This is a genomic window from Janthinobacterium sp. CG_23.4 (assembly GCF_029892305.1).
Taxonomy (GTDB): domain Bacteria; phylum Pseudomonadota; class Gammaproteobacteria; order Burkholderiales; family Burkholderiaceae_D; genus Janthinobacterium; species Janthinobacterium lividum_D.
In genome coordinates, this window is record NZ_JARXUX010000001.1 from 3,163,532 (window position 1) to 3,221,202 (window position 57,671).

The following is a 57,671-nucleotide window of genomic DNA, read 5'->3' on the forward strand; positions in this document are numbered from 1 at the left end:
GCGCCTCGTCCAGGTAGGCCAGGAACAGTGAGCGCATGGCCGCCTTCGGCATCATCACGCGGTACAAATGCATGTCCTCGCCGCGTGCATTCGTGCGCACGCGCAGGATGTCGCGCTCGTCAGCGGCGATCAGGCTCATCTCGAAATGCTTGAAAAAACCACCGATGGCGGAAAAGCTCTCGCCCTTTTCCTTGCGGATTTCGATGGAAAACGTCAGGAAGCGCCCGTCCGCAAAGCCGAACGAGATCAGGGTGTGCGCAATGTAGGGCCCGGTCCAGTACGACAGCGCCGCGTCCAGCGTGCGCAGCTCGTCGAGGTCATAGCTGCGCTGCTCCCACTTCACCGTGTAATCGTCATCGCTGCGCCAGTCGAAATTGCGCACATTGTCCAGCGTGACGCGATTGCCCGTCACAGTGCCCGTGACATTGCGCGCCACGTCGTCGGCCCACACGCGCTGCTGCTGTGGCGTGATCAAGCTCCACCACAGCAGCAGCAGCAGCGCGAACCCGGCCGCATACGGCAGCAGCACGCGCACTTCGCCGCGCGTCCACCACAGCACCACGCTGGCCACGCCCAGCGCGCCCCACAGCAGGGCGCCGATGGCTTGCGCCGCCATGCCGCCAGAGAGCTGGTACCACAGCGCCAGCGCACCCCACAGGGCAGTCAGCAAGAGCATCAGGGAAACGGCCATTTTGCCGATGCTGCCCAGCACGCAGCGGGCACGATGTGATAATGAAGTCATGCCTCGATTATAGGGGCAAGTGCTGCGAGCATGACGGCAACGCCACTGCCAACGCGATCGGGCATGTCGATGCTGGCGATGGCAAGCGCTCGCCAAAGTGCGCGCTTTTATCAATTTTCTGGGCCAGTAATTGCGGCCGGAAGCGGCGACAGTAGCATAATCAGCTTAGACTATAATATTACTATATGGAAATATTATGAAGGAGTAAGTTTTGCTAGTCATACTGGGATTTCTCATCGTCGTGTTTTCGGTCTTCGGCGGCTTCGCCATGCAGGGTGGCCACCTGGCGGCCCTGTTCCAGCCGCTGGAATTGCTGATGATCGGCGGCGCCGCGCTGGGCACCTTCTTTGTCGGCAACGACGCCAAGGCCATCCGTGCCACATTCGCCGCCCTGCCCACCCTGTTCCATAGTTCGCAATACACGAAGGCGCGCTATATGGAACTGATGGGACTACTACATGAAATCCTCAGCAAGATCCGCAAGGAAGGCTTGATGGCGGTCGAGAACGATATCGACGACCCTTACCGCAGCCCCATCTTCGTGAAATATCCGTACACGCTCGGTGACGAGCACATCCTGGAATTCATCACCGACTACCTGCGCCTGATGGTGTCGGGCAATATGGATGCCTACCAGATCGAAAACCTGATGGATAACGAGATCGAGACGCACCATGAAGATGCGGAAATGCCGATCCAGACGATTTCACAGCTGGCCGACGCCATGCCCGCCTTCGGCATCGTGGCCGCCGTGATGGGCGTGGTGCATACCATGGCGTCCGTCGGCTTGCCGCCGGCCGAGCTGGGCGTGCTGATCGCGCAGGCGCTGGTGGGCACCTTCATCGGCATCTTGCTGGCTTATGGCTTCATCGCACCGCTGGCCAGCTTGCTGCGCCGCAAGCACCATGAAACGGCAAAGATGTACCAGTGCGTGAAAGTGACTTTATTGGCTAGCCTGAACGGCTACGCGCCGGCGCTGGCCGTGGAATTCGGCCGCAAGGTCATTTCCGCCACGGAACGCCCCTCGTTCAGCGAACTGGAAAACCACGTGCGCCAGGTGCGCACGAAGAACTAGCCAGATCCGTTTCAGCGACCTCATCAACCTGCCCGGCGCTGTAATGCCGTTCAGTTAAGGGTTTTAGCGTGATTTATGAGCGCCAGTAAATTCGCTAACCCCAGAGGCAAAGAGCTGGGGTCGGACCCCAATCCACCCAAGTTAAGCAACAGGCTGCCATCAAGCAGCCTTGTAGGCCATGTATTTATGGGGCTTGTAGGCGTTGGTTTGCCGTGACCTTGATTGTCCTGGGCGATGTAGAAACGTTCGCTTGGCGATCAGAGCCAGCGCGTCGGCAAGCAAGTGTGCTGCCGCCAGCCCAAGCAGCAACGATGGCAAGAGCGGCTTGAGTACCGAATGGACATAGGCGCGGTTGATGCGTCTGTCCGTCGGCAATGCATCTTGCTGGCCGGCGGCACAGCTCGCCAACGCCTGCAGGTTATCGCATATTACCTTGGCGGCCAGATCCTGCATCAGGGCCTGCTGTGACAGTCCCGTCACGTGCTCCAGATGGAGGCGGTGTTTGATGCGCTTGAAGGCTTCCTCAATGCGCCAGCGTTGGTGGTAGAGGTCTCCGAACAATGCGGCAGGGAATTGTTCAACGTCCAGTAAATTGGTCATCAGAACACGCACCTTGCCGGTCGAGGCAACGTGGCGTATCAGGCGCACGGTCTGCGGTTCAGCGGGATATTCATAGTCAAGCGCATCGCGCCGATCCGGCGCCCGCAGCGTGACGATCTGCTCCCGCAGCCCCGACTTCAGAAACTGATTGACGCAGGGAAAGCCTCCGCCGCGGGCCTGCTCGACACGCATGCAGAAGGCAATGCGGCGCTGGTTCAACACGGCGGGCATCCAGTAACATGGATAGCCTCGGTCCAGCAACAGCAGATCTTCCTTGCCAAGCTGGTCGAGCTGTTCGAACAGCATCTGGCGTTCGCCGACGTCGGTACTGTATAGCGAGGCCGAGAGCATCAATTCGGCACCGGGCAGAAACAAGCCAAACACCAGTTGATCGGCCACGGCGGCGCGTTTGACATGGCTGGCGCGCAAGCCAAAGCGAACGGTCGAGGCGTCAGCGGCGACCAGCCTGAAACCGTGCCAGCGCGGCAGGTAGCCATGCTGCTGTGCTTGTGCAATGAGCCAGTCGTTAAGCTCTGGGATGGCCGTGGTAGCAAGTTTTGAGCGTGCCTGAGCGAAAGCCTGGGCGCTCACCTGGTGCGTCAGTTGCGCCTGCTGTTGCAGATGGCCAAAGAATTCATCAAGTTCGGTTTGCACGCTCTTGCGCATGCCGGTGAGCATGAGCGCCACCAAGGATGGCAGCGGCAGTTTGCGGCGACGTTGAAACGCCATCGGATGATCAGGATGGCGGGCGCTAAGCCGAAACTGGTCGGATTGAAGATGGTCGGAGAAATCGGACAGCAAGGAAGCGAGCGACATGAAGGGCCAATGAAGATCAAAAGACCTTCATTGGCCGCCGCCTTGCCGCTGTCGAAAAAAGAGAGGTCAGCAAGGCGGCGGCCGCGCAAAGCCAGTGCCACGTCAAGCACTATTTCATTGAATTGCCAGCAATTGCGCGGGCTTGCTCCTTAACTTGGGTGGATTGGGTCGGACCCGCCGGGGGAATGTGCTTCAATGGAGCACATTCCGATCACGAAGTGACCGACCCCTGTCCTAGTTCTTGGGCTAAAAATAGCATCACCAACACACCAACTGAATGGCATTAGCCCGGCGCTGGCTTTTCTTCGCGTCCCTCCTAACCAGCGCAATCGCGGCGCTTGCGTGCAGGGACGCACGATGATCACGCTTTAGTTGAATCAATCACTACTACTGAGTGCGGCTACGGCATGCCATCACAGCGTAAAGAATTGCCAATCCAACCATGGATCCAGCTGCGCCCAGATGCTTACCCACAAAAAAAGCAGCACTACTGAGAGCAAAGCACATTGCGACGAGAGCGAAACCTATCACTTTCGTATTTTTTTCATTATGGATCAAGTTTATCATTCAATATTCGCAGTGGCAGCTGCTGGCAGCCAATAGCGAACGGCCGGAACGGCTCAGTGTACGAAGTTATTGCCTTCATGACAAGCAAGAGCTTTTATCTAGCGCAGCAATTCCTCTCCCTGCCATTTACTGACTCGGCACCGTCTCGTCCGGGCAGCTGACCTCGTCCTCTGGCGTATATAAAGTCATCGGCACGCGCTGGCCGTCGACTTCCAGCTCGCGCACTTTCGGCGGCACCAGCTGAAATTGACCGGCCTGCAGTTTCTCGCGCAGGGGCTTGCAGCGCAGCGTATCTGCGGGGATTTGTCCGCGCGCGTACCAGTTGCCATCGTCCTTTTGCGCCAGCAAGACCGACGAGGCACGCGGAGTATTGCTGATCAGCAGTACGTCCTGCTTGCCATCGCCATCAAAGTCGAGCAGATAGGCGTCACACTGCGGCCCTGCCCGCTTCAAACAGGCGGGCAGGCGCCAGGCCGGACTCACTTGCGTCCAGTCCTGGCGCAGGAAACTATCGGGCAGCTTCGCCGTGGCCGGGCGCAGGGTCAGGTTGATCGACACGTCGCTCAGCGCACCCGTCTCGTCGAGGCGGTTCTGGCGCTTGAGCATGGCTTCGGCGCGGGTCCGCACGATCGCTGCGTCGGCGCCCGTCGTGCGTTGGCTCAATTCCTGCAGGGCCGCCTGGCCATAACGCGCGCCCTGGAAGCGCAGGTAGTCGAAATCGAACTTGTCCACGCTCACTTTACCGCTGTCCAGGCGCGCCATCTGGCTGGCCACGGCAATGCGCGCCGGGTCGGCCAGCGGCGTGAACAGGGCGAACAGCACCAGCAGGGTAACAAAGGCGGTGGCCACGTTGACGTTGGCGATCAGGTGCAGCCAGTCGCCATACTTGCTGGCCGCCCAGGCATAGCCGCCAGCGTAGCAGGTGGCGACCAGCAGGCAGGCGCCGGCGATCAGACGGTCGGCCGTCCAGCCATGCGACATCACGCGCAGGGTCAGCGCATAGATGGCGATGCCCACCACCCACGGCAACAGCAGACAAGCCAGGCGCGTGCCCAGGCGGATGCCGCGCGCCACGCCGTGGCCCACTTCGCCGTTCTGGAAGGCGGCATTGATCAGCACCACCAGCACGCCAGCCATGCCCAGCAGCACGGCGGCGGCATGGCGCGTGGCCCACAGGCGCTCGAAGCCGATGAATGGCAAGGTCAGCAGGAAGCCGGACACCAGCACGGCGGCGATCGGCATCAGCCACGACAGCAGCACCAGCAGCAAGGTGCGGATGCCGCGCACGATGGACGGGCGCACGTCGGTGATGTGGATGGCGAACGAAAATGCGAAGCAGATGACGGGGATCACGAACCAGGCCTGGCCCAGCAGCTTTTGCAGGAAACTGAGCTTGATCAACAGGAACAGTTGCCCGCCCAGCCACAGCACCAGCCACAGGCCCAGCACGAACAGCAGGGAAAACAGCAGCTGGATGCCCAGCTTCCAGGCGATTTCAAAGTACGTGGGATAGCGGGCGATGCGCTGGCCATCCTGGGCGCTGGCCAGCACCAGCGCATGGGCGATATACAAGCCCACCACGCAAAAGCCGAACAACTGAGCGGAAATCACGCGCAGCGGCGCGCCCGGCTTGTAATTACCCCAGATGACGTGCTCGGCGCCACGCGCCACGTCATGCCATGCCAGCACGGCCAGCACGACGCCGGCACCAGCCATCCACAGGGCGATGCGCTTCGCCGACATATGGCCCAGGCTGGACACCAGCAAAATGGGCAACAGCAAGCTGATCAGCATTAACGGACCCAGCAGATAAGCTTCCGTGGCGGGCCACACCTTGTCTTGCGCCGTGCTGTACAGCCAGTACAGCAGCAAGCCTTGCAGCATGCCCGTCACCAGGCGCGTCACCGCGATGCGCGGCGCCACCACCGGATCGAGCAAGGCCATGTTTTTTCCTGCGCCATCGTGCTGCATAGTCATTTCCTCAAGAGTCGTTTAGTGCTGTAAAGCCCGGCCATTATTGCATTTCGTTATCGTCATCTCAACAGCGATTCGTGCGCCGCCCCTCGCCGCACGCCTGCGCTGGGGCGTAATGGCAAGCTTTGCGCCAGGCCCCAGGCCAGTTCCGGCGCGAAGAACGGCACAGCACGGACTGGCCCGTGAGCAGCAGCGGCCACGCCGCCGAGGCGCACCTGAAGGGGTTCAGTTGCCAGATGAAACAGGAATCCATGCAGATCGTCGAGATGGCGCAAGCGACACCATTGCGCCGCAACGCCGTGCACCGGCCTGAAAAACGCAGCTAGCACAGCGCAAGGTCGCTAGCAAGGCGATCATTGGAGGGCGCGGGGGCGCGCAAGATAGAAGGAACAAGCGAGGAGCAAGCGCTGAAAAACAAAAAACCGCCTGTGCGATGCAGCAGGCGGTTTGATCTGAGACAAAACAGGCTTACTTGGCGGCCTTGCGGCGACGCAGGAAGCCCATCAGGCCAAGGCCAGCTAGCAGCATGGCGTAGGTTTCCGGTTCCGGCACGGCGGCCATCACGGACACGTTGTCGATGACGGCGCCCGAGTAATTGTCGAACCGCGTACCAGCCTTGGCGGCGCTGGCAAACGACAGGGTCGCCAAGCCAGTGGTGGCGGCCGTGAAGTTCAGGGTATGGCTGTACAAGGTGTTCGAGGCGGCGGCAGTCGAGTAAAAATCGCCTGCCACGCCGCCGAACTTGACAGCCACGCCCTGGCCTGCCGGACCGCTGGAATTGCGCGCCATGTCAAAGCTCAGGCTATACGTCTGGCCAGCCACGACATTGAAATTTTGCGACAGGAAACCCGGACCTGGCGTGCCCAGCATATCGATGCTGTAGCCATTGATGGCGTTGTAGGCATTGCGGATCAGGTCGACGGAACTGGCGCCCACGGTCCAGCCCGTGATTGCCGACGAGCCGCTGGAGACGACTTTAAAGCCACTGCCGAAGGTGTAGCCGGGCGCGAGCGTTTCAAAATTGCCATTCGTGATCAGGTTGACGGGGCTGGCACTGGCCGTGCCAGCAGTAAGCAGAGCGACAACTGCTGCGATGGTAGCGATTTTCATGAGCTGGTTTCTTTGCCTTAATGGTATTAAATTTACCCTGAGAGCAATCATATCTCAGCCTTGATGGAAATCAAAGAACTTTGCAAAAATATATTTTATGTAAATAATTTGCAACATCTTCAACACCTCCAGACGAGAACGGCGATAGCGCAAGCGAGACCCTGACGCACCACCAGAATGCCATCTCCAGCATGGCTGCATGGGCGTCGCACAGATTGGTGGTGGCCAAGCTCTTGGCACTTCCTTTGTTAGTAGCCGATGGCGACGATGCTATGCCTTTTGTAGCCCTGCGGCACGTGTTTTACCGCCCACGCCCACGGCCGTGGCAATCGCCAGCGCCTGGAAGACGCCGATGAAGACGAACAGCAGGGCCGGATGGTCGCCATCCATCAGCGCGCCGAAGAACAGGGGCCCCACGGCAAGGCCGCTGTCGAGGCCCGAATACACGACGCCATACACGCGCCCCGTGGCATTCTTGGGCGCTGCGGCGCGTATCATCAGGTCGCGCGACGGCCCCGCCACGCCGGATGCCAGGCCGATGGCACCCATCAGCAGCAGCGCACCCCAGGCTGGCACGACGGCCATGGCCAGCAGCACGGCCAGCAGCGCGGCGACGGAAAAAGCGATTGCCACGTTGCGGTCCGGCTGCTCGCTGCGCGCGCCCAACACGCCGCCGGCCAGCATGCCCACGGCCGAGGCCAGCATATACGCCGTGTAAGCGCTGGTGGCCAGCGCCAGGCTCATGGCGTACAGCCTGACGAGGGCGACGCTGGCAAAGCTCTGGATGCCACCCAGGGCGATGGCGGTAATGAAAAAGAAGGCAAAGCACATCCACACGGCCGGCAGGCGCAAAAAATCCAGCGTGCCTTCGCCACCGGCAGCCTGGCCCGGCGCGACCTTCGTGGCAGGCTCGGGACGGATGGCGCGGCGGTTCAACAACAGGATCAGCAGCACGCCAAAGGGCAGCACGGCCGCGCATTGCAGCGCGACTCTCCAGTCATACTGGGTGGCAACATACGTCATGAATAAAGGTGCCAGCGCCCAGCCGATGTTGCCGCTGATGCCATGCACGGAAAAACCATAAGCCACGCGGGCTGCCGAGACACGCTGGTTGAGGATGGTGTAGTCGGCCGGATGGAACACGCTATTGCCCATGCCGGCCAGCATGGCGCCCAGCATCAGCGCCGCATAGCTGTGGGCGGTGGACAGCGCCAGCGCCGACACCCCGAGCAAGAAAATGCCGGAAAACAGCACGGCACGGGCGCCGAAGCGGTCGACGACAAAGCCGGCCAGCGCCTGCCCCACGCCCGAGATAATGAAAAATACCGTCATCAGCAGGCCCAGTTGCGCATACGACAGGTCGAACGCAGGTTTCAGCCAGATGAACAGGGCCGCGAGGATCAGGTGGTAGAAGTGCGAGACGCCATGCGCCAGACCTACCAGGGCGATGACGCGCACGTCGCTGCGCAACGTTGTTGGCAAATGTGCAGGCAACTGCGTTGCCGGCTTGGTTGTTATCATGTCCGCCCCTGTCTTATACTGGTGAAGCTCAAGTGTATGCAAAATACCATCGTCCGTTTTTCGACGGAACGACATAATTTATCGAATTAAGGCCAAGCTGATGGGTGTACCTATCCTCCACCATACCCGCATGTGTCCGCCGCGCGAAGCACCCAGCGCGACTATCCCCGTGACGATGATCGCGCGCGATCTGCAATCCGAGGAATTCTTGTTACCGCACAGTCATCCCTGGGGGCAGGTCACGATGGCGCTCGAAGGCGTGCTGCGTATCACGGCCAACAACAGCAGCTGGGTGCTGCCACCCATGCGCGCCATCTGGATCGCACCCAACGTCGAGCACGCCGTCACGATACTGGAAAAAACCCGCTTGCGCCCCCTGTGCATCCATGCCGCGCGCGCGCCGTTTGCGGGACATGATTGCAAGGTGCTGGAAGTATCGAACCTGCTGCGCCAACTGATCATGGCACTGGAACAACTGGACCCGGGCCAGGAACCGGCGCGCGAGGCCTTGCTGGCCGAACTGATACTCGATGAATTGAAGCGCTCGGCCACGCGCCCCATCCGCGTCCCCTTGCCTGGAGACAAACGTTTGAAGACGCTGTGCGACGGCCTGATCGAGAAACCGGGCTCGAATCAGACCCTGGAACACTGGGCGCAACAGGTCGGCGCCTCGGAGCGCACCCTGGCGCGGCTGTTCGAACGGGAGTTGGGCATGAGTTTTGGCCAGTGGCGCCAGCAGGTGCGCCTGGCGCACGCGGCGCCCCTGATCGCACGCGGCGTGCCACTGTCACAGGTGGCGGAAGAACTCGGCTACGCCAGCCAGTCGGCCTTTTCCGCCATGTTCAAGAAGACTTTCGGCAGTTCGCCATCAGCGTTTTTTGCCAAGGGTGACAGGCTATAGGCGGCACGCCGATACGGCGCTCAGGGCAAGGCGGTGCGCTTCAAGCCATGAAATCGAATAGGGAGTTTTTGCCCGTATAACCGGGCAGGGCCGGGTTCGTGCCCATCTGTTCCTGGGCCGAATACGCTTTCACCAGCGCCTGCGCCTGCGCCGTCAGCGCCTTGGCCAGCACGGCTTTCTTGTTGTTCAAGGTGGTGATCTCCTTGCCCACCGATTGCACTTCCTTGCGAATGATGCTCGTTTCGCCCGTCAGTTCGCCGATCTTGCTCGAAAACTGGTCCGCAACGCCCTTGCCCTTATTCGTAAACAGCTTGCTGACAGCGTCCGGATCGGCGGCGATGGCGGCCTTGAGCTTCTTATCGTCGATCACCAGCTCGCCGCTCTTGCCCAGGCTGACGCCAGCGCTGCCTAATATGGAAGCGGGCACACCCGTGCTGGCCGTGCGCAGCACCTGCTCCATCTGCGAGCGCACCTGGCCCAATGCCGTGTCGGACTTCAAGTCGCCTTGCTGCAGGCTTTGCAGCTTGCTGTTGAGTTCATTGTAGGCCGTGACGAAGCTGGCCACATTGCTGGCAATCTGGCTGCTATCCTTGGTAATGACGAGCTCGGTCACACCCTTTTTCTTCAATTCGATGGTGGCGCCCTCGACGGCCGTCGTCAAGGTATTCGTGGCACTCTTGATGTCCTTGCCGTCAACGCTGAGCAGCGCATCCTGAGCGGCGGTCGTCTGCTGCAAACCCTTGCTGGCCCCGGGCGCATAGCTGAGCAGATTGCTGACGGCAGCGTCGCCGGACACGCTGATACGCATGCTGCTGTCGGCACCGCTCTTGCCGTTTAGAGTCAGCGCATAGCCGTCCGGGCCTTTCACCACGCTGGCGTCGATGCCCTGCTGCTTCAACGCAGCGGCGATGCCGTCGAGACTATTGTTGCTGCTGTCGATGGTCAGCGAAATGACCTTGCCACTGCCGGGGGTAAATTGCTTGCCGTCGGTCGCGCCCACTTCGATCTTGAGCAACGCAGGCGCGCCCGTGCCGATCGCCGCGCTTGATGATTTCTGCGCGCCGCTGAGCAAAGTCTGCGCCTGTGCCAACTGTTTGACATTGAGTGCATGGCTGCCGCTGACAGCCTTGTCGGTGGTGCTGGCACTCAGGACATCCTTGGCGCTGGAGGTAGCTGCCGTGGCCAAGCCGCTGCCGGCCATGTTCTTGGCCACGGCTTGAAATTTCGCCAGCGCCGATTGCAACTGGCCCAGCCCAGAGAATTTGGCCTGGTCGCGCGCCAGGCTGGCATTGAGCTTGCCGACGCCCGAGTTCTGCGACTGCATCTGACGCTCCACCTTCGCATACACATCGGCCGAGATGCTACCCTGCGTCGTCTGTTGCGTGTTGTTGGTGTAAGCCTTGCTATTAATGGTCGAGTTAAACATGGTCGGCGCTCCCGTCGGGTCTAAGGTCATGGCACACGGTCCAGATCTCGGCCGCGCTGCGCTGCAATGGCAAAGGACGGCAGGCGCGTCTGGCGCGGCAAGGTCCTTCTTCTGCTTGCTCATTATGCAGCATTGGCTGAATATTAAAACAGCGAACAGAACGCGTTTTTCCCGGCTACAAAGCCATATGCACCATTTTAGCGCATTGCGCATGCCACACGCCAAGGGCGTGCCTCAGCGCATAAATTTCGCGATGGCGCTGCTGACAGCCATGTCCAGTTGCTGGAAAGTAAATCCGACCTTGAAACCTGCACTGCTGAAAATGCAGTGCGAGACGGACACGCGCGCCTCGATGATGTGCGCCGAGCCATCGTAAAACAACTCGAACAACACCTTGCCCTGCTTGCCTGTCGGCACCGGATCAGAGATGATGGCGACCATGCCGCCCGGCCCCACATCAAGGGTGCGGGCCGCTACGGGAGCCGCGCCATCCATGACCAACATTGCCTTAGCACGCAAAATCTTGCGTGCGCCCTGCCTTTGCTCAACTGACACCGTATTCCGCTTCTCTATCCATGCATTACCGATGCGGACTCGCGAGACGAATCCATCGGAATGATATTATAGATCTAAACGGAAACTCTGTTTTACTTGCGCTAAAATTGACATTTAAACCACGCCAACACTTACTCCAGGTCGCGCAACTTATTGAACGCTTCGTCGATGCGCTCGACGCCGATGACCTTGATGCCTTCGATGGCTTGCTTGGGCAGGTTGGACTTGGGCACGACGGCCAGGGTAAAGCCCAGCTTGGCCGCTTCGCGCAAGCGTTCCTGGCCGCGTGGCGCGGGACGGATTTCACCGGCCAGACCCACTTCGCCAAATACCACGAGGCCGCGCGGCAAGGGTTTGTTGCGCATCGACGAGTTAATCGCCAGCAACACGGCCAAGTCGGCCGCCGGCTCGGTGATCTTCACGCCACCGACGGCATTGATAAAGACATCCTGGTCGAAGGCGGCGATGCCAGCATGGCGGTGCGCCACGGCCAGCAGCATGGCCAGGCGGTTCTGCTCCAGGCCGACGGACAGCCGGCGCGCATTCGGCAGATGGCTGGTATCGACCAGGGCCTGGATTTCCACCAACAAGGGGCGCGTGCCTTCCTGCGTCACCATCACGCAGGAACCCGGCACCTGATTGTCATGCTGCGACAGGAACAGGGCAGACGGGTTCGACACGCCTTTCAAACCCTTTTCTGTCATGGCGAACACACCGAGTTCATTGACGGCGCCGAAACGGTTCTTGATGGCACGCACCAGGCGGAAGCTGGAATGGGCGTCACCCTCGAAATACAGCACCGTGTCGACGATGTGTTCAAGCACGCGCGGACCGGCCAGCGCACCCTCTTTCGTCACGTGGCCCACCAAAATGATGGTCACACCGGTCTGCTTGGCCGCGCGCGTCAGCTGCGCCGCGCATTCGCGCACTTGCGCCACGGAACCGGGCGCCGAGCTGAGCGCGTCAGAATACACGGTCTGGATGGAGTCGATCACCACCACTTCCGGCTTCAAGTCGTTCAAGGTGGAGAGGATCTTCTCCAGCTGGATCTCGGCCTGCAACTTGAGTTCCTTGGCGTCGATGACGAGGCGCTTGGCGCGCAGGGCGATCTGGGCGCCGGATTCCTCGCCACTGACATACAGCACGCGCTTGTGGTGCGACATATTGGCCAGCGCCTGCAGCAGCAGGGTCGACTTGCCAATGCCCGGGTCGCCACCGATCAGCACCACGCCGCCCGCCACCATGCCGCCGCCCAGCACGCGGTCGAATTCCTCGATGCCCGTGCCGAAACGGGGCACGTCGATGGCGTCGATATCGTCCAGCGACAGCACGGGCGCCGTCTGCGCCAGCGCCATGTGCTGCGGGTTCGAATAGCGGTTGTTGCCAGCCGTCTCGGGCACGGTTTCCACCATGGTATTCCACTGATTGCACGAGGTGCATTGCCCCATCCATTTATTGCTGCTGGCGCCACAATCGCTGCACGTATAGATGGTCTTGACTTTTGCCATGGTGTATTGTGCTCGGGTAAAGTGAAACAGCTGGTTATATATACAGTAGAATCATAGTATAACCAATTCGCCGCTCGCGGTCACGCCTCGTTCACTGGTACGCGGGGCGCCAGTGCACACATCAGCTCGTAGCCGATGGTGCCGGCGGCCATGGCCACCTCGTCGATCGGCATGCCTTGCCCCCACAAGGTCACGCTGCTGCCAACGCGCGCGCCGGGCACGTGCGTCAAGTCCACCATCAACATGTCCATCGAGACCCGGCCGATGAGTCCCGTGCGCACGCCGTCGACCAGCACGGGCGTGCCATCGGGCGCATGGCGCGGATAGCCATCGGCATAGCCGCAGGCCACCACACCCACCCGGGTCTTGCCGGCCGCTTCGTAGCCGCTGCCATAGCCCACCACTGCGCCAGCGTCGATATCCTGGATGCCGATGATGCTGCTGCGCAAGGTCATGGTGGGCAGCAAACCCAAGGCCTGCGCCGCCGCGCCGCCGGGCGTAGCGCCATACAGCATGATGCCGGGGCGCACCCAATCGCTGTCCAGATGGTGCAGCAGCATGGCGGCCGAATTGCACAGGCTGCGCGGCAAGACCGTGCCCATGCTGACCGTAGCGATGCTGGCCACCCCGGCCTCGAAACGCGACATCTGCTGGGCCAGCGGCAAGCGCGTGGCCGCCGCCGCGTCCGCGTTGGCAAAATGCGTGATCAGGGTAATCGTGCCGATATGCGCCATGGCGCGCAGGCGCGCGTATGCGGCGGCCACAGTGTGCGGCGTAAAGCCCAGGCGGTTCATGCCCGTATTCATCTTCAGGTGCACATCGATGGCGTGCGGCAGGCGCGCCGCTGCCAGCAGAGCGATCTGTTCTTCGCAATGCACGCTGCCATTGAGCTGGTACTGCGCCATGACGGGTAAATCGCTGGCATCGAAAAAGCCTTCCAGCAGCAAGATGGGCTTGGTCCAACCCAGTTCACGCAAGCGCACGGCGTAATCGAGCTCGACCAGCGCCAGGCCATCGGCGTCGGCAAACCCGCGCATGGCCCGCTCCAGGCCGTGACCATAGGCATTCGCCTTGACGACGGCCCACACTTTGGCGCCACGGGCGCAGGCACGCGCACGCGCCAGGTTCTGTTGCATGGCATCAAGATGGATGGTGGCGATGAGGGGCCTGGGCATATGCGTGGTTCACGGCAAGTGGGAAAGCCCTATTTTACCGGATGGGTTTGATGCGGGCCGGCAAGCCTGCACGTCCGATGAGCGCGACGCTTCTCGATACTCGCCCAAGACAGCAGGTATAAAATGTTCACATGTGATGTATTTTTCTACCGCACAAAAATTATGCTTCGCTTAGGCAAGACTATGCAAAGCAGCCCCGTCCAAACTTGGGGTTTGCCGTTTTTTCGTGGTATAAAGCAAGCCAGATATGATTTCAGGCAATCCAGAATGAATCGTGGTTTTTATACCATCATGGCGGCGCAGTTCTTTTCCTCGCTGGCAGATAACGCCCTCTTTTTTGTCGCCGTCGATTTATTGGTGTCCATGCAATCTCCGGCGTGGATCACACCGCTACTGAAACTGTCGTTCGTGCTGTTTTACGTGCTGTTGGCCGCTTTTGTCGGCGCCTTCGCCGATGCACTGCCGAAAGGCAAGGTCATGTTCATCGCCAACATGGTCAAAATTTTCGGCTGCGCCCTCGTCTTCTTTCACGTCCACCCGCTGCTGGCCTATGCCGTCGTCGGTTTCGGTGCGGCCGTGTACTCGCCCGCCAAATACGGCATCTTGACGGAACTGCTGCCGCCGGAAAAGCTGGTGGCAGCGAATGGCTGGATCGAAGGCTTGACCGTCACTTCCATCATCCTCGGCACCGTCATGGGCGGCGCGCTTGTTAGCGGCCACATGTCCGGCATACTGCTGTCGTTCGATTTTCCGCTCGTCGATACCAGCATCAACACCAAAACGGAAGCGGCCCTGTGCGTGGTAGTGGGCATCTACGTGCTGGCGACCCTGGCCAACCTGAAGATTCCTGACACGGGCTGCGTGTATGCGCACCAGGAACGCAATCCTATCAAACTGATCACCGATTTTGCCAATTGCTATTCCATTTTGTGGAAAGACAAGCTGGGCCAGATCACGCTGGCCGTGACAACCCTGTTCTGGGGCGCTGGCGCAACCTTGCAGCTGATCGTACTGGAATGGGCCAAGCAGTCGCTGAACATGCCTTTCGACAAGGCGACCAGCCTGGTGGGCGTGGTGGCCATCGGCGTGGCCGCCGGCGCCGTACTGTCGGCACGCTTCGTTCCGCTGCGCAAATCGCTGACCGTCATTCCGCTCGGTATCGCCATGGGCGTGATCGTCATGATGATGACGCAGGTACACTCCGTGTGGATCGCCTACCCGCTGCTGATACTGATCGGCGCCCTGTCGGGCTTTTTCGTCGTGCCCATGAATGCCCTGCTGCAACATCGCGGCCACGTCCTGATGAGCGCAGGCCACTCCATCGCGGTGCAGAACTTCAATGAAAACCTGTCGATTCTTACCATGCTGGCCATGTACTCGATCATGATACGCTTGCACCTGCCGCTCAATATCATCATCACCCTGTTCGGCCTGTTCGTCGCCGGCACCATGTACATGATCATGCGCAGACACAAGCTGAATCAACTGGAACACGACAATCTTTCTTTGATCGGCGAGCATAAACACTAATTTTGGGGTCAGACGGGGACGCCGGGTCCCGGCGGGGGAATGTATCCCAATGGAATACATTCCGATCGCAAAGCGACTGACCCCAGCATTACGCTGGCAGCGTGCCTGCCAGCCGCCGCGCGGCAGCCTGCTGCGTCCAGTCATGCGGCACGACAAAACCGCGCGTGCGCTCCACTTCCCAGCCGTCCACATGCTCCACCGTGGCCACCATCACCGCTTGCGCCAAATCACCGAACTGCAAGCGCAAGGCATCGCGTTCCAGCACGTCCACGCCCTGCCCCTTGAACGGCGCCAGCCATTGCAGTCGCGGCAGCACGACATAGCGTTGCTGCGGCAATTGAGCAGGCGTGCACCAAAAGCCATGTCCATGTTCCTGAGAAATTCCATCCATGCCGGGCGCCGTGTCCGGCGCATAAAACAGCCAGCCCTTGACCAGCGCCTGCGCCGCCCGCACGGGCTGCGCCAGCAGGCTTTGCGCGGCCGGATGGCGTGACAAAGCTAGTTGCTTGTCAATAATCTTGCGCATTTTCAATCCCAGGGTATCGGCCAGGTTAGGGCCGATCAAGTGATTGAACACGCCAGGATCGGGCGCGCCTTCGAGCAGGTAGAACTTGGTGGCAAATTCCCAATGCAGCAAGTCGCTGCCGTCACGCAGCAAGAAATCGAACTCGCCCACCGTGTCGTTGCGGTTGACCTGCACCTGCAAGCCATGCGCCTGCAAGACGCCTTGTTGCTCGAAATAAAAGGCCAGCAGCTTTTCAGCGTACAGGCCCAGACGGGAATAAAACTTGGCGCCCAGCGCTGCATCGAGCGGCGATGGCTCATCTTGCAGCGCTGCGAGCCAGGCGGCAACCGAGGGCGTGACGGCTGCGAGGCTGGCGATGCGCCCGCCCCAGTGGGGGCAGGCCGGGTCGAGCAAGTCGGGCGAGTCGAGCAGCCAGGCCAGCGCGCGCACGCGGGGGTGCGTCAAATGCCCCCAGCGGCGTTCGAAGCGGGCCTGGAAGGTGCCGCCGGCCGCGTCAGCCGCGTCAGCCGCCGGCATGCGTGCTTTTCGCCAGGCACAGGTCGGCCCAGGCACGCGCCTTGGCCTTGCCCGTCTCGTCCTGCAGCAGCATTTCCGGGTGGAAGGTGGCGACGACGGCGGCATTGCCCAACTGGCGTACCTTGCCGCGCACGGGTTTTTCGCCCGGATTGATGCCGGCGGCAGCCATCGAACCCAGGGTGACGATGGTGCGCGGCTGCAGCAGGGCCAGTTCGCGCTCGAAATACGGGCGACAGGCGGCGGACTCCGATTCGGTAGGCAAGCGCTCCTGGCCCATCTCGTCGAGAGGACGGCATTTCAGCAAGTGCGTGATGTACACCTCGCTGCCTGCATCGACCTCGATGGCCTTGAGCATATTGTCCAGCAGTTTCCCTTGCTCGCCCGGCAAGGCACGCCCTTCGCGCTCTTCCGCGCGGGACGGGCTGCTGGCCAGCATCAGCCAGGCACCCTGGCGCTCGCCACGGCCCATGACGACGCCCTTGCGCGTCTGGCACAAATCGCAGCGCGCACACTTGGCCACGGCCGCCGTCAAGCCATCCCAGTCGAGCGCGGCAATCTCGGCATCGCTCAGCTGTTTGGCCGGCGGCGGCGCAGGCGCATCGTCGAACCAGGCCGTGTCGTCGGACGTGGCGGCAGGCTCTGGCGTCACGGCCGCAGCAGCGGCAACAGCGACAGGCACTTCGACCGTCAGCTCGGCAACTACCTCGCTGACAGCCTCGAAGGCGTCGAGCACGGTTGGCGCTACGGCGACACCGCTCGCCACGACTGCCTCGGCGACGACGTCAACGCGCTGCGGCGCCGCGCCCTGGCGCAAGCGCCACAGGGGACCGACGCCCATTTCATCGAGGAAAACGGCGCTGCGACTCATGAGGCGACTCATAAGGCATAACGCATCACGATGGCGTCCTCACGTTGCGAGTTGCTGGCCGGATAGTATCCCTTGCGCCGGCCGATCTGTTCAAATCCATAGCGCTGGTAAATATCGAGCGCGCGCACGTTCGACGGGCGCACTTCCAGCAGCATCGATTCCATGCCCAGCTGGCGCGCGCAGGCGCAGGACTGGTTCAGCAGGAAACGGCCCAGACCCTGGCCCTGGATGGCGCCTTCGACGGCCACGTTGAGCAAGTGCGCTTCATCGACCACCAGCATCAGCAGAAAATAGCCTAGCAGGGTGCCATCGACATCGCGCAGCACCCAGGCCGGATAGCCGCTGTTGAGCGAATCGATAAAGTTGCCATGCGTCCAAGGATGCGGATACACGCGCTGCTCCAGCGCCAGCACCTCCAACAGGTCCGCTTCGAGCATAGGCTGATAGTCGAGACGCAGCAAGTCCCAGCCTGCCGCACTGTCGTCCTGCGTCACTGCGTCCTTGCCCTCCTGCATCATTGCGCCGACTCCGTAGCGGCCTTGGCCTGTTGCATCTCGTGCCGCTCCGCGCTCGTGTAGGCGATCTTATTGCGCAAGTATAAAGGCTGCGCCTCGGCCGCCGTCACGGCATGACCGGCCGCAAAGGCGATGCGCGCCAGCTGCGCCACCTGCACGGCGTGCGGCATGATGGCGGCATCGGCGGTGGCGGCGCACGGCAGCGCGGCCAAGGCGTCGGCGTAGGCGCCAAAGCCGTTGCCGCAGCCGATGACGTCGCCTTGCGGCGCCACGCCGGCTGGCGCGCTCAAGGCTGGTGGCAGGACAAGCTGCAAGCCATCCTGGTAGGCATATTGCGCCCAGTACACTTCGCCCATGCGGGCGTCGAGCACGCTCACGATGCGCTGCGCGCCATGCTGCTGGTGGCACGCCAGCGCCATGGCGTCAAGTGTCACGATGGGCACGACTGGCAGCTTGGCGCCATAGGCCAAGCCTTGCGCGATGCCGCAAGCGGTGCGCACGCCGGTAAACGAGCCGGGGCCGGAACCGTAGGCGATGGCGTCGACGTCGGTCAGGGTCAGGCCTGCTTCGGCCAGCAATTCCTGCAACATCGGCAAGATCGACTGGGAATGCGTGCGCACGCCCGACGAGGCACGGGACAGGACCATATCGCCGCGCAACAGGGCGCATGAGGCGAGTTCGGACGAAGTTTCAATAGCAAGTAAGGTGGGAAGTAAGATAGGCATGGCGTATTTTACCTTGCCACGCCATGGCGCGGCACTCCCCCGCTGCCCCATGCCGGCAGCAGCCGGGCAGCGATCAGGCCGATACCGCCAATACGGCTTGCACAGCGGGGCCGCGAGGACGGCTATAATAAAAGACGCAGCTCATTATTTGACCGGCATCCAGTCTGCCGTGCCAAGCAATCGCTTAGCGACATCGTTTTTCCACCCTTGCCTTGGTCCGCTCCGTGAATCCACTTCTTGCTAAACTGCAACCATATCCATTTGAAAAGCTGCGCCAACTGTTTGCCGGCGTGACGGTCAACCCCGAGTATGCGCCCATCAGCCTGGGCATGGGCGAACCCAAGCACCCGACGCCAGCGTTCATCGAGCAGGCGCTGGTCGACAATATCCACGGTCTGGCCAGTTACCCGACCACCATCGGTTCGGAAGCCTTGCGCAGCGCCATCGCCGGCTGGCTGGAACGCCGTTACGCCATCCCCAAGCTCAATCCTGGCACGCAGATCCTGCCCGTGAACGGTTCGCGCGAGGCGCTGTTTGCGCTGGCGCAAACGGTCATCGATCCAGCGGCCGGTTCGCTGGTGATCAGCCCGAACCCGTTTTACCAGATCTATGAGGGCGCGGCCTACCTGGCCGGCGCCGAGCCGTATTTCGTCAACTCTGACCCCGCGCGTAATTTCGGCTGCGACTACGACAGCGTGCCGACCAGTGTGTGGGAAAAGGTCAAGCTGCTGTTCCTGTGTTCGCCGGGCAACCCGACGGGGGCCGTACTGACCCTGACGGACTGGGAGCATTTGTTCGCCCTGTCCGAGCGCTATGATTTCGTCATCGCCGCCGACGAGTGCTATTCCGAGATCTACCATACCGACACGCCCCCGCTGGGTGCGCTGCAGGCGGCGCACATGTTGGGCCTGTCCACCATCGAGCGTCCGTATGCGCGCCTGGTGGTCTTTTCCAGCCTGTCGAAACGTTCGAACGTGCCGGGCATGCGTTCGGGCTTCGTCGCCGGCGACGCGCAAATACTGAAAAAATTCCTGCTCTACCGAACCTACCACGGCGGCGCCATGAGCCCTGCCGTGCAGGCGGCCTCCGTCGCGGCCTGGAACGACGAAACCCATGTCGAGGAAAATCGCGCCAAGTACCGCGCCAAGTTCGACGCCATCACGCCGCTGCTGCAAGCGGTGATGGACGTGCAATTGCCGGACGCCGGCTTCTACCTGTGGGCCGACGTCAGCCGCACGGGACTGTCCGACACCGAATTCGCGCAACGCCTGTACGCCGAATATAACGTGACGGTATTGCCTGGTAGCTACCTGGCGCGCGACGCGCACGGCATCAACCCGGGCCGCAACCGCATCCGCATGGCCCTGGTGGCCGAAACAGCCGAAGGGCTGGAAGCGGCACTGCGCATAGTAAAATTCTGCCAGCAGCTTTCCGCATCCGCATCAACCCCCGCATTAACCAATACATAAACAAGACATCATCATGAGCCAACAACTGCAAAACATCATCGACCAAGCCTGGGAAAACCGCGCCGAGATCAATCCGGGCAATGGCACGGCCGAACTGCGCGACGCCGTGTCCCACGTCATCAATGGCCTGGACAATGGCAGCATCCGCGTGGCGGAAAAAACCTCGGGCGACTGGGTTGTCAACCAGTGGGTCAAGAAAGCCGTGCTGCTGTCGTTCCGCCTGGAAGACAACGTCGTCCTGCCGTCCGACGGTACAATGCAGTTCTACGACAAGGTACCGACCAAGTTCGCCAACTACACCGCCGAAGACTTCGCCAAGGGCGGTTTCCGCGTAGTGCCGCCAGCGGTTGCCCGCCGCGGCAGCTTCATCGCCAAAAACGTCGTGCTGATGCCGTCCTACGTCAACATCGGCGCTTACGTCGATGAAGGCGCCATGGTCGACACCTGGGCTACCGTCGGCTCCTGCGCGCAGATCGGCAAGAACGTCCACCTGTCCGGCGGCGTCGGCATCGGCGGCGTGCTCGAACCGATGCAAGCGAACCCGACCATTATCGAAGACAATTGCTTCATCGGCGCCCGTTCGGAAATCGTCGAAGGCGTGATCGTCGAAGAAAACTCGGTCATCTCGATGGGCGTCTACATCGGCCAGTCGACCAAGATCTACGACCGCGCCACGGGCGAAGTGACGTATGGCCGCGTGCCAGCCGGTTCCGTCGTGGTGTCGGGCAACCTGCCTTCGGAAGACGGCAAGTACTCGCTGTACTGCGCCGTGATCGTCAAGCGCGTGGATGCAAAAACCCGCGCAAAAACAGGCATCAACGAACTGCTGCGCGGTATCTAATTACTGCGCCGCGAGGCGCACGTAGCCCCCTGAATGTCCCGCCCCGGCGGGACATTTCATTTCAGCAGCACGCATTCAATCGCCGCGCTGTCCTTCCTGTCCGGCTCGGGTGGGCGCGGCGCGCGTGCTGGAACTGCCCGTGCATTTCGGCCCGGCAGCATCAAGCAAAACGACACTCCGGCACGCGTAAGGGAATCACGGGGCAGTGTTGCAGCGCCGCATCGACTGCCGCATCGACTGTATAATGGTGGCTAACACCGCAAAGCGTGCCAGCGCAAGCACCGCGATCAAGCGTAGCGCATTGACTCCCCTTAGCCCGACCACTATGACCATTACACTCTACGGTATCCCCAATTGCGATACCGTCAAAAAGGCCCGCACCTGGCTGGCCGCGCAGCAAATCGACTTTACCTTCCACGACTTCAAGAAGCAGGGCCTGGAACGCGCCAGCGTCGAAGCGTGGCTGCAGCAATTGCCGTGGGATGTGCTGATCAACAAGAAAGGCACGACCTGGCGCGCCCTGTCCGACGAGCGCAAGGCCGCTACCGTCGACGCTGCCAGCGCCTTGGAACTGATGCTGGAAAACCCATCCATCATCAAGCGCCCCGTGCTGGATAAGGATGGCCAGTTCAGCGTGGCGTTTTCCGATGCACAATACTCAGCCATTTTCGGGCTGTAATTTTTTCTGACAACAGAACCACCCTACACCTGAAATGCTGGGGTCGCGCCCAAGAGTACGACCCAACCCTACACCATGACCACCTCCAAAACCCTCGCCCTGACCGAAAAACTGCTGGCCCTGTCTTCGGTCACACCCGATGACAAAGGCTGCCAGCAGCACCTGATCGAACTTCTCACGCCACTGGGCTTTGTCTGCGAGACGATACAGTCGAACGGCGTCACCAATCTGTGGGCGCGCCGTGGCACGACCTCCCCCGTGTTCGTCTTTGCCGGCCATACGGACGTGGTGCCTAGCGGCCCCGTCGAGCAATGGCGCTCGCAGCCCTTCATCCCCACCCAGCGCGACGGCAAGCTGTATGGCCGTGGCGCGGCTGACATGAAGACCTCGATCGCCGCCATGGTGATCGCTTGCGAGGAATTCATCGCCGCCACGCCCGAGCACACGGGTTCCATCGCCTTCCTGATCACCAGCGACGAGGAAGGTCCGGCCACGGATGGCACCGTTATCGTCTGCAACAAATTGAAGGAACGCGGCGAGCAAATCGACTATTGCCTGGTGGGCGAGCCGACGTCGAGCGCACAACTGGGCGACATGATCAAGAACGGCCGCCGCGGTTCGCTGTCGGGCCGGCTGACGATCAAGGGCGTGCAAGGTCATATCGCCTACCCGCACCTGGCAAAAAACCCGATCCACGAAGCGGCGCAGGCGCTGGCCGACCTGGTCGAGGAAAAGTGGGATGCGGGCAACGAGTACTACCTGCCAACGTCGTGGCAAATGTCCAATATCAACGCGGGCACGGGTGCCAATAACGTGATTCCGGGCGGCATGGTGATCGATTTCAATTTCCGCTTTTCCACGGCCAGCACGGCGCAAAGCCTGCAGGAGCGCGTGCACGCCATCCTCGACCAGCATGACTTGCAATACGATTTGCAGTGGACCCTGAACGGCCTACCCTTCCTCACGCCGCGCGGCACCCTCTCCGATGCGCTGTCGTGCGCAATTCACGCGGAAACGGGCATGGTGACGCAGTTGTCGACCACGGGCGGCACCTCGGATGGCCGGTTTATCGCGCAAATCTGCCCCCAAGTGATAGAATTCGGGCCGCCCAATGCCAGTATTCACAAGATCGACGAGCATATCGAACTGCGTCACATCGATCCTCTGAAGAATATTTACCGGCGTACGCTGGAGCATTTGCTGCCCGCCTGAAGCAGAATACCGAGGCCCGTCACGGCGGGCCAGAACACCGTCTTTTCGAGAATGCCATGAACCCGAACCCGTTTTCCACGCCACGCGACCTGCTGCGCTACGCCGTTACCCGTTTTAATACCGCCAAGCTGTTTTTCGGCCACGGCAGCGCCGAAGCGTTCGACGAGGCAGCCTATTTGATCTTGCACACCTTGAAGTTGCCGCTCGACAAGCTCGAACCGTTCCTCGACGCCAAGCTGCTGCCATCGGAAATCGCCAACGTAATGGCAGTCATCGACCGTCGCAGCATCGACCGCGTGCCAGCTGCCTACATCACCAAGGAAGGCTGGCTGGGCACGTATAACTTCTACGTCGACGAGCGCGTGATCGTGCCGCGTTCCTTCATCGCCGAGCTGATCCCTGAATATTTCTCGCCATGGGTGACGGAACCGGAAGCCGTGGAAAACATCCTGGAACTATGCACCGGCTCGGGCTGCCTTTCGATCATGATGGCCGACGCCTTCCCGAACGCCAGCGTGGACGCCGTGGACATTTCCGCCGACGCCCTGGCCGTGGCCAAGCGCAACGTCGACACGTATAAACTGCAAGAGCGCGTCACGCTGATCGAATCGGACCTGTACACCAATGTGCCGGTCAAGAAATATGATTTAATCATCAGCAACCCGCCGTATGTCAATTCCGCGTCGATGGGCGCCCTGCCCCAGGAATACCTGGCCGAACCGCAAATCGCCCTCGACGGCGGCAGCGATGGCATGGACCTGGTGCGCAAGATCATCGCCGGCGCAGCCGAGCGCCTGACGGACGACGGCATCCTGATGATAGAAATCGGCAACGAACGCGCATATGCGGAAGCGGCCTTCGGCGAGCTGGGCCTGACCTGGCTGACGACGAGCGCTGGCGACGACATGGTATTCCTGCTGACGGCCGAGCAGCTGAAGCTGGGTTAATTGACAAACGCACGACCTCACTCAACCCAACAGCAAATGCCGGGGTCGCACCCTCAGGGTACGACCCCAGGTTTGCGCCTTTGGGTTAAAACACAAAGAAAAAAATGATACGTTTCCTACAAGTAAGCCTGATGCGCGGCATCAAACCGTTGCTCGAACAAGTCGATGTCACGCTCAACCCGGGCGACAAGATCGGCCTGATCGGCGCCAATGGCGCGGGCAAATCGAGCCTGTTCGCCATGATGCGTGGCGAATTGCACCCTGACCAGGGCGAGATCGATTTCCCGGCCAAATGGCGCGTGGCTTACGTGGCGCAGGAAACGCCGCCACTGGACCGTGCCGCGCTCGACTACGCGATCGATGGCGACGCCACCTTGCGCAAACTGGAAGCTGAACTGGCGTATCTTGAGTCGCAAGCAGAAAGCACGGAAAACGGCATCGCCATCGGCAATATGTACAGCGCGCTGGCCGACGCCGACGCCTACACGGTGCAGTCGCGCGGCGAGCAATTGCTGCTGGGCCTGGGCTTCACGCTGGACCAGATGCAGCAACCGGTGGCAAGTTTTTCCGGCGGCTGGCGCATGCGTTTGAACCTGGCGCAGGCGCTGATGTGCCCGTCCGACCTGCTGCTGCTCGATGAACCGACCAACCATCTGGATCTGGACGCCATCATCTGGCTGGAAGACTGGCTCAAGCGCTACGCCGGCACCTTGCTGATCATTTCCCATGACCGCGACTTCCTCGATGAAGTCGTCAACGTGGTCGTGCATATCGACGAGCGCAAGCTGAAGCGCTACTCGGGCAACTACTCGAGCTTCGAGCGCCAACGCGCGGCGCAGATGATCCTGGCCGCCGGCGCGCTGGAAAAGCAGCAGCGCAAGCGTGCCCATCTGGAATCGTTCGTCAACCGCTTCAAGGCGCAAGCATCAAAAGCGCGTCAGGCGCAAAGCCGCATGAAGGCGCTGGCGAAGATGGAAGAACTGGCGCCCTTGCGCGCTGCCGCCGAATTCTCGTTCGAATTTCGCGAGCCTTTGAGCGCACCGAATCCATTGATGGTGATGGAAGACGTCGATGCGGGCTACAAGATCGAGAACGAAGCGACGGGCGAAATCACGCACAAAACCATCGTCAACGGCATCAAGTTTTCGCTGCAGATCGGCCAGCGCATCGGCCTCTTGGGCCAGAACGGCGCCGGCAAGTCGACCCTGATCAAGACCATCGCGGGCGAACTGATGCCTTTGAACGGCGACGCCACCATGGGCAAGGGCTTGAACATCGGCTACTTCGCCCAGCACCAGGTGGAAATGCTGCGCCACGACGAATCGCCGCTGTGGCATCTGGCCAAGATCGCCCCCACCGTGCGCGAGCAGGAACTGCGCAACTTCCTGGGCGGTTTCAACTTCCCCGGCAACATGGTCACCGCGTCGATCGCGCCATTCTCGGGCGGCGAAAAAGCCCGTCTGGCACTGGCCCTGATCGTCTGGCAGCGTCCGAATTTGCTGCTGCTCGATGAACCGACCAACCATCTGGATCTGGAAACGCGCGAAGCGCTGACGGAAGCGCTGGCACAGTTCGAAGGCACCCTGGTCGTCGTTTCGCATGATCGCCATTTGCTGCGCGCCACCACCGATGAATTCATCATCGTTGCCGACGGCAAGCTGCAGCCGTTCGACGGCGACCTGGACGACTACAAGGATTGGTTGTTCAAGACCAAGCTGGGCAAAGGCACCGACGTGCTGCCGGCTGCCGGCAAGGCCAACAAGACCGATTTTCCGGTGACTTCTGCCATACCTTCACCGGTAGCGGCCGCCCCTGCTGCACCCGTGCGCGACAAGCGCCAGGAAGCGGAAGAGCGCCAGAAGGCAGCCGCCTTGCGAAAGCCGATCGAAAACAAGATCAAGCGCCAGGAAGAGCAGATCGCCAAGCGCAACGCGCAAAAGGCGGAAACGGAAGCCAAGCTGGGCGAACCGACCATCTATGACGCGGCCAACAAGGCCAAGCTGAAGCAGTTGCTGGCTGACCAGACCTTCTTCACCAAGGATCTGGCGCAACTGGAAGCGGAATGGCTCGATTTGCAGGATCAGCTGGAAAAGCTCGGCTAACCAAGTAACGATAAAAGACGACTCCCGGGTCGTCTTTTTTTAGGCTGCCTGCATGGGGCCGGGGCTGCGGATCGCCATCAGGCGGTCGATGTCGACAAGGATCAGCCGGCGCCCGGCCAGCGTGGCCAAGCCCAGCAGGTATTCGGCTTCCGCTGCGCCCAGATCAGGCACGGCGGCGATATCGGCCGGGGCCAGGCTGACGATATCGGTCACGCCATCCACCACCATGCCCACCACGCCATTGCTCAACTGCAGGATGATCACGTCGGTGGATGGATCGGGTGCGTCCCCGGCACTGTCAAACGCGGCGCGCATGTCGACGATGGGGATGATCATGCCACGCGAGAGAGCCACGTTGTGCAGCACTTCGCCTTCCGAGGAAAAACGCTCGAGCTCCTTGAGCGGACGCAATTCGCGCACGCAGCGGTAATCGAGGCCGTATTCCAGGCCGCCCGAGTGGAAACTCAGGTATTGCACGGTACTGCGTTGCGCCGTTGCTGTGGCGCCAGGCGTCGTCGTGGGCTGCATGATGATCCTTTCATCGGGTAAGCGCTGCCAGGATGCGCAGTGGCGCAACGTTGGCCCCATGCTAACGAGCATCGGCGCACACGGCGTTGAGAATCATCAACTTTCCAGGAAGACATTATCGGCCGACCGCCCCAGCCTTGCGCCGGCGCAGCCATCTTCCCTTACAATAGATGATTGTTTTTCCACAGGCAGGCCATGCAACACCTTGTCAATCGCGCTGAAGTTGAATTTTCCGCCATCCGCGCCCAGGGCCCGGGCGGGCAGAACGTCAATAAGGTTTCCAGCGCCATCCATTTACGCTTTCCCATTGCCGCCTCGTCGCTACCGGAAGCGTACAAGGAACGCCTGCTGGCCTTGCGCGACAGCCGTATCAGCAAGGATGGCGTGCTGGTGCTCAAGGCGCAGCAATCGCGCAGCCAGGAACAGAACAAGGAAGAAGCCTTGCGCCGGCTGCAGGACATCATCGACAGCGTAACCTTCCTGCCCGCCGTGCGCCGCGCCACCAAGCCCACACGTAGCTCGCAACGGCGGCGCCTCGACAGCAAGAACACGCACAGCATGCTGAAACAATCGCGCGGCAAGGTCAGCGACTGATCCAGCCGGCCACCGGCTCGTCAAACGCGCGACGGGCCAGCATCTTGCCATCTGCGTCAGCCGATAGTGCTGCAAAGTAAATCCTCGCGCAGGCCTTGCCTCTCAGCGTCACACATTGAACGATTTGACTCAATGCAGCAGGACAAAAACAGTAGGACACAAGCACGCGGCGCGGCGATGTGCCTGACGCAGCAAGAATGGCGGCGTGCGGCGTCCAGATGCAAACAGGGCCATCCCTTGCGAGATGGCCCTGCCTGATGCGGTGCCCGTAACCTAGCGGCGCGGCGGATTCGAGTAAATATCCTGCCCTACTTCATTGATCTGGCGGCGCAGGTCGCGGCGCTCGTCGGGCGTCAAGCGGCCCGTGCGGCGCGAGGCGTCGGCGCCTTCGCTGGCGCGGCGCTGCTCTTCGGCACGCGTGTCGAAACTGCGTGCGTCGCGCTGTTCGCGCAGTCGCGTGTCGTTGTTGCTGTTACTATTGCTAGTGCTGCGCTGTCCCTGATCATAGCGCTGGACCTGCACTTGCGGCGGGTCGTCACGGCGCGGCGGCTGGTTTTGCGCCAGCGCCATGCTGGCGAAAAAGACGGAAAAAACGGCAACTGCGGATACCACAGTCGTACGTGCGGCCATAGGTGCGGCCATAGGTGCGGCAATAGCTGCGCTGGGAGCGGCGTGAATTTTTTTAGTAAAGATATTCATTGAGTTCCTCTTCCGCGATGCCGTATAAGCTTAAAGCTGATTTCCACTGTGGCCCCAGTGTATGATGCTTTACACGGTGCAGTAAGAGTAATTGGGTAAAGTTTGTAACACTTTGTAATGGGTTGCCATACACCCTTGTCGGCACCGCGCGAGGCGTTACTATAGCAACTAATATAAGATAATACGACACCCTAAATGACCACAACCTCCACTTCCGGCAGTAATACAACAATGCAATCGATCCACGGCCACCAGGCGAAGATCATGGTCGTCGATGACGACGTGCGCCTGCGCGATCTGCTGCGTCGCTACCTGACCGAACAGGGTTTCAATGTCTTCACGGCAGAGAGCGCGACTGCCATGAACAAATTGTGGCTACGCGAACGCTACGACTTGCTGGTGCTCGATTTGATGCTGCCCGGCGAAGACGGCCTGTCGATCTGCCGCCGCCTGCGTGGCGCGGGTGACCAGACACCGATCATCATGCTGACGGCCAAAGGCGAAGATGTGGACCGCATCGTGGGCCTGGAAATGGGCGCCGACGACTACCTGCCGAAACCGTTCAACCCGCGCGAACTGGTGGCCCGCATCGGCGCCGTGCTGCGTCGCAAGGGTCCCGATGAAATCCCGGGCGCGCCGTCGGAAACGCCGCAAACCTTCGAGTTTGGCCACTTCGTGCTGGACCTGGGCACGCGCACCCTGAAAAAGAGCGGCGAAACGGTGCCCCTGACGACGGGCGAATTTTCCGTGCTGAAGGTATTTGCCCGTCATGCGCGCCAGCCGCTGTCGCGCGAGAAACTGATGGAACTGGCGCGCGGCCGCGAATACGAAGTATTTGACCGCAGCCTGGACGTGCAAATCTCGCGCTTGCGCAAGCTGATCGAACCCGATCCGTCGAGCCCGCTGTTCATCCAGACCGTGTGGGGCCTGGGCTACGTCTTCATCCCGGACGGACAGCCGCGCTGATCGCAGGCAAGGCATGATGAAGCTTGTTCCCGATATCAGCCTGGCGCGGCTGAAAAGCGGCCTGTTCTGGCGCACCTTTTTGCTGCTCGGCACCTTGACCACGGTCAGCATGATCACCTGGATCGGCATGATTTCCGTCATCCAGCGCGAGCCGCAAGCGCAGCAGATTTCCGCCCAGATCATTTCCGTCGTCACCATCACGCATGCGGCACTGACGCACTCGGCGCCCGAGTTGCGGCGCGAGCTGCTGTTCGACCTCGTCAGCAATGAAGGCATCCGCATCTTCTCGCTGGAAGAGGACGACCGCATCGAGCCGCCGCCCGACAATTACCTGATGCCCGAGATCGAGGCGCAGGTGAAAGCCAAACTGGGCAAGGACACGCGCTTTTCCGCGCGCGTCAACGGCGTAGCCGGTTTCTGGGTCAGCTTCAAGATCGACGATGACGAATACTGGCTGATGCTGGACCGCGAGCGCCTGCGTGGCCTGACGGGCTTCCAGTGGCTGGGCTGGGCCAGCCTGGTGTCCTTGCTGTCTCTGCTGGGCGCGGCCATTATTTCGAGCCTGATCAATCTGCCGCTGTCACGTTTGACGGCGGCCGCGCGCGACATCGCCAAGGGCAAGCAGCCGGCGCTGCTGCCGGAAAAAGGCCCGATCGAAATCATCGAGGCGAACCGCAGCTTCAACCAGATGGTCGATGATTTGAAGCAGGTAGAATCGGACCGCGCCGTGATTCTGGCCGGTATTTCGCACGATTTGCGCACGCCGCTGGCGCGCATGCAACTGGAAGTGGAAATGGCCAACCTGTCGGACGAGGCGCGCCTGGGCATCCAGTCCGATATCGGCCAGATGGACGCCATCATCGGCCAGTTCCTCGACTACGCCAGGCCGACGGAAGCGTCGAGCTTCACGGACGTGGACCTCAGCGGTTTACTGAGCGACATGACGCGCGAAGCGATGCGCCTGCCGGACGTGAGCATCCATGCCAGCATCGCCGAAGGCGCGCATGCGATGGGCAATCCCACCGACTTGCGCCGCGTGCTGAACAACCTGATCGAGAATGCCCGCCGCTATGGCAAGTCGCCAGGCAGCGACCTGACGGAAATCGACATCGGCTGCCATGTGCGCACCAGCCACGGCGTGAAAAAGGTGATTATCGAGGTACAAGACCACGGCACGGGCGTACCGGCCGAGAAGATCGAGCAACTGATGAAACCGTTCACCCGCCTCGACACGGCGCGCGGGCAAGCCAACGGCGCCGGTCTGGGCCTGGCCATCGTCGAGCGCGTGCTGCAGCGCCATGGCGCCGAATTGCAGGTACGCAACCGCGAAGGCGGTGGCCTGGCGTTTCAGATCAGCTTGCCAGCGGCGTAAAAAATAATCGGGCCTGCTCACTCCGGTGTTTGCGCCAGCGGTGCAGGCGACGTAGGTCGGATTAGCGGGAACCGCGTAATCCGACAAGAACAGCCAACAATGTTGTCGGATTACGGCCTCATCCGGCCTACGCTGCCGACGCCGCTTCCTGCACCAGCACTTTATTCATCAGCAATTCCGTTGCCCCGTAACCGTACAGGGAATCGCTTTCCATGCCCGGCGTATCGAAGGGAATCGATTCTTCACGGTCCAGCTTGGCAGGGTCGGCGTCGGCATAACTGGCGCGCCAGGCGCGCTGCAATGAGGCATTACGGCGGATAAAGGCTGGCATGGGCCAGGCCTCGCGCTCCCAGTGGCGGCTGTCGCCCAGCAGGGGCCAGCGCGCGTTAAGGATGGCCATATCACCCGTGCGCAAGCGGCGCACGGCATGTTCCGGGCGCAAATCTTCCAATTCTTCCAGTACAGGCAAGCGGTCGCGCTTCGGCCCGAACATATACGCCAGCATGATGCGCCCGGCAGGCGCCCGGCGCGCTACCACGCCGGCGGCATAGCCGCCGCCAGGCAAGGGTACGGCAAACCAGCTGCCTTCTCGGTATGGCAATGATCTCATCGTTGCAAACTCTTCCAAAATCGTGTTCGGCACACAGTCTACGCGAAGCACCGGGCATGTGGCGCATGGTACGCCACAGCGACAACGCAATCGTTACCCTATGTTCTCGTCATAGTGATACTGAGCAACGATCGGCCCCGCCTTGAACAGCGCCTCCTTCATGGCCGCGTCCAGGCGCGCATCGCGGCGACGCATCCACTCGAGCAGCATGGCCGCTTCCTTGCGACTGGTGTCGCCCGCATGCGCGAGCACGCGACGCAGTTCCGGGTCCGTGCACGCCTCGAAGCGCTGGCTGTTCAAGTCCAGTGCCTGTAGCGCGGCGATGGTGGCGCCGATGGCGCGGTGCATATCGAGTGCCGTGGCAGGCAAGCCCGATTCTTCCAGTGGGACGGTGGTCATGCGCATTCCTTTTCGCGTGGTGGTAACATCGGCTGCATTCTCCGCCTCGTGGGCGAAAAGCTCAAGCGTCCACGACGCGTTTCCAGCCGCGCACCACGATTTCCTGCTGACCATCGACGACGGCAAGGTGCGCTAACTGCGTTTGTAGATTCGCGCCACACTGTTGTAAAACGCTCAGCCAGATGGGACAGCAGGCCGTGCTTCATGCTAAGCTGTCACCTCGCTAGGGGTCCTGGAGCAGTCATCCGGGTGAGAGATACCCTTCGTACCTGATCTGGATAATGCCAGCGAAGGAAAGCGCAAAGTACCTCCCTCCTTTGATAGCTCCTGCGTTGGCGCCAGCCGAACAAGCAGCCTGCCGTACTCTCCCGAGAGTCGGCTTGAACCACGAGCAATCTATGTCCACACCGAATTTATCCGTTTCTGTACTGACCCTGGCCATCGTGCAGGCGTTTGCCGCGCCAGCGCTGGCAGCGCCTGACACCGCCGACTCACAGGCCGATACGCCAAGCATGGCCGAAGTCATCGTCACGGCCAGCAAGGCGCCAGCCGCCAAGCGCGCTTCCGTGGGCGGCTTTTCCGACGCACCGCTGCTACAAACGCCGGCGTCCGTCACCGTCATTGCGCAAAAAGACATGCAGGACTTGCAGATACGTAATCTGAGCGACGCCGTCAAGCTCGACGCCAGCATCAACGACGCCTACAACGCCGTCGGCTATGCGGAACAGTTCACCATCCGCGGCTTCAAGCTCGATAACAATTCCAGCTACCGCAAGGATGGCATGGCCATTCCTGGCGACACGCAAATTGCGCTGGAAAACAAGGAGCGCATCGAAGTGCTGAAAGGCCTGGCTGGCTTGCAGGCGGGCGTGGCCGCGCCCGGCGGCGTGATCGACTTCATCGTCAAGCGCCCCACCGCTTCGCCACTGCGCACGGTCACCGTGGAAACGCGCGAGCGCGGCACCCTGTACGGCGCCGTTGACCTAGGCGGTCGCCTGGAAGACACGCGCTTCGGCTACCGTGTCAACGTGGCGGCCGAGCGCCTGCGCTCCTACATCAAGGGCGCCGATGGCAACCGTAAATTCATTTCTGGCGCCTTCGACTGGCAGATATCGCCACAGGCGCTGCTGCAGCTCGATGCCGACTACCAGGACAAGGCGCAGGCAACAGCGCCCGGCTTCCAGCTGCTGAACAATAAAACCTTGCCAACGGGCGTCAGCGCCAATGCCATGCTCAACTTGCAGCCATGGACGCGCCCCGTGGAAACCGTCACCACCAACATCGGCCTGCGCTTCCAGTACGCGTTCAATGACGACTGGAATGCCACCCTGTCGGCCAACCAGCACGCGTTCAAGCGCGATGACTACACCGCCTTCCCGTATGGCTGCAGCGGACAGGACCTGTACCCTGGCTTCTGCGGCAATGGCGACTACGACGTGTATGACTACCGCAGCCTGGGCGAAACGAAAAAGCCGCTGAGCGCGCAAGCCATGATCGAGGGCAAGTTCGCCACCGGTAGTCTGCGTCATGCATTCACGGCCGGCGTCTCGACCTTCCGCCGCAAGGACCGCGCCGGCCTGTACGTGTACGACTGGGTGGGCGTGAGCAACATCTATCAGCCGCAAATCGTCGGCACCTCGCCGGGCGTCACGGGTCCCGTGCGCCTGGTGCGCAAGGATACGGAAAACTCCGTCTTCGTGCAGGACATCATCAGTCTGACGCCGAACTGGAAACTGCATGGCGGCTTGCGCCATGTCGATGTCGATGGCTACCAGTATGTGCTCAAGGCCGACACAGAAATTCGCGCCAAGCACGACTTCCTGCTGCCCAATGTATCGCTGGTCTATACGCCGCTCGACAATGTCTCCGTGTATGCGGCCTATTCGCAGGGCATGGAACATGGCGGCACGGCGGACCGCAAGGCAATGAATGCCAACGAAGAGCTGACGCCGAGCCGCTCGAAGCAGATTGAATTGGGCGTGAAGATGGATGTGACGCCCGACTTCATGCTGGCGGCCAGCCTGTTCCAGATCCGCAAGGGCCTGGAATTCCAAAACGCTGCACGCTATTTCGTGCGTGAAGGCCAGGCGCAGCACCGGGGCCTGGAATTATCTGCGCAAGGCAAGGCTGGCCGCGACCTGAACCTCGGCGTCTCGCTCACGGCCCTGAACAGCCAGCAGTCAGGCACGGGCAATGCGGATCTCGACGGCAAGCGCGTGCCCAATGTGCCCGCCTTGAAGGCGGCCGTGCATGCGGATTACGCCGTGCAACAGGTGGCGGGCTTGAGCGTCAATGGCAGCTGGGAATATGCGGGCAAGAAAGCGTTTGAATACAACAACACGACTTTCGTGCCCTCGTACCATGTGTTCAACCTGGGCGCCGCCTACGCCACGCGCATCGCCGGCACACGCGCCGTGCTGCGCGCCGCCGTCAACAACGTGGCCGACAAGTTCTACTGGCGCGACGTGACGCCGGAATCGGATGGCTATCTGTATCCAGGCGCCAGCCGCACGTTCAAGGTCTCGGCACAGTTCGACTTTTAAACACCTAAGCAAAGTTTGTTAGGTGTTGTAAGGAAAAGAAATGGCAGGCGCTGCAGCAAGCGCCTGCCGCAGCAGGGGCGCCGCCTGGTCCAGGCGCGCCTCCAGGTTGTCGTGCAAGACGTGGTAGACGATGCCACGCGCGTCGAGCGCATCGAGCAGGTAGCGGTAAATCAATTGACGCACGGCTTCCGACTCGCGCTGCAAGCCATCGGCCACCCACGGGCTATCGGGCGCCGTCACCAGGGTCACGTCGTACTGCGTGGCATCGGCCAGCGCCGCCAGTTGCGCGTCCGCACCATCAAAATAATGGCGGCTGTAGACCAGCGTCATCAAGGGCGTCGTGTCGCAAAACAGGAAGTCACGCGCCTGCGGGGCGGCTGCCGCTTCGCGTTCGATTTGCGTTCGAGCAATACCAAACTGATCGGCCGCGAGGGGCACCCTGCCCTGCATTTCGACAAATTCGCGCAAGTATTCCGGCACCCAGACGGTGCCGTAGCGCGCAGCCAGGGCTGCCGCCAGGGTAGACTTGCCCGACGATTCCGCTCCCAGGATCGCCACGCGCACGCAAGGCCGCATCACTTGAGGACCATGGCATCGGGCGCGGCCGGTGCCGACTTTTTCCACGCCAGCAAGCCGATGATGGCCATCACCACGAAGAAGGCGTATAGCACGGCTGTCAGGGTCAAGCCCTTGTGCAGGTACAGCCAGACATACAGCACGTCGACGATGATCCAGGCAATCCAGTTTTCGAGCTTTTTGCGCGACAGCAGCAATTGTCCCACCAGGCTACCGGCCGTGAGGAAACCGTCCGCTTGGGGCACGTCCGTATCTGTCGCCGTCAGCAGCCATGCAATGAGCAGGAAACCGATCAGCCAACTTGCCGCGCAGGCCAGCCAGCCGCGGCCATCGAGGCGCGTGACGGGCAAGATCTTGCCGCCGCTGGCCGGATGCAGCCACTGATACCAGCCCCAGAACGAGACGCTGATGAACAGCAGTTGCAAGGCCATGTCGCCATACAGGCGCGAGTCGAAAAAGACGAATCCGTAAGCGGCCGAGGAAATGATGGCGAACAGCCACGCCCAGTGATTCTGGCGGATGTTGAGCGCAACGGTTGTCAGTGCCAGGACAAAGGAAATCAGTTCAAGCGGCGTGGTGGCAAAACCCAGCAGGAGAAGCGTATCGTTCATGGGAATCTTGATGAGGCTGGTGGTGCAGTATGCAATACCGGCCATGAATAAGCAAGATTGCCGGCAGCGTCACGCTGCTGCGTGCATAGCGCTCCAAGTGGGCGCGGGGGCGCGCAAGGCCTGCGGGGGCCTCAGGCCAAGCCTGCGTTGACGGCGCGCGCCAGCGAACGCTGCACAATCAGCTTGTGGAAGGGCCGGATTAGCATAATGTAGGCGCGCCCCACCCGATTATGGCAATGCACGACGCTAGTCACGGTCACACTGCCGAACTGTTCCTGCCCCGCATGCCGGTTGCGCAGCAGCGACAAACGGAAATCGAGGTGGCTGTCATCCTCACCCACGATGATCTCGTCGTCACTGACGGCGTAAATGCGAAAGATGCCGATGCGCTTGCCTGGCGTCGCTTCCATCTGCCTGGCGGTCTTGATGCCGAAGCGCGCCACGATAGCGTCGCGCAACACCATCAGGCTCTGCGCCCAGCCCGGCTGGCTGCCCAGCAACTGGCGCGCCAGGCTTTCCATGTCCAGCACGCGGGCGCGCGCGTTTGGCAGGTCGACGGCATAGGCATCTGCCAAGTTGCTGCCCGGGTACAAGGGAGCGATACTGGCGCCAGGCGGCAAGGCCACGGCACGAACGGCCGTGTTGCGCACCATCTTGTTCAGCTCTTGCATGGGCACTCCATGTGCTCAGTGAGGACACGGCCATCATACACAACAAAGTCAATAGCGATCACATCGCATTCGCCCTGGCCGCACCCATTCACTACCGGCTGATGTTCGAGCACCAAGACGTGCGCCAGTTGTGCTTCATCGCTTCCGCGCCGCCCTAACCGAGATCAGGAAGGGACATATCCATCAAATGCCAGGTCACGTCGTCGTCAGGCAAATCGAGCAACCAGTCGCGGCGCGGTTGCGGGAAAAGTGCGCCTTGGGTCAGCCAAGCCTGGCGCCAGTACTGGTTGACGATGGCCTGCAGCGGATGGTCGGGCGCTACCCACGGTTGCCAGACGCCGCTGACCGGACAGGCTTGCCCGCAAGCACAGCTCAACCATGGCTCGGGCCGCGCCACTTCGCGCAGCAAACCGCGCGCCGCGCGCGGCTCCACGGCGCCTTGGTTGTGCCGTATCGTCAGGCACTGTTCCCACGTCACGCTGCCGTATCGACTCTTGCCAGCGGCATCGAGCACGCTGAAATGGCGGAACTCTTCGCCTTTGTGAAATAGCCGGGCCGGCTCCGTCAAGCCCTGCCCACCGGCGGGTCGCCAGTAGGCGGAAAATGGCGCAGTCGGTGCGTCGCTGGGCAAGCCAACAGGGAGCAGCGCATAGTCAGCGGCCAGGAAATACGGTTCTTGCAACAGCGAGGCGGCGCTAGGCTGCGCGATGGCTGGCGGTGGGCGCACGCCCATGGCGGCGTCGAGCAAGCTTTTTCGTTGACCATCCCACGGCGGCAGATCGGCCGGTGGCAATGGCAGGATTTTATCGAGGTTGGGAAAGCGGCGATTGGGGTTGAAGCCGAGGGCACGATTAAGTACGCCGTAACGTTCACCGCGAGCTTTGTCCACATATGGCGCCAGCATATCGGCAAGATCAAAAGGTGAACCGAATTCAATTGCCAATGCGCTCGCACATTCTGCGCAGCCAAACTTGACTCCCTCATGCAATACATTTAGAGCACGCTGTTTGGTTGTAGGAGTTCGATCGCCAATCTCATCGCCATTCGCAGCTCTTGGTATTGCATACAAGTAGTGCAGGTTAAACGCAGCAGGCCCGTATCCTTGAGAAAGCGCACATGCCATCATTTTTATCGCTACAGGAATATTGGCCCAATATCCAGGAATCGCACCGTCTGTCCCCGCTCTTAATTTTTCGCCTAAAAATGCCATCGCCTGAGGATTTCCCATGACAGCAGCCTTTTGCCAGAAGGCATAAGCGCGAGTGATGTCGCCGTCAACGCCAGTGCTATTCGCATAATACGTTCCCATCCGGTCATATGCCGCCGGTATGCCCAGCAGCATCGCCTTTTCCACCATTTGCACCGCCTCTTCATTACCGTATAACGGATCGCGCCCTTCCACATATAAGCTTGCCAAATTGAGCATCGCCTTCCAGTGCAACCGCTCTGCCGCTTGACGCGTCAGAGCGACGATTTTTTTGTAGTCGCGGTCTTCCACGGCGATTTCAGGATCTTCCATGGCGCGCGCTTCGAGGAACCAGTCCTCGGCTTGCGCATCGATGGTTGGCACCTTGCTCGCCTCGATTTCACAGATAAAATCCGCGACATGCGGATCGAAAAGCGGCAGGCTTTGCTTACGTGGCAAGACTTCTTCTTTGTCGTTTGGCATTTTGCAGGCGAATAAAGGGATACACAGGACAACTACCAATACGGAACATGGCAGGCGAATGAATATATTTTGATACTGTTTCATGCTCACCCCAGACGTATGGTGGAACTTCGGTTATCTTCTAATGGTAACAAAAAACCAATCATTTTTTTCAACTTTGCTCCTCCTTGTTTTGCCAGCTTTTTCGTCCGATTGGCCTTCATTAAGTTTCCCCAACTCTCAAAAGCAGCCACAATCTCCGCCTTCGTCCCGCCCCCGCCATCGACCAAACCGCCGCTATGCATGCGCCACACGCGCTTGCGCAAATCACGCGCCACGCGGTGGTCGATGGTGGCGATATTGATTTCGCTGTCGACGGCCATGCTGCGCTGGTTCAGGTTGGCGCTGCCCAGCGTCATGAACACGTCGTCGACCAGCATCAGTTTGGAATGGATGTAGATTTCACGGTAGCGCCAGCGGTCGTTGTCAAACGCGCTCACATTGAGCATGGCCACCGACACCTTCAGCCCGAATTCACTCTCAAGCGTCATCGCGCCGGGTTTGTGGATGCCGTTGGCATGGCGCACCACGTCGGGCAACTGGACTTCCGCCTCGGTGGAAATGCCGAATCCTGCCCTGACACGCCGGGTTTTCGGTCGCTTGTTGTAGTCGTCGATCATGGTGTTTTGCCCCGTCATGCCAGCGTGCTGCCCAAGTGCCGCCAGCGTGTCGTGGGTGCGCGGCACCATCTGCGCGCGCTCCGGCACTGGAATGACGATGAACACGTGCATGACCGGCATATCTTCAAGACTCTTGCCCGCCTTGACACTACCAGCCTTCCAGGCGGCAACCACCTTCTTGCGCTCGGCCAGCAAATGTTGAGCCCATTGTTCATACTGGAAATACTGGTTTTCCACGTACAGGTAGCCGGCCGCCAAGCTGGCCTGAGTCACGGCGCGAAAATAGGTTTCCTTGATGGTCTTGTCTTGTTCCTCGGGCTGCGTCAGCACGATCTGCACGGTGGAGTCGCTTGGCTCGGCCTTATCCAACAGTCGCGCCGGTGGGTTGCCGCATGACAACTCTCGGCTAACACAGTCGGTGGAAGCCGAACGCGTGCGGTCGTCGATAGCGCGGTCCCATGCCTTCACGAAATTGTTGTACAGCGCGATGAGCGCACGGCCGCCGTCGATGCGGCAGGCATAGTCCTGATACGGTTTCAGCGTGGCGAACCCGCAGTCCGCAGCCATTGCCTGCAAACACTCGCGCCGCTCGTTGACGCCGCCCTGTTCGCGGCGCGTATCGTCGAGCAGATGGGCCGTCGTGTCCCAATAATCGGTTACCGAGTTCAGCCCCATCACATAACCGACGGCCTTGGCCCCCTCTTCATAGTCGAAATCGATCAGGACCGGCTTCTGGTGATGCGTGCCCAAGTATTGCATGCCGAGCTTTTCGATCTCCCCCTTCGTCAAACCGCGCGGCTGGTCTATTTCGGTCGCGATACTCTTGCTGATCGCGGCGCTGTCGCCGTGCCGCAAGCGAATCTCCAGGCGCCCCAACAAGCCATGGAGCGCGGCCGCATACCAGCTGTGGCAATATTCTTCACGCGCCAGCATCGGGATATCCTCGGGCCGGACGATATCGCCCCTGAAAGCACTGCTTAACACAAGTTTTTTCCTGACTGCCTCCTGCAACATCGCCAGGCTGGCTCTGGCGCTGATGTCGTCTGCGCGCTGTCCACCGGTTTTCCATGGCGAGGTGCCATGCGAATGGCCCGGCATGGTGCGCGCTATTGGCGAACCGATCCGGTCATGCCAGATCAGCAGGCGCACCCTGAGGTGACGCCGCGTGGTGGCGTCGATCAGCAAGTCGCCAAACGTTTCGCCACGCGGCCAGGTGGCGCTGTTGCCGCGCACCAGTTCCATGCCCGGGTCGAAACCCCAGCAACACAGGTCGATGGACTTTTTAGCCTTGGCGATCTCGCCGGCGATGTCGGCGAACCCTTCCTGTCCGCAAATGAACAGTGTCAGCTTGTTGTTGTGCGTGATCGGGTGGCTGGCCTTGCCTTTCAGGTTGTGGTTTTCCAGCAGCCACTGGAGCGAACTCGTCGCAGTGCGTCCGACTTCGTCGATATGGGTGGTTTCGATGCGGCTGCTCGATTCAGGCATGGTACTCTCCCGTCAGTGTCGTGCATCATTGAACAGCGCGGCCGTCGCTGGTGTCGTCAAACGCGCGCAAACCGTGATTCGACAGCTTGTGTTCGCCGTCCGGCGCCGCGTTCGGGTCGAAGCGCGCGCTCGCTTGCAATGAAAACTCTTCGCCATTGCCAAGGACAACACGGTAGCGCGGCGTACCATCCTGATGCGCGATCAGGATGCGGCCGAATTCATCGGTCAAGCCTTGCTCGACTTCGGCTTCCCCCTTGTACAGCGTGTACGGCACATTGGCGTACTGACCACCATCCACATGGGCCTGTATCGTATGCTGCAATTGTCCCGCTACCGGCGCGATGGGCGGCTCCAGCTCTGGTTGCGGCCGGTTCTTGGGCGCCAGCGTTTCCAGGTTTCCATGAAACAGCGTCGGCGACGCGGTAAAAAACTGTACCTTGTCGCTAATTTCAAGCATGCAATTAGCGCCATGCAGGCGTACGCCTTTGCGGCCGCGAATATGCACCCAGTCGGCCTGGCTGATCAGCTCCAGCACCTTGTTGGCGACGATTTCGACCGTATCGGTTTGCGCCGCGATCTGCACCGGGCCAGCTGCGGCGATCAGTTTCATGCCAGCCTTGTGGACGAACAGGCGCAGCGCAGCGCCGATGCTGGCGAACAGGCCGCCGCCGGCCGCCAGCGACAGATCGCACCCGGTCGTCAGCGCGGTGTGCTCGGCGCTGGCGATGTGCGTCGATTGCGCGCTCGTCGTTTCGATACCGGCCGGACTGGCCAGCACCAGATGCGGCTTTGATAATTCGGGAAATGCATTTTCGCCACTGCCGGCACCGCCCTTGATCGCGGCATGCTGGGCTTTCAGCACATCGGCGGCGGCACCCTGCTGGGCGGCACTTTCTTGCGCGCCGTGATGCTGCGCCAAGGCGGCAAGCGCCTTGTGCCGTTCAGCAGCCTCGGCCAACCGGCGCAAGGTTTCATCCATACTCTTGATATGCGAAGCGGCGCCATGGCGCGCTTCAGTGGTCAGCAACATGCCGCGGCCGGCGCGCGCCACGCCCCAAGCGTCTGACGCCAGTTCCCAGCCCTCGCCACGCGCATCCTTGCGCCCGCTGGCGTCTTCGATGCGGCTGATGCAGCCGAGCGACAATTGGCTGTGCTGATGATCGCTTTTCAATTGCACCTGGATGCGCTGGTGCGTATCGTCGAGTACCAACTGGTTGCCGCGCACGCCGTAGCCCCCACCAGGCATCAGCTCGGCGCTGCGCCAGCCGCCCAGCATGCGTTGCCCCGGCAAATTCCACGGCGGCGCATGCTTGCCGTTGTACACCGCACCAACAATGACGGGACGGTCGATATTGCCGTCGAGAAACTGGATCAGCACTTCCTGGCCGATGCGCGGCAACGCGATCTGGCCGAAGGCCTGGCCCGCCCATGGCGTCATGACCCTGATCCATGGCGAACTGCCGGCGTCGAACTTGCCCAGCCGGTCCCAGTGGAATTGCACTTTCACCCGGCCCAGCGCGTCGGTATGGATGGTTTCGCCTGCCGGCCCGGTGACAATCGCGGTCTGCACGCCGGGCAAGGCACAAGGCGTGCTGTTGAAGTGCCGCCCCGGATACCAACGGATGCTCTTGCGTATGCAACTAAAACGGTTTTCATAATGCGACTTTGCGCCCGTCCCTGCCTGGTAATTGTTGCTGGCGACATGATCGACCGACAGGATCAGGTATTCACGCGCGCGGATGTCCGGGCGCGCCGCTTCACCTCTGGCCGGCACGGATTGCTCGCCGCTGAAGTGGCCGCCCAGCGTGAAACTACGCCCGGCCTGGGCGCAGCGGTGATTGCCGTCAGCTTCGAAGGTTTGCGCCTGGCAGTTATTCGCCTCCATGCGGCGTTGCGCCAGCGCTTCGCCAGCGCCCATGTCGGCATAGCCATAGCCGGTGTCCTGATACAGTTCATGGGCAAACACGTCGCCCTGCTGGTACAGCGCATAGCCGCTGGCGCGGCTCGCATAGGGATGCTTATAGTTGAAGCTGGCCAGCGTGAGCGCGCCGGAAGCGATCTTGCGTATGGCTCGCCAATCGCGTATGCCGTCCCCCTCGAGCGAGCCTGCATCGTTGCGAAACAGCATCTCGTCGGCTGCGCAGGCATCGCTGTCGCTTGGGTCGATGCTGTCGGTCAGCCAGGTATTGTCGCCCAAACACAGCGTATGACCGTCGGCCCGATGTTCATACCAATAATGGAGTCCCTGGTCTTCCCAGCGCCGGTGCAAATGGTTGTAATCGGTTTCATTATGCTGGTTGGCGCAGCTCAATATCGCTTTTTCCTCATGCAGCCGGTTTTGCCAGTCGCGCTGCACATAATGACCGAAGGTCGTTTCGCTGATGTCGATGACCGTGCGCTCGTGGAACGAGACGTTGTCCATGCGCAGCCTGGAAAACGCCAACCAGGGTTGCAGCACCATTTGATAGAACGCGAAACCGCCATCGCTGCGCAACAAGCGAAATTGGCCGACATAACCATTGAAATAGCGCAAACTGGCGTCATCGCGCACCATCGAAATGGTGACCATGCGCCCCATCATCGCGGTCAGGGGAATGTGGAGATTGTCGGACAGCAGTTCGGCGTCGAAGCGAAAGTCGCGTGACATTTCCTCGTGCGCCCGCAAGCTGTTGACCAGCAGCGCGGTATCGGGCGGACCATCGTTGTGCGGAAAATCCATGCGCAGCAAGCGGCTGTCCTGGACTCGCCGGCTCGCTGCAAAAAGGTGCGCAAGATCGGCTGCCAGCTTGCCATCATCCATGTTGCCTCCTTCATATTTATTCCCCTGGCCCATGCTAACCATGGTGAACGCCGGCATCTTGATGAAACTCAAACTCGTTGACCATACGAAAAAAAGCCGCATCGGCCAGTCAGGCGGATGCGGCTTTGTTATCGCGCAAGTTACAGATTACTTCTTCGCAGCTTGTACAGCCTTCGGATACTTGATGGTCATTTCCTTGAGCAAGTTGTCGGCATGGTCGACTTCTTTCATCACCCACAGCAGGTAGCGGATATCGAGGTGGATGGCGCGCGTGATGGCCGTATCGAAGTACCAGTCCTTGGTGATCGATTCATACGTCGAATCGAAGTTCAGACCGATCAGCTCGCCACGCTTGTTCATCACGGCCGAGCCGGAATTGCCGCCCGTGGTGTCCGCGCTGGTAAGGAAGTTGACGGGCACCGTGCCCAGTGCCGGGTCGCGGAACTGGCCGTAGCGTTTTTGCTTGACGGCGTCGAGCAGCGCTTGCGGCGCTTCGAACGGAGCCTTGCCCGTGACTTTCTCGACGATGCCTTCCACGGTCGTGAATGGTCCCTTGGTCAGCCCATCGCGCGGCGAGAACGCAGAGACCGTGCCATACGTGACGCGCAGAGTCGAGTTGGCGTCAGGATAGACCGGCTTGCCTTGCGATTTTTTCCACGCGATCACCGCTTGCATGTATTGCGGAATCACGCGTTCCAGGTTGCCGTCAATTTCCTTGCGACGCTCTTCCAGCGCGGCATCGACCACTTGCAGCTTGATGGCCAGTTGCATGAAGGCGTCGTCGGACTGGAGCACAGCAGCCTGGTCTTTTTCCAGCCAGGCCAGGCGCTTGGCGGTGTCAGCCAGTTGCGTCTGCAGGTACAGGGCCGCCACGGCGCTTGGTGCCGGCAGCAGCGCGTCCAGGCCTTGCGGATGGCTCTTTGCCGCCAGCTGCGCGTAACGCTTCAGGCCCGCTTCAAAACGCGCCTGATCGACCTTGTTGACATACGACTGCTCGAGGCGGGCCAGACGGGCCTTGATGAAAGCCAGGTCACGCTGCTGGAAGCCCGATTCACGCTCGGCATCGGCTTTCTGGCGCTCCAGCGACAGACGGTAGATGGTGCGCGCGCTTTTCAGCAAGTCGCTATTGGTGGCCACCGACCAGGCAAACTCTTCTTCGCTCAAGGCCATGTCGCTGGCGATTGCCGCGTCCAGTTCGGCCAGCAAGGTGGGCGCGACGTTAGCCTGCTGCGCGTACCAGGCGCGGAACTCGGCATCTTGCACGTCCTTGATGACGGCAATGTCCTTGCGGGCGAAACCGTCGAGCAAGCCCTGGGTTTTCTTGAGCACGTTGTTAATACTTTTGACCACGCTCGCATAGCGCACGGCAGCGGCAGCGTCGCCCTTCGTCGCGGCGGCCATCACAGCCAGGTCGGCTTGCAGTTCGGATACTTTCAGGGGAAAGGCCGTATCGCGCGCGAACCGGATTTCCGCCGGCAGCTTGTAGCGACTGGTGCGGCCGGGGTAGCCCGCCAGCAAGATGCCGTCACCGGCTTTCAAACCTTCAGCCGACACTACCAGGAAGTCCTTCGATTTGTACGGCACGTTGTCGGGCGATGGATCGGCCGGACGGCCATCCTTGCCCACGTAGGCGCGCAGGAACGCGTAGTCGCCCGTGTGGCGCGGCCATTCGTAGTTGTCGATGTCGCCGCCGAAGTTGCCGATCTTGTCCGATGGCGCGTATACCAGGCGCACGTCGCGTATCATCATCTGGCGGATGCGGTAGTACTCGAGGCCACGGTGGAAAGCGGGCACGGAGCAGCGGTACATCTTGTCCGTCTCGCATTCGGCGATCAGGTCCTTGATGCGCTTTTCCACCGCTTCGTGGCGGGCGCGGCCCGTCATGTCGGCCGTCAAGCCTTTGAGTACGCGCTCGCTGACGTTCTCTACCTGATCCGTCACATACACCAGACTGTTCGGACCGCCCGGCAACTCGCTGGCGCGCGTCTTGGCCAGAAAGCCGTCGGTGATGTAATTGTGCTCCGGCGTGGCATTGCGCTGCACGGCGCCATACGCACAATGGTGGTTCGTCACCACCAGGCCCGCGTCGGAGACGAAGGCGGCAGAGCAGCCGCCCAGCGAGACAATGGCACTCATGGGATGCTTGCTCAGGTCGGCCAGTTTTTCCGCAGGAATGTCGATGCCGACCCGTTTCAGTTCGGCTTTCAGCTGTGGCAGTTGGTGTGGTTGCCACTGCCCTTCGTCGGCGTGTGCACCGGCGAACGCGCCCAACAAGGCGACTGGTAAAACGATTGTTTTGAACACGATATGCCCCTCCATAAATAGCAGGCGAAAGTATAGCCTGTCCAGGCACCCTGAGTTGGCAAAAATCACCTCATTGCAATTTCCATATCAGGCGCCAGGCAGCCCCGCCGGCAGCAAGGGAATCTGCAGGGACAGCCGGCAACCGACGCCCCACGCTGGCATGCCAACGTCGAATTGCCCACCCAGCGCCGCCACCCGCTCGGCAATGCCGATCAGGCCAAAACACTGCTTTTTGCGCTGCTGCTGCGGCGTGATGCCAATACCGTTGTCGCTGATGGCCGCATACAGGGCGCAGGCATCCGAACCGAGTTCGATCTCGACCTCGCTGGCCTGAGCATGACGCATGACGTTGCTGAGCGCTTCCTGCACGACGCGAAACAGGACGATCTCGACCTGGCTGCCAATGGCGGCAAACACGGCCTCGTCACGTATCAGCAGGCGGCAAGCGACGCCGCTGCGCTTGCGAAAGTCGCCCACCTGCCATTCGATGGCGGCCTGCAAGCCCAGCTCCAGCGCCATCGGGCGCAGCTCGTTCATGATGCCGCGCACACTCTTGATGGTGGTGTCGACATTGCTGAGCACGGCACCAACCCGCTGGTGCAGGCGCGGATGGGAACCCTCGGTGCGCGCGCTGAGCATGGAAATATCGATGCGCAGCGCCAGCAGGTTTTGCCCCAGTTCGTCGTGCATATCGCGCGAGATGCGCTTGCGCTCATCTTCCTTGGCCGTTTCCATGTGCAGCGCCAGCTGGCGCAGCTGCGCATGCGACTGGCGCAGGGCGCACTCCATCAGCTTGCGTTCGCTAATGTCCGTGTGCGCCACCACCACGCGCAGCGGCCCTTCGCCCAGGAAACGGCTGATCCTGGCCTGCCACCAGCGCGGGCCTGAGCGCGTGGCAAACTCATACTCGAGCGCAAACGTGTCCGCGTTGCCGGCGATGACGGCGCGGATGCCATCGGCCAGCTCGCGCCCGGCGCTGCGCTGCCAGCGCGGGTCCCGTTCACAGAAGTCCAGATAATGGAGCTGCTCCGGCGCCTGGCCGACAAAGGCCAGGCAAGCCTGATTGGCATGCACCAGGCAGCCGGCCTGGTCCAATACCAGCACGCGGTCGGTCAGCGAATCGATGGTGGCGTGAAAGAAACGCTCGGCCTCGCGCAACGCTTCCTGCGCCCGCTCGCGTTGCTGTACCTCGCGCTGCAAATGCAGGTTGGCCCGCACCAGCTCGGCGGTGCGGTCGAGCACGCGCTGGTCGAGCTCCCGGTGCAATTCGCGCAGTGCAGCATCGGCCAGCTTGCGCTCGGTGATGTCGGAAAACACGCCGACAAAATGGCTGATGGCACCGTCTTGGCTGCGCATGGGCGTGATCGACAGCGATTCGACGAAGCGCTCGCCGTTCTTGCGCCGGTTCACCAGTTCGCCATACCAGCTGCCATCCTGGTGCAGGCTGCGCCACATGGAGGCATAGAATTGCGGCTCGTGCGTACCGCCGCCCAAGAAGGAAGGATCGCGCCCGATAGCCTCTTCCGCCTGGTAGCCGGTGATGGCGGTAAACGCCGGATTCACGGAAATGATGCGGTTGGCGCTGTCGGTCACCAGCACGCCTTCGCGGATGCTGTCGAGGATGACGAAGGCGCGCCGCAAGGCCGATTCGCGCGCATGCTCGTCACCCAAGTCCGTTACCAGCATGCGCACGCTGGCGCTGTCCACATCGACATTGGCTTCGATGCGCACGACGCCGCCGCCCAGTACATCTTCGAATAGCCGCACTTCCAGTACTTGCCGCGTGCCACTGCTAAAAATCGCATCGAGAAAACGGCGAAATTCACCCTGTGCCTGCAGCGCTATGAATTGCTCGAAACGTCGCCCCAGCAATTGATCCTTGTCGCGTTGCAGCCAACCGCAAGCCGCCACGTTGACGCGCGTGATCAAGCCCTCTCGCGTCAGTGAAAAGTAGCTGACCGGCGCCTGCTCATACAGCTGCGCATAACGGTCGCGGCTGCTTTTCAATACATTCTTGAGTGTTTCCTGCTCCGCCAATCCGGCGTTCTGCATTTCCAGCTCGATCTGTCTCACCTGCAACTCGTGCAGGTGGCGCATCAACTCTTCGTTCGACAACGGCCCTGGCGCTGGCAGCGCTGGCTCCACACGCCCGCAAAAATGCCCGTCAACGGGTCCGCTATTGCACGCCTCATTCATTGCGCCCCCTCACCTGCCCCTGCGCCCGACTGTATCAGGCGCAGCTCGGCGTCCAGCAACTTCGACTCGGCAATGTTGATGAAGGTCACCACCACGCCATCGATCCCATTGTCCACCGTGCGGTACGGCATGATGCGCACGTTGTACCAGCGTCCCGTCTTGGTTTCCACTTGCCGCTCGCAAAACACCAGGCTGCGGATCACTTCCAGTGCATCCGTTTCCAGGTTCGGGTAGGTCTGGTCGTTGACGATGTCGCTGGGCGGACGGCGCAAGTCCGTGTGGATCAGCTTATAGATTTGCGTGGCCGGCGCCGCGAAGCGGCGGATGCGCAGCTCGCTGTCAAGGAAAATGGTGGCGATATCGGTGCTGTTGAGCAGGTCTTTCATGTCGCTGTTGACCAGCGACAAATCATCGACCTTCGATTGCAGCTCGGCATGGACCGTGTACAACGCTTCATTGAGCGACTGCATCTCTTCCTTCGAGGTGGTCAGCTCTTTGTTCGCCGATTTCAACTCTTCGCGCGAGGTCTGCATGGCGTCGCGCACAGCCTGGATTTTATTGCGCGCCGGGATCAACTGCTGCTCCAGTTCCAGCACCTTGGGGTTAGGCGAGCGGCTATGCCGCGCAGCGCTCCGGGCTGGCGCAAGCCGTCGCGCGCCATCGCCTGGATATCCCAGTTGGCCTTGCCTGCTGCCGGTTCCAGCAAGGCACCCGTGCGTCCGTTGATATACGGGATATCGCCATCCTGGTTCAGCAGCACGGCCGCTGGCGAGTATTTCTGGAACAATAATTGCTCGACGTGGGACTGGGTTTTCCCGGGCATGCTGACGTCTCTCGTGTCGCTGGGCGATAGCAAGAATGGCCGACGTTACCTTCGTGGAAAAGCATGTCGGCAAGCGCTGGCGGGCCAAATTATCGAGGCGCCGGTAGCGCCGGGTGGATGTCGTCGTCAGGGGCGCAAACCGCCCGGAAAAATGTCCGGGCGTGCCATCGCTGCCCATGCCGGACAGAGTCACGCCCACGGCCAATGCGCGCAACTCAGCGGCCAGACTTTCGAAGAAAGCATTGATGGGCAAGCGGCGTCCGCGCAGTTGCAGCGGCTCGCTGAGCACAAAGTGTCCCTTCGACAGGCCCAGGTCCGCATCGGACGGGATCACATAGATATGGTTCGGCTGCAGTGCGGCACGTTGCGTGATTTCCGTGACGGCAATGCTGGTGGCGCGCTGCAGTAGTTGCGGCAACATGGCTTTTTGCGTCGGATCAAGGTGCTGGATCACCACACAGGCGATGCCGCTCTGCGGCAACACATGCGTCAGGAAAGCGATAATCGGGGCGAGACCACCGGCAGCAGCGCCGATGGCCACCATGGGGAAATCGATGGCGACCACCTCCTGCGCTGAAGCTGTGCTGTGTTCGCTGCGTATCATCATCGGCAAGAATGCAGCCACGGCACGTGCGCCTGGCTGGCGGATGGATAATCGTCCATTCTAGCATCCGAGGCGCACGGCAAAACGCGAATTTTGCGCAGGTTTTTCAGCCTGCGCCAGCCCGTCCCCCTACTGCGCCTACTGCGCCTGCGGCGTATGCCAGCCGCCACCCAGCGACTGGATCAGGGCCACGGCCGTCGTCTGGCGGTCCGCCTGCACCTGCACCAGGGAACGGCGCGCCGACAGGGCCGTCACTTGCGCCGAGACCACGTCCGTGTAGCCGACCTGGCCCGCGTTGTAGCGGTTCAGCATCTGCTGCTCGACCTGGTCGGCGGCCGATGATGCCTGCTGGCGCAAGGCCAGCTGCTCGGCCAGCGCGCGCGTGGCTGACAACTGGTCCTCCACGGCGCCAAAAGCGGCCAGCACCGTCTGGCGGTAGCGCGCCACCGCCGCTGTATGGCCAGCCTTGGCCGCGTCCACGCTGGCCGTGGTGGCGCCCGCGTTGAACAGCGTTTGCGCGGCCGACACGCCCAGCGACCACAGGCTCGACGATGCATTGAACAGGTCAGCCACACGGCTGGCGCCGGCGCCATAGGAAGCCGTCAGGTTCAGGCTGGGATAGTAGGCGGAGCGGGCGATGCCGATCTGCTCGTTGGCCACGGCCACCCGGCGCTCGGCGGCGGCGATGTCGGGACGGCGCTGCAGCAGGGTCGACGGCACGCCCAGCGGCACCTCGGGCACGCTCAGGGTCCACGGTGCTACGGCCAGGCTGAAGTCCGAAGGCGCGCGTCCCAGCAAAATGGCAATCGCGTGTTCGAGCTGGGCGCGCGCGCGCGTCTGGCTCGACAGGTCGATCTGCGCATTGGCCAGCTGCGTCTGCGCCTGCAGCAGGTCGGACTTGGCGGCAATACCGGCGTTAAAACGGTTGCTGGTGATGTCGAGCACGCGCTTGTAGCCAGCTATGGTGGCGTTCAACAGTGCGATCTGCGCATCACTCTGGCGCAGCGAAAAATAATTGGTGGCCAGCTCGCCCTGCGCCGACAGGCGCGCAGCAGCCAGGTCGGCCGCGCTGGCACTGGCGCTGGCATCGGCCCCCGTCACGCCGGCGCGCAGGCGGCCCCATATATCGGGCTCCCACGACGCGCCGATGGCGCCCTTGTAGTTATTATTGGCCTGCTGCTCGCCACCGCCGCCGGAACGCGCGCCGCTACCCGTCAGCTTCACGCTGGGGAATAGCGAGGCGCGCTGTTCGCGCACCAGCGCGCGCGCCTGTTCGTACGCAGCAAGGGCTTGCGCCACGTTCTGGTTCGAGATGTCGATGCTGTCGGCCAGCTGGTTTAATTGCGCATCGCCGAACAGGGTCCACCAGGGGCCACGCTCCAGCGTGTCGGCCGGCGCAGCGGCTAGCCAGCCGGCCGCTTCCTTGAACGTTTGCGGTGCGGCGGCCACTGGCACCTCATACGCGGGGCTGACGGCGCAGCCGGCCAGCAGCAGGCAAGCGGTGGCGACGACCAGCGACGGCAGATGGCGTGCGGGGATGGCGGACAACATAGGTTTTACTTGCTTCATGATTGTGTGCTCGGCTTATCTGGCCCAGGAATGCGGCTCAATTGCTGCTCGTCGACGCTGCGCGTGCGCAGCTTGTCGAGCAGGATGTAGACCACCGGGGTGGTCAGCAATGTGAGTAACTGGCTGGCAATGAGCCCGCCGATGATGGCAACCCCCAAGGGCTGGCGCAGCTCTGAGCCTTCGCCAAAACCGATCGCCAGCGGCAAGGCGCCAAGCGCCGCTGCCAGGGTGGTCATCAGAATGGGGCGGAAACGCAGCAAGCATGCCTCGCGCACCGCGGCCAACGCTGTCAGCCCGCGCGCACGCTCGGCCTCCAGCGCGAAGTCGATGATCAATATGGCATTTTTCTTCACGATACCGATCAACAGGAATACGCCGATCAGGGCGATGATGGAAAACTCCATGCGCAATATCAGCAGCGCCAGTACGGCGCCCACCCCCGCCGACGGCAAGGTCGACAGTACGGTAATCGGGTGCACCAGGCTTTCGTAAAGGATGCCCAGCACGATGTAAATCACCACGATGGCCGCCAGGATCAAGAGCGGCTGCTCCTGGCTGCTTTCCTGCGCGCTCTTGGCCGAGCCCTGGAAGCTGCCGCGCACATTCACCGGCATGCCGATTTCCGATACCGCCTGGGCCACGGCCGCCTGCCCGTCGCTGAGCGGGTAGCCGTCGGCCAGGTTGAACGACACGGTGGTGGCCAGTTCCCCGCCCTGGTGGTTGATGGACGTGGCCGTCGCGCTTTCGGCGAAGCTGCTGAACGACGACAGCGGCACCATGCGCGCCAAGGTCGTGGGCAGAGCCGAACCACTGGACGGGTCGCGCGCCGCCGTGGTATTCGGCGTCGCCGCGCTCGTCGTCGCAGCGGTGGTGGTTGCCGACGCGGTAGCGCTCGTGGCGGCAACGGCCGCCGCATTCGACGCCGGCACATACACGGAGCGCAGCGCTTCCGGGCTTTGCGCATAGCGCGGCGCCACTTCCATGATCACGTGATACTGGTTCAGCTCATCGTAGATGGTCGCCACCTGGCGCTGGCCGAAGCTGTTGTACAGCGCATTGTCGATGTCGCGCACCTGCACGCCCAGCTGCGTGGCGCGGTCCTTGTCGATGGCAACATAGGTTTCCACGCCATTTTCCGCCTGGTCCGTGTCGACGTCGATCAAGGCCGGCTGCAGCTTCATCTGGTCGGCCAGTTTCGCCGCCCATTTCTTCAAGTCGGCCTGGTTGTCACTGATCAGGGTGTACTGGTAGGTCGAATTGCTGGCCCGACCGCCCATGCGCAGGTCCTGCACCGGGTTGAGGAACAGCGAAATACCCGTCACCTTGGCCAGCTGCGGGCGCAAACGGGCGATCACGGCTTGCCCCTTGTCCGTGCGCTGCGAGGCAGGCTTCAGATCAATGAACATGAAGCCGCCCCCTGCCCTGCCACCGCCCGTAAAGCCGACCACGGTGGCGACGGCGGGATCGTCCTTGATGATGTCGACCAGTTGGCGCAGCTTGCCCTGCATGGCCTGGAACGAGATGCTCTGGTCGGCGCGCATGCCGCCACTGATCTGGCCCGTATCCTGCTGCGGAAAGAAGCCCTTGGGCGCGGCTGCGAACAAGTACACATTGAGCCCGACGACGAACACCAAAATGGTCATCACCAGCGCGGCGCTGGACAATGCCCAGTCCAGGCAGTGCTCATACACTTTCAGCATGCGCTCGAAGCCCCGTTCGAACCAGCGCGCGACCAAGCCCGGCGCCTTGCGCTGCGCGCCGCTTTTCAGCAGCCAGGCGCACATCATCGGCGTGGTGGTCAGTGAAATGACCAGCGAAATCATCACGGCCGCCGACAGCGTGACGGCAAACTCGCGGAACAAACGCCCTACCTGCCCGCCCATGAATAGCAGCGGAATGAAGACGGCCACCAGCGACAGGCTGATCGACAGCACGGTGAAACCCACTTCCTGCGCGCCCAGCAGGGCCGCCTTGAAACGCTCCATGCCCGCCTCGATGTGGCGCTGCGTGTTTTCCAGCACCACGATGGCATCATCGACGACAAAGCCCGTGGCCACCGTCAGCGCCATCAAGGAAAGGTTATTCAGGCTAAAACCGAGCATATACATCACGCCGAAGGTCCCCAGCAAGGAAACGATGGTGGCCACGGCCGGGATAATGGTGGCGCGCACGCTACGCAAAAAGGCGCTGACCACCAGCACTACCAGCACGATGGAAAGGAGCAGGGTGAATTCGATCTCGTGCAAGGACGAGCGGATGGAGTTGGTGCTGTCCGATGCCACGTGCAGCTTGATGTCGCCGGGCAGCTGTGCCTGCAGTTGCGGCAGCAGCGCGCGCACGCCGTCCACCGTGGCGATGACGTTGGCGCCCGGCTGGCGCGTGATCAGCACGATGACGGCCGGATCGCCATTGAACAAGCCCAGAGTATTCTTGTTTTCCACGCCGTCGACCACTTCGGCCACGTCGTCGAGGCGGATGGCGGCACCGTCGCGCCAGGCCACTACCAGGCTGCGGTAGTCTGCCGCGCTACGCCCGCCCGAGGCCGTGCTGGCAGACGAGTAGATCTGCAAGCTGCGCCCGTCGCCGGAAATGGCTCCCTTGGGGCGGTTGGCGTTGCTGGCCTGGATAGCCGCACGCACGTCTTCCATCGACACGGCATAGTGATTGAGCTGGTACGGCAGCAATTCCACGCGCACGGCAGGCAGCGAGCCGCCACCGAGCTCGACGTCGCCGACGCCCTTCACTTGCGCCACCTTTTGCTGCACCAGGTTCGATACGGCATCGTAGATCTGGCCCGGCGTGCGCATTTTCGACGTCAGCGCCAGGATGATCACGGGCGCATCGGACGGGTTGGCCTTGCGGTAGGTCGGGTTGCTGCGCAGCGTGGCCGGCAAATCGGCGCGCGAGGCGGCAATGGCCGCCTGCACTTCGCGCGCGGCCGAATCGATCTTGCGGTTCAAATCGAACTGCAGGTTGATACGCGTCGAGCCCGTGCTGGACGAGGAGGTCATCTCGTTGACGCCGGAAATGACGCCCAGGCGCCGCTCCAGCGGCGTAGCCACCGAGCTGGCCATGGTCGCGGGGCTGGCGCCGGGCAAGCTGGCGCTAACGGAGATGGTCGGATAATCGACCTGCGGCAGCGGCGAGACGGGCAGCACGAAAAAGGCACCGATGCCCGCGAGCGCGATGCCGATGGTGAGCAGCACAGTGGCGATGGGCCGCTTGACGAACGGTAAGGACAGGTTCACGCAGCACTCCCCGCATTATCGCCTGGCTGCTCCAGGCTCGCCTCGCGTGTCTTCGGCTGGGCCCTAAAGCGCTGGCCCAGGCGGTCGAAGCCCAGATAGATGACGGGCGTCGTAAACAGGGTCAGCACCTGACTGACGATCAGGCCACCGAAGATGGCCAGGCCAAGCGGACGGCGCAACTCGGCGCCCTCGCCCCAGCCCAGCATCAACGGCACGGCCGCGAACAGCGCTGCCAGGGTAGTCATCAGGATAGGGCGAAAACGCAGCAGCGCCGCCTGGTGGATGGCGTCCTGCGCGCTCTTGCCCTGGTCGCGCTCGGCCTCGATGGCGAAATCGATCATCATGATGGCGTTCTTTTTCACGATGCCGATCAGCAGAATGATGCCGATGATGCCGATCACGCCCAAGTCCTGCCCGGAAATCATCAGCGCCAGCAAGGCGCCCACGCCAGCAGACGGCAGGGTCGACAGGATCGTCAGCGGGTGGATGTAGCTTTCGTACAGTACGCCCAACACGATGTAGACGCAGACGACGGCGGCCAGGATCAGCCACAGCTGGTTCGACAGCGAATTTTCATACGCGCCGGCCGCGCCGAGGAAGGTCAAGCTCACCGAAGGGGGCAAGGCGATGTCTTTCGCTGCCTGGCGGATGGCGTCGACGGCGCTGCCCAGCGCCACGCCTTGCGTAGTATCAAAGCCGAGCGTCGTGGCCGGGTACTGCGCCACGTGCGTGATCTGCAGCGGCACCTGTTTTTCGCTGACGCTGGCAAAAGCGGACAAGGGCGTCGACTTGCCGGAACCCGTGCGCACCTGCAGTTGCGACAAGTCGGCCGGCGTGGTGACGATGCCGGGCTGCGCTTCGAGAATCACGCGGTACTGGTTGGTTTCCGTGAAAATTGTCGAGATGATGCGCTGGCCGAAGGCGTTGTATAAGGCGTCGTCGACGGTGGCCGTGGTGACGGACATGCGCGCAGCGCTGTCACGGTCGATGGCTACCACGGCGGCGGCGCCGGTGGCACCGGCGTCCGTGACCACGTTGCGCAGTTGTGATTTTTCGCGCATGCGGGCCGCCAGTTTGCCCGCCCACTCGGTGACGGTGGCCGTATCGGCCCCTTCGAGCGAGACGCGGTACTGCGTCGGCCCCGATTCCGCATCGATGGTCAAATCTTGCGTCGGCTGCAGGTACAAGGTCACACCGGCCACCTTGGCCACGCGGTTGCGCAGGCGCTGCATGATGTCGTCCTGCTTGCCACTGCGCGAACGCTTCAGGTTGATCAGCATGCTGCCCGTGTGCAGCATGGTGTTGTTGGCCGCATCGACGCCCACCAGTGAACTGAGGGTATCGACATCGGGGTCTTCGAGCAGCGCGCTGGCCGCTGCCTGCTGCAAGGCGGCCATGCGTTCGTACGATACGGCTTGCGAGGTTTCAATGCGCGCCTGCAGCTGGCCCGTGTCCTGCGTGGGGAACAGGCCTTTCGGTATCGTGATGTACAAAATCACCGTCAGCAGCAAAGTGGCCAGGGCCACCAGCAAGGTCAGACCCTGGCGTTGCAATACCCACACGAGCGCATGGTCATACTGACTGATGACTTTATCGAGCAAAGCCTGGAGGCGCTGGCCGGTGGCGCTAACGTTTTCATCGGCGTGGCTTTTCAGCCAGCGCGCCGACATCATCGGCACCAGCGTGAGCGAAACGACGGCGGAAATCAATATCGTGATGGCCAGGGTCATGGCGAATTCGCGGAACAAGCGGCCCACCACGTCTCCCATGAAGAGCAGTGGAATGAGTACCGCGATCAAGGAGACCGTCAGCGAAATGATGGTAAAGCCGATCTGCGAGGCGCCCTTCAGGGCGGCGGCCATCGGTGTCTCGCCCTCTTCGATGTAGCGGGCGATGTTTTCGATCATGACGATGGCATCGTCGACGACAAAACCGGTGGCGATCGTCAGCGCCATCAGCGACAGATTGTTCAGGCTGTAGCCAAGCAAGTACATGACGCCGCAGGCGCCGATCAGCGAGATCGGCACGGACAGGCTGGCGATCACCGTGGCACGCAGGCTGTGCAAGAACGCGAAGATCACCAGCACCACCAGCAGCACGGACAGCAGCAGTTCCATTTCCACGTGTTCGACGGAAGCGCGGATGCCCGTGGTGCGGTCGCTCAAGACGTCGAGCTTCATGGCCGCCGGCAGGCTGGCCTGCAAGTCGGGCAGCAGGGCCTTGATGGCGTCTACCGTCTTGATGACGTTGGCGCCCGGCTGGCGCTGCACGTTCAAGATGATGGCCGGCTGCTTGCCCGACCAGGCGCCCAGGCGCATGTTTTCCGCGCTGTCGACGACGTTGGCTACGTCAAGCAGGCGCACGGGTGCGCCGTTTTTATACGTGATGATCAGGCGCTTATAGTCTTGCGCCGTCACCAGCTGGTCGTTGGCATTGATCGTATACGAGCGCGTGGGGCCATCGAAACTGCCCTTGGCGCTGTTGACGTTGGCCGCCGCGATGGCCGTGCGCAGGCTATCCAGGCCCAGGCCATATGAAGCTAGCAGCCTGGTGTCGCCCTGGATGCGCACGGCGGGACGCTGGCCGCCCGACAGCGACACCAGTCCCACGCCATTGACCTGGCTGATCTTCAGCGCCAAACGCGTATTGACGATGTTTTGCACCTGCGTCAGCGGCATGGTGTCCGAGGTGATGGCCAGCGTCAGCACGGGCGCGTCGGCCGGATTGATCTTGGCGTAGACGGGCGGCGCCGGCAAGTCGGTGGGCAGCAGCGAGCCGCCCGCGTTGATGGCCGCCTGCACTTCCTGCTCGGCCACGTCCAGGGTCTGGCCGAGGGTGAACTGCAGGGTGATGATGGAGACGCCGGCGGCACTGGTAGAACTCATGCGCTGCAAGCCCGACATTTGCCCGAACTGGCGCTCCAGCGGCGCCGTCACGGTCTGTCCCATGACTTCGGGACTGGCGCCCGGATACAGCGTCTGCACTTGGATGGTGGGGAAATCGACCTGCGGCAAGGCGGCCAGCGGCAGCAACTTGAAGCCGACCAGCCCCGCCAGCACGATGGCCAGCATCAGCAGCGCCGTGGCGACGGGGCGCTTGATGAACGGCGTCGATGGACTCATTGCGCTGCGCCCTTCGCTGGTACCGTGGCTGGCACCGTGGGTGGCGCGGATGAAGACGCCGATGCGCTGACCGCACCGTCAGCCTGCGGGAGGCGCTGGCGACGTTCGCCGTTCGCGCCAGTGCCAGCGTTGACGCCAGCGCCAGCCCGGCGGGCGCCGGACGGCTTGTCACCCGCCAAGGTGACTTTCGCGCCTTCCTTCAAGCGGTCGGCGCCTTCCGTGATGACTTGCTCGCCCGCTTCCAGGCCGGCACGGATTTCCACCATGTCGGTACTCGCCTGGCCCTGTGTGACCGGGCGCACGGTAACGGTCTTGTCGGCTTTGAGCACATACACGAAGTCGCCATTATTGCTGTGGCGCAGAGCCGTGACGGGTACCAGCACGGCGCCCTTGATATTGCCCAGCTCCAGGCGCACGTTGACAAACTGGCTGGGGAACAGGGCCATTTTGTCATTCGTGTAGCGGGCTTTGGCACGCACGGTGCCCGTCTGCACGTCGACCTGGTTATCGAGCGCGCTCAAGCTGCCCTTGTCCAGGGTGTGCGTGCGCGTGCGGTCCAGCGCCAGCGCCGGCAGGACCGAGCCGGCATTGAGGCGCTCCTCGATAGTCTGCACTTTATCCTGTGGCACGGAAAACTGCACGTCGATAGGCGACAGCTGCGTCACCACCACCACGCCGCCAGCGTCGCTGGTGCTCACCAGGTTGCCGATATCGACCACCTTCAAGCCTGCGCGGCCGCTGATCGGCGACACCACTTTTGTATAACCGAGGTTCAGTCTGGCCGTGCCTTCGGCGGCGCGGTCGGTCATGACCGTACCTTCCAGCTGCTTGACCAGGGCAGCCTGCGTATCGACCTCCTGGCGCGCGATGGAGTCTTGCCCGAGCAGGGTTTGATAGCGTTTCAGGGTCAGGCGCGCGTTTTCTAATTGCGCTTCGTCGCGCTGGCGCTGGCCCGTGGCTTGCATTAGCGCCATCTCGAACTGGGCCGGGTCGATCTGCGCCACCACCTGGCCCGCCTTGACCATGCCGCCTTCCTTGAATTTCAATTCTTTCAATATGCCCGATACCTGCGCACGCACCGTCACGGTGGAGGCCGCCGTCACGGTGCCGAGCGCATCGAGCACCACGGGCAAGTCCGATTTCACCGCCGTGGCCACACCCACGGTGGTCGAGGGCCCGCCACGGCGTCCGCCAGGGCCTCCTGGGCCGCCGGGACCGGCCATGCCGGCGCCACCCTGAGCACTGCTGCCCGAGTGGGTCAGGTACCAGGCACCTCCACCCAGCGCGGCCATGACGACCAGCGCGATGACACTGCCGACGATTTTCGAGCGGCGGCTGCGCCGTGGGCAATTGGGTGCTGTCTGCGTATCCATCGCTTATCCTTTTATAGGCCGCTGGCACGGCGAGTCTGTGGCGCCGGCAGAGGTGGAATACACTCAGGCTGGACGCCGTTTTTCGAAGTTATATATCAAGCCGCAGGAAATCGAGAGCTGAACAAAAGTTGATAATCAGCTCAAAAAAACATCGGTTCCCAGCACGAAAACGACTTTAGCATAGCCATGTATCTGTTTTATTTCCGCTTGAAACAATTCCGTACGGTCGCGCGCGCACGGCCGTACCATGCGCGCCAGCGGTGCGCTCGCCCGCGATGAGAAACGTTGGAAAAATCAGGCTTGCGGCGGTGAGCGCCACGGCAGCGCTGCGGCGCGCGCGCGTGCCGTGC

At 61.6% G+C, this 57,671-nt stretch carries 46 protein-coding genes and 1 riboswitch (1 of these 47 cut by a window edge); of the genes, 16 read left to right on the forward strand and 30 right to left on the reverse strand.

The features are described 5' to 3' along the window. Nucleotides 1–742: the 5' portion of a DUF4105 domain-containing protein gene (locus tag H4V96_RS14150; protein ID WP_196855516.1), read on the reverse strand. The gene continues 320 nt to the left of window position 1, outside the view; only the first 742 of its 1,062 coding nucleotides appear in the window; its start codon is at nt 740–742; the stop codon falls past the left edge of the window. Between the two features lie 211 nt (nt 743–953). Here H4V96_RS14150 and motA point away from each other — a divergent pair, with 211 nt between their 5' ends. Beyond that, a complete protein-coding gene (gene motA, locus H4V96_RS14155; protein WP_196855515.1) occupies nt 954–1,817 on the forward strand; it encodes a flagellar motor stator protein MotA in 864 nt (287 codons plus the stop codon). Nucleotides 1,818–1,976: 159 nt separating this feature from the next. On the opposite strand, the gene H4V96_RS14160 is transcribed toward motA, so the two are convergent. Beyond that, complete coding sequence (locus tag H4V96_RS14160; RefSeq protein ID WP_280721011.1) at nt 1,977–3,233, reverse strand: IS4 family transposase; 1,257 nt, start codon at nt 3,231–3,233, stop codon at nt 1,977–1,979. A 693-nt stretch (nt 3,234–3,926) separates the two neighbouring features. Next, on the reverse strand, nt 3,927–5,771 hold the full coding sequence (locus H4V96_RS14165) for a DUF4153 domain-containing protein (RefSeq protein ID WP_280721012.1): 1,845 nt from the start codon (nt 5,769–5,771) through the stop codon (nt 3,927–3,929). Nucleotides 5,772–5,899: 128 nt separating this feature from the next. Between H4V96_RS14165 and H4V96_RS14170 the strand changes: the two genes are divergently transcribed. After that, the gene (locus H4V96_RS14170) at nt 5,900–6,100 is read left to right on the forward strand and encodes a hypothetical protein (protein ID WP_196856363.1); all 201 of its coding nucleotides are present in this window, start codon (nt 5,900–5,902) and stop codon (nt 6,098–6,100) included. Nucleotides 6,101–6,242: 142 nt separating this feature from the next. Here H4V96_RS14170 and H4V96_RS14175 read toward each other — a convergent pair whose 3' ends face one another. Together H4V96_RS14175 and H4V96_RS14180 are read right to left on the reverse strand one after the other, a co-directional pair. Further along, nucleotides 6,243–6,884 carry a choice-of-anchor C family protein gene (locus H4V96_RS14175; RefSeq protein WP_010399594.1) on the reverse strand — a complete coding sequence of 214 codons (642 nt, stop codon included), beginning with the start codon at nt 6,882–6,884 and terminating at the stop codon, nt 6,243–6,245. Between the two features lie 270 nt (nt 6,885–7,154). Next, a complete protein-coding gene (locus H4V96_RS14180) occupies nt 7,155–8,405 on the reverse strand; it encodes an MFS transporter (RefSeq protein WP_280721013.1) in 1,251 nt (416 codons plus the stop codon). Between the two features lie 100 nt (nt 8,406–8,505). Here H4V96_RS14180 and H4V96_RS14185 point away from each other — a divergent pair, with 100 nt between their 5' ends. Continuing rightward, entirely contained in the window at nt 8,506–9,306 is an 801-nt protein-coding gene (locus H4V96_RS14185; protein ID WP_196856360.1) for a helix-turn-helix transcriptional regulator, read from the forward strand. A 40-nt stretch (nt 9,307–9,346) separates the two neighbouring features. Here H4V96_RS14185 and fliD read toward each other — a convergent pair whose 3' ends face one another. The 4 genes from fliD to alr all read right to left on the reverse strand — a co-directional run bounded on the left by fliD (nt 9,347) and on the right by alr (nt 13,970). After that, nucleotides 9,347–10,762 carry a flagellar filament capping protein FliD gene (gene fliD, locus H4V96_RS14190; RefSeq protein ID WP_280721014.1) on the reverse strand — a complete coding sequence of 472 codons (1,416 nt, stop codon included), beginning with the start codon at nt 10,760–10,762 and terminating at the stop codon, nt 9,347–9,349. A gap of 204 nt (nt 10,763–10,966) precedes the next feature. Continuing rightward, nucleotides 10,967–11,287, reverse strand: coding sequence for a PilZ domain-containing protein (locus H4V96_RS14195; RefSeq protein ID WP_280721015.1), 321 nt, complete (start codon nt 11,285–11,287; stop codon nt 10,967–10,969). A 131-nt stretch (nt 11,288–11,418) separates the two neighbouring features. Further along, nucleotides 11,419–12,795: a DNA repair protein RadA gene (gene radA / locus H4V96_RS14200; protein WP_010399606.1), complete on the reverse strand. Its 1,377-nt coding sequence runs from the start codon at nt 12,793–12,795 to the stop codon at nt 11,419–11,421. An 80-nt stretch (nt 12,796–12,875) separates the two neighbouring features. Next, nucleotides 12,876–13,970 (reverse strand): alanine racemase, encoded by a 1,095-nt coding sequence (alr, locus tag H4V96_RS14205; RefSeq protein ID WP_070346810.1) that lies wholly within the window; start codon nt 13,968–13,970, stop codon nt 12,876–12,878. Between the two features lie 267 nt (nt 13,971–14,237). Between alr and lplT the strand changes: the two genes are divergently transcribed. Beyond that, a complete protein-coding gene (lplT, locus tag H4V96_RS14210) occupies nt 14,238–15,500 on the forward strand; it encodes a lysophospholipid transporter LplT (protein WP_010399611.1) in 1,263 nt (420 codons plus the stop codon). Nucleotides 15,501–15,588: 88 nt separating this feature from the next. Here the strand turns inward: lplT and H4V96_RS14215 are convergent, their stop codons facing one another. From H4V96_RS14215 to tsaB, 4 genes are read right to left on the reverse strand one after another with little or no spacing between them, the layout of a single operon-like run. Then, a complete protein-coding gene (locus H4V96_RS14215; protein ID WP_196856358.1) occupies nt 15,589–16,542 on the reverse strand; it encodes a DUF1853 family protein in 954 nt (317 codons plus the stop codon). Beyond that, nucleotides 16,529–17,410 (reverse strand): uracil-DNA glycosylase, encoded by an 882-nt coding sequence (locus tag H4V96_RS14220; protein WP_280721016.1) that lies wholly within the window; start codon nt 17,408–17,410, stop codon nt 16,529–16,531. Before H4V96_RS14220 ends, H4V96_RS14215 begins: the two co-directional genes overlap by 14 nt. An 8-nt stretch (nt 17,411–17,418) precedes the next feature. Further along, nucleotides 17,419–17,928 (reverse strand): ribosomal protein S18-alanine N-acetyltransferase, encoded by a 510-nt coding sequence (rimI, locus tag H4V96_RS14225; RefSeq protein ID WP_010399616.1) that lies wholly within the window; start codon nt 17,926–17,928, stop codon nt 17,419–17,421. Then, nucleotides 17,925–18,650, reverse strand: coding sequence for a tRNA (adenosine(37)-N6)-threonylcarbamoyltransferase complex dimerization subunit type 1 TsaB (tsaB, locus tag H4V96_RS14230; RefSeq protein WP_043462325.1), 726 nt, complete (start codon nt 18,648–18,650; stop codon nt 17,925–17,927). Before tsaB ends, rimI begins: the two co-directional genes overlap by 4 nt. A gap of 224 nt (nt 18,651–18,874) precedes the next feature. On the opposite strand from tsaB, the gene dapC reads away from it, so the two are divergent. From dapC to H4V96_RS14260, 6 genes are all read left to right on the forward strand, one after another. After that, a complete protein-coding gene (dapC, locus tag H4V96_RS14235) occupies nt 18,875–20,119 on the forward strand; it encodes a succinyldiaminopimelate transaminase (protein ID WP_196856356.1) in 1,245 nt (414 codons plus the stop codon). 13 nt (nt 20,120–20,132) lie between these two features. Further along, complete coding sequence (dapD, locus tag H4V96_RS14240; protein ID WP_010399621.1) at nt 20,133–20,960, forward strand: 2,3,4,5-tetrahydropyridine-2,6-dicarboxylate N-succinyltransferase; 828 nt, start codon at nt 20,133–20,135, stop codon at nt 20,958–20,960. 325 nt (nt 20,961–21,285) lie between these two features. After that, entirely contained in the window at nt 21,286–21,639 is a 354-nt protein-coding gene (locus H4V96_RS14245) for an ArsC family reductase (protein WP_010399623.1), read from the forward strand. A gap of 75 nt (nt 21,640–21,714) precedes the next feature. Continuing rightward, entirely contained in the window at nt 21,715–22,851 is a 1,137-nt protein-coding gene (gene dapE / locus H4V96_RS14250; RefSeq protein WP_280721017.1) for a succinyl-diaminopimelate desuccinylase, read from the forward strand. A 56-nt stretch (nt 22,852–22,907) separates the two neighbouring features. After that, complete coding sequence (gene prmB / locus H4V96_RS14255; protein ID WP_196856354.1) at nt 22,908–23,798, forward strand: 50S ribosomal protein L3 N(5)-glutamine methyltransferase; 891 nt, start codon at nt 22,908–22,910, stop codon at nt 23,796–23,798. A gap of 104 nt (nt 23,799–23,902) precedes the next feature. Next, nucleotides 23,903–25,900, forward strand: coding sequence for an ATP-binding cassette domain-containing protein (locus H4V96_RS14260; RefSeq protein WP_196856353.1), 1,998 nt, complete (start codon nt 23,903–23,905; stop codon nt 25,898–25,900). A gap of 39 nt (nt 25,901–25,939) precedes the next feature. Here the strand turns inward: H4V96_RS14260 and H4V96_RS14265 are convergent, their stop codons facing one another. Next, nucleotides 25,940–26,428, reverse strand: a complete 489-nt coding sequence (locus H4V96_RS14265) for a chemotaxis protein CheW (protein ID WP_196856352.1) — start codon at nt 26,426–26,428, stop codon at nt 25,940–25,942. Between the two features lie 195 nt (nt 26,429–26,623). On the opposite strand from H4V96_RS14265, the gene arfB reads away from it, so the two are divergent. Continuing rightward, nucleotides 26,624–27,022: an alternative ribosome rescue aminoacyl-tRNA hydrolase ArfB gene (gene arfB / locus H4V96_RS14270; protein WP_070346819.1), complete on the forward strand. Its 399-nt coding sequence runs from the start codon at nt 26,624–26,626 to the stop codon at nt 27,020–27,022. Nucleotides 27,023–27,295: 273 nt separating this feature from the next. Here arfB and H4V96_RS14275 read toward each other — a convergent pair whose 3' ends face one another. Further along, on the reverse strand, nt 27,296–27,652 hold the full coding sequence (locus H4V96_RS14275; protein ID WP_280721018.1) for a hypothetical protein: 357 nt from the start codon (nt 27,650–27,652) through the stop codon (nt 27,296–27,298). A 300-nt stretch (nt 27,653–27,952) separates the two neighbouring features. Here H4V96_RS14275 and ompR point away from each other — a divergent pair, with 300 nt between their 5' ends. Together ompR and H4V96_RS14285 are read left to right on the forward strand one after the other, a co-directional pair. Further along, nucleotides 27,953–28,687, forward strand: coding sequence for a two-component system response regulator OmpR (gene ompR, locus H4V96_RS14280; protein WP_010399632.1), 735 nt, complete (start codon nt 27,953–27,955; stop codon nt 28,685–28,687). 13 nt (nt 28,688–28,700) lie between these two features. Beyond that, complete coding sequence (locus H4V96_RS14285; protein ID WP_196856349.1) at nt 28,701–30,059, forward strand: sensor histidine kinase; 1,359 nt, start codon at nt 28,701–28,703, stop codon at nt 30,057–30,059. A gap of 127 nt (nt 30,060–30,186) precedes the next feature. Here the strand turns inward: H4V96_RS14285 and H4V96_RS14290 are convergent, their stop codons facing one another. Together H4V96_RS14290 and H4V96_RS14295 are read right to left on the reverse strand one after the other, a co-directional pair. Continuing rightward, the gene (locus H4V96_RS14290) at nt 30,187–30,669 is read right to left on the reverse strand and encodes an Imm26 family immunity protein (protein ID WP_043462333.1); all 483 of its coding nucleotides are present in this window, start codon (nt 30,667–30,669) and stop codon (nt 30,187–30,189) included. Nucleotides 30,670–30,762: 93 nt separating this feature from the next. Next, nucleotides 30,763–31,068: a hypothetical protein gene (locus H4V96_RS14295; protein ID WP_043462336.1), complete on the reverse strand. Its 306-nt coding sequence runs from the start codon at nt 31,066–31,068 to the stop codon at nt 30,763–30,765. Here H4V96_RS14295 and H4V96_RS14300 point away from each other — a divergent pair. Further along, entirely contained in the window at nt 31,067–31,204 is a 138-nt protein-coding gene (locus tag H4V96_RS14300) for a hypothetical protein (protein WP_196856348.1), read from the forward strand. The genes H4V96_RS14295 and H4V96_RS14300 overlap by 2 nt on opposite strands. Before the next feature lie 79 nt (nt 31,205–31,283). Beyond that, nucleotides 31,284–31,381, forward strand: a riboswitch (TPP riboswitch). A gap of 85 nt (nt 31,382–31,466) precedes the next feature. Continuing rightward, nucleotides 31,467–33,611: a TonB-dependent siderophore receptor gene (locus tag H4V96_RS14305; protein ID WP_196856347.1), complete on the forward strand. Its 2,145-nt coding sequence runs from the start codon at nt 31,467–31,469 to the stop codon at nt 33,609–33,611. 18 nt (nt 33,612–33,629) lie between these two features. Here the strand turns inward: H4V96_RS14305 and H4V96_RS14310 are convergent, their stop codons facing one another. The 3 genes from H4V96_RS14310 to H4V96_RS14320 all read right to left on the reverse strand — a co-directional run bounded on the left by H4V96_RS14310 (nt 33,630) and on the right by H4V96_RS14320 (nt 35,469). Further along, nucleotides 33,630–34,187, reverse strand: coding sequence for an ATP-binding protein (locus H4V96_RS14310; protein ID WP_196856366.1), 558 nt, complete (start codon nt 34,185–34,187; stop codon nt 33,630–33,632). Further along, nucleotides 34,187–34,798 carry a nicotinamide riboside transporter PnuC gene (gene pnuC / locus H4V96_RS14315; protein ID WP_196856346.1) on the reverse strand — a complete coding sequence of 204 codons (612 nt, stop codon included), beginning with the start codon at nt 34,796–34,798 and terminating at the stop codon, nt 34,187–34,189. Before pnuC ends, H4V96_RS14310 begins: the two co-directional genes overlap by 1 nt. A gap of 131 nt (nt 34,799–34,929) precedes the next feature. After that, nucleotides 34,930–35,469, reverse strand: a complete 540-nt coding sequence (locus H4V96_RS14320; protein ID WP_280721019.1) for a DUF2867 domain-containing protein — start codon at nt 35,467–35,469, stop codon at nt 34,930–34,932. A gap of 11 nt (nt 35,470–35,480) precedes the next feature. On the opposite strand from H4V96_RS14320, the gene H4V96_RS14325 reads away from it, so the two are divergent. Next, the gene (locus H4V96_RS14325; protein ID WP_196856345.1) at nt 35,481–35,627 is read left to right on the forward strand and encodes a hypothetical protein; all 147 of its coding nucleotides are present in this window, start codon (nt 35,481–35,483) and stop codon (nt 35,625–35,627) included. On the opposite strand, the gene H4V96_RS14330 is transcribed toward H4V96_RS14325, so the two are convergent. The 10 genes from H4V96_RS14330 to H4V96_RS14375 all read right to left on the reverse strand — a co-directional run bounded on the left by H4V96_RS14330 (nt 35,624) and on the right by H4V96_RS14375 (nt 57,321). Next, nucleotides 35,624–37,222 (reverse strand): tetratricopeptide repeat protein, encoded by a 1,599-nt coding sequence (locus H4V96_RS14330; RefSeq protein WP_196856344.1) that lies wholly within the window; start codon nt 37,220–37,222, stop codon nt 35,624–35,626. The two genes, H4V96_RS14325 and H4V96_RS14330, sit on opposite strands and share 4 nt — an antisense overlap. A gap of 2 nt (nt 37,223–37,224) precedes the next feature. Beyond that, nucleotides 37,225–39,282, reverse strand: a complete 2,058-nt coding sequence (locus H4V96_RS14335) for a phospholipase D-like domain-containing protein (protein WP_196856343.1) — start codon at nt 39,280–39,282, stop codon at nt 37,225–37,227. Nucleotides 39,283–39,307: 25 nt separating this feature from the next. Next, on the reverse strand, nt 39,308–42,082 hold the full coding sequence (tssI, locus tag H4V96_RS14340) for a type VI secretion system tip protein TssI/VgrG (protein ID WP_280721020.1): 2,775 nt from the start codon (nt 42,080–42,082) through the stop codon (nt 39,308–39,310). Nucleotides 42,083–42,229: 147 nt separating this feature from the next. Continuing rightward, nucleotides 42,230–44,386, reverse strand: coding sequence for a S46 family peptidase (locus H4V96_RS14345; RefSeq protein WP_348533195.1), 2,157 nt, complete (start codon nt 44,384–44,386; stop codon nt 42,230–42,232). Between the two features lie 87 nt (nt 44,387–44,473). Further along, the gene (locus H4V96_RS14350) at nt 44,474–46,483 is read right to left on the reverse strand and encodes a PAS domain S-box protein (RefSeq protein WP_196856340.1); all 2,010 of its coding nucleotides are present in this window, start codon (nt 46,481–46,483) and stop codon (nt 44,474–44,476) included. Nucleotides 46,484–46,578: 95 nt separating this feature from the next. Further along, on the reverse strand, nt 46,579–48,030 hold the full coding sequence (locus H4V96_RS14355) for a chemotaxis protein CheB (RefSeq protein ID WP_280721021.1): 1,452 nt from the start codon (nt 48,028–48,030) through the stop codon (nt 46,579–46,581). Between the two features lie 117 nt (nt 48,031–48,147). Next, nucleotides 48,148–49,560 (reverse strand): efflux transporter outer membrane subunit, encoded by a 1,413-nt coding sequence (locus H4V96_RS14360; RefSeq protein WP_196856365.1) that lies wholly within the window; start codon nt 49,558–49,560, stop codon nt 48,148–48,150. Nucleotides 49,561–49,574: 14 nt separating this feature from the next. Beyond that, entirely contained in the window at nt 49,575–52,826 is a 3,252-nt protein-coding gene (locus tag H4V96_RS14365) for an efflux RND transporter permease subunit (protein ID WP_196856339.1), read from the reverse strand. Next, nucleotides 52,823–55,948 (reverse strand): efflux RND transporter permease subunit, encoded by a 3,126-nt coding sequence (locus H4V96_RS14370; RefSeq protein WP_196856338.1) that lies wholly within the window; start codon nt 55,946–55,948, stop codon nt 52,823–52,825. Before H4V96_RS14370 ends, H4V96_RS14365 begins: the two co-directional genes overlap by 4 nt. Further along, nucleotides 55,945–57,321: an efflux RND transporter periplasmic adaptor subunit gene (locus H4V96_RS14375; RefSeq protein ID WP_196856337.1), complete on the reverse strand. Its 1,377-nt coding sequence runs from the start codon at nt 57,319–57,321 to the stop codon at nt 55,945–55,947. Before H4V96_RS14375 ends, H4V96_RS14370 begins: the two co-directional genes overlap by 4 nt. Nucleotides 57,322–57,671: the final 350 nt, after the last annotated feature.

What these genes read in the sequence shown, in the direction of transcription:
- tssI (WP_280721020.1), bottom strand. Translation starts at nt 42,082, where the DNA reads ATGGATGATGGCAAGCTGGCAGCCGATCTTGCGCACCTTTTTGCAGCG.
- H4V96_RS14275 (WP_280721018.1), bottom strand. Translation starts at nt 27,652, where the DNA reads ATGGCCGCACGTACGACTGTGGTATCCGCAGTTGCCGTTTTTTCCGTC.
- H4V96_RS14300 (WP_196856348.1), top strand. Translation starts at nt 31,067, where the DNA reads ATGCGCATTCCTTTTCGCGTGGTGGTAACATCGGCTGCATTCTCCGCC.
- H4V96_RS14305 (WP_196856347.1), top strand. Translation starts at nt 31,467, where the DNA reads ATGTCCACACCGAATTTATCCGTTTCTGTACTGACCCTGGCCATCGTG.
- H4V96_RS14260 (WP_196856353.1), top strand. Translation starts at nt 23,903, where the DNA reads ATGATACGTTTCCTACAAGTAAGCCTGATGCGCGGCATCAAACCGTTG.
- prmB (WP_196856354.1), top strand. Translation starts at nt 22,908, where the DNA reads ATGAACCCGAACCCGTTTTCCACGCCACGCGACCTGCTGCGCTACGCC.
- dapD (WP_010399621.1), top strand. Translation starts at nt 20,133, where the DNA reads ATGAGCCAACAACTGCAAAACATCATCGACCAAGCCTGGGAAAACCGC.
- H4V96_RS14175 (WP_010399594.1), bottom strand. Translation starts at nt 6,884, where the DNA reads ATGAAAATCGCTACCATCGCAGCAGTTGTCGCTCTGCTTACTGCTGGC.
- H4V96_RS14350 (WP_196856340.1), bottom strand. Translation starts at nt 46,483, where the DNA reads ATGCGCCACCTGCACGAGTTGCAGGTGAGACAGATCGAGCTGGAAATG.
- dapE (WP_280721017.1), top strand. Translation starts at nt 21,715, where the DNA reads ATGACCACCTCCAAAACCCTCGCCCTGACCGAAAAACTGCTGGCCCTG.
- lplT (WP_010399611.1), top strand. Translation starts at nt 14,238, where the DNA reads ATGAATCGTGGTTTTTATACCATCATGGCGGCGCAGTTCTTTTCCTCG.
- rimI (WP_010399616.1), bottom strand. Translation starts at nt 17,928, where the DNA reads ATGATGCAGGAGGGCAAGGACGCAGTGACGCAGGACGACAGTGCGGCA.
- H4V96_RS14285 (WP_196856349.1), top strand. Translation starts at nt 28,701, where the DNA reads ATGATGAAGCTTGTTCCCGATATCAGCCTGGCGCGGCTGAAAAGCGGC.
- H4V96_RS14295 (WP_043462336.1), bottom strand. Translation starts at nt 31,068, where the DNA reads ATGACCACCGTCCCACTGGAAGAATCGGGCTTGCCTGCCACGGCACTC.
- H4V96_RS14320 (WP_280721019.1), bottom strand. Translation starts at nt 35,469, where the DNA reads ATGCAAGAGCTGAACAAGATGGTGCGCAACACGGCCGTTCGTGCCGTG.
- H4V96_RS14220 (WP_280721016.1), bottom strand. Translation starts at nt 17,410, where the DNA reads ATGAGTCGCAGCGCCGTTTTCCTCGATGAAATGGGCGTCGGTCCCCTG.
- H4V96_RS14165 (WP_280721012.1), bottom strand. Translation starts at nt 5,771, where the DNA reads ATGCAGCACGATGGCGCAGGAAAAAACATGGCCTTGCTCGATCCGGTG.
- H4V96_RS14375 (WP_196856337.1), bottom strand. Translation starts at nt 57,321, where the DNA reads ATGGATACGCAGACAGCACCCAATTGCCCACGGCGCAGCCGCCGCTCG.
- ompR (WP_010399632.1), top strand. Translation starts at nt 27,953, where the DNA reads ATGCAATCGATCCACGGCCACCAGGCGAAGATCATGGTCGTCGATGAC.
- H4V96_RS14245 (WP_010399623.1), top strand. Translation starts at nt 21,286, where the DNA reads ATGACCATTACACTCTACGGTATCCCCAATTGCGATACCGTCAAAAAG.
- tsaB (WP_043462325.1), bottom strand. Translation starts at nt 18,650, where the DNA reads ATGCCTATCTTACTTCCCACCTTACTTGCTATTGAAACTTCGTCCGAA.
- H4V96_RS14330 (WP_196856344.1), bottom strand. Translation starts at nt 37,222, where the DNA reads ATGAAACAGTATCAAAATATATTCATTCGCCTGCCATGTTCCGTATTG.
- H4V96_RS14360 (WP_196856365.1), bottom strand. Translation starts at nt 49,560, where the DNA reads ATGTTGTCCGCCATCCCCGCACGCCATCTGCCGTCGCTGGTCGTCGCC.
- H4V96_RS14160 (WP_280721011.1), bottom strand. Translation starts at nt 3,233, where the DNA reads ATGTCGCTCGCTTCCTTGCTGTCCGATTTCTCCGACCATCTTCAATCC.
- radA (WP_010399606.1), bottom strand. Translation starts at nt 12,795, where the DNA reads ATGGCAAAAGTCAAGACCATCTATACGTGCAGCGATTGTGGCGCCAGC.
- fliD (WP_280721014.1), bottom strand. Translation starts at nt 10,762, where the DNA reads ATGACCTTAGACCCGACGGGAGCGCCGACCATGTTTAACTCGACCATT.
- H4V96_RS14215 (WP_196856358.1), bottom strand. Translation starts at nt 16,542, where the DNA reads ATGCCGGCGGCTGACGCGGCTGACGCGGCCGGCGGCACCTTCCAGGCC.
- pnuC (WP_196856346.1), bottom strand. Translation starts at nt 34,798, where the DNA reads ATGAACGATACGCTTCTCCTGCTGGGTTTTGCCACCACGCCGCTTGAA.
- H4V96_RS14290 (WP_043462333.1), bottom strand. Translation starts at nt 30,669, where the DNA reads ATGAGATCATTGCCATACCGAGAAGGCAGCTGGTTTGCCGTACCCTTG.
- H4V96_RS14265 (WP_196856352.1), bottom strand. Translation starts at nt 26,428, where the DNA reads ATGCAGCCCACGACGACGCCTGGCGCCACAGCAACGGCGCAACGCAGT.
- H4V96_RS14370 (WP_196856338.1), bottom strand. Translation starts at nt 55,948, where the DNA reads ATGAGTCCATCGACGCCGTTCATCAAGCGCCCCGTCGCCACGGCGCTG.
- H4V96_RS14335 (WP_196856343.1), bottom strand. Translation starts at nt 39,282, where the DNA reads ATGCCTGAATCGAGCAGCCGCATCGAAACCACCCATATCGACGAAGTC.
- arfB (WP_070346819.1), top strand. Translation starts at nt 26,624, where the DNA reads ATGCAACACCTTGTCAATCGCGCTGAAGTTGAATTTTCCGCCATCCGC.
- H4V96_RS14185 (WP_196856360.1), top strand. Translation starts at nt 8,506, where the DNA reads ATGGGTGTACCTATCCTCCACCATACCCGCATGTGTCCGCCGCGCGAA.
- H4V96_RS14310 (WP_196856366.1), bottom strand. Translation starts at nt 34,187, where the DNA reads ATGCGGCCTTGCGTGCGCGTGGCGATCCTGGGAGCGGAATCGTCGGGC.
- alr (WP_070346810.1), bottom strand. Translation starts at nt 13,970, where the DNA reads ATGCCCAGGCCCCTCATCGCCACCATCCATCTTGATGCCATGCAACAG.
- H4V96_RS14180 (WP_280721013.1), bottom strand. Translation starts at nt 8,405, where the DNA reads ATGATAACAACCAAGCCGGCAACGCAGTTGCCTGCACATTTGCCAACA.